We start from the raw sequence: 57671 nt of genomic DNA on the forward strand, positions 1-57671 counted from the left end.
CGAGATCCGAACCGACCTGGATGGGAACCTGGTTCAAAAAGATCCCAGGTTTCCGGCTAATAACAGTTATGTGATCTGGAACGGCTTCCTTACCAAAAAAATCTATAAGAACCAGTTTGAGGCAAGGCTATCGGTATATGATATCCTGAATCAAAACAGGGGCTATAACCGGAATTTTAGCAGCTATAGCTTTACAGAAACATATCGTACCATTATGCAAAGGTTCTGGCTGGTTTCTTTTGTATGGAACATTACCAAGAACAGTGCAGCACCATCAAAATAAAATATATAATGAAGAACCTATTTTCAGCGGCTTTAATTTTTTTCGCGGGAATGGTACAGGCTCAAAAGTTTATCACCAGTGGTACCATTGAGTTTGAAGTAAAGACCAACCTCCATGCATCCCTTACCTATATGTGGGGTGATGAAGATGGTGATTGGGCAAAATCGCTTATTGCGGCACAACCACAATTTACGCTTAATTACTATAAATACTATTTTAACGGGGACAAGGCCAGTTACCAGTATGACAGGTCTGGCGATACGAAGAAGGTTACATCCTGGTTGTCGAATGTTAATGAAGATGATTTCTGGTACAACGATTATCAAAACAGGAAGTTTGTTAACCAGAAAGCTATCGACAATAATTATATCATTTCCGGGGATCTGAAGCAGATCAGGTGGAAATTATACCCCAATGATATAACCACTATAGCCGGCTTTAACTGCAGGCGTGCCAGTACGATATTGTTTGATAGTGTATATGTGTTTGCCTACTATACTGATGAAATTAAGATAAGCGGCGGTCCTATGAGCCTGAATGGATTGCCGGGAATGATACTGGGGGTAACCATTCCGCGTTTGTATACCAGCTGGATCGCTACAACACTCACGCTCGGCGAACCTGCCATTAAAGAACCTACCAAAGGTAAAAAGAAAAGTGAAACTGAGTTGATGCAGATCCTGACAGAAGTGGGGAAATCGCGTGCGAAAGAATGGAAGAATGCTTCCCGGTGGATGAACCCGATGATCTGGCGAACCTTTTTATAGCTACTCCCTGTATAGCAGCCGCATATTATGAACGGTTTGCTGCCTTACCAGGAACTGTTTTCCCGCGACGTATTTCTGCAGCGCTTCATCATTATAATGGCGTATGGTTAACAAGGTAAGGCCGGGCGTTACCTGTACATCAAAATTAAGCGCTGCTGCTGCCGCTAACCGGTTTATTTTATCTTCGCGGTGGTCAAAGGCATAAATAATGCTGATAGCGCCGCTCTGGGTAAGGGTAGGGGTAATGAACAGTTGCTCAAACAGCTCATACAATGCTTCGGTGTTGTGCTCACCGATAAAAGAAAAGTCTTTCGACTTTAATTCGATCATTACCTGGTTGCGCTTAATAACAATAATGGGTGGCAGGTTTTTACCAATACTATTATGGATAGTGGTTCCGGGTAGATCCGCATCCAGAAAGAATTTGACATAAAGTGGTATGCTTTTGTTCTGCAAGGGCTTTATGGTTTTGGGGTGAATGACCTGTGCGCCATAATAAGCCATTTCAATGACTTCCGTATAGCTCAGCTCATACAGGGGGCAGGCGTCTGCAACTTCCCTGGGGTCGGCGTTCATAATGCTTTCCACATCTTTCCATATGGTCAGGCTTTCTGCATCCAGCATATTCGAAAAAACCGCAGCGGTATAATCGCTGCCTTCCCTTCCTAGTGTAGTGCTTTCATTTTCGTGTGTGGCACCGATAAACCCCTGGGTTAAAACTATCAAACCTTTATCCAGACCGGGTTTAAGCAGTTCATCCACTTTGCCTTGTGTAAAGGACCAGTCGATATTTCCGTCCCTGAAGTTATCATCGGTTCTTATTATATCGCGCACATCGATCCATTCGTTATCGATTCCATACTCGTACAGGTAATGGCTTATAATAGCGGTGGATAATAATTCACCGGCACAGACGATCTGGTCGTAATAATAATCATACTCGCGTACGGGATGATCGTGCAGCAGCCACTCTACCTCGGTGAAGAAATCTCTTAGCCGGGTTTCACACGCCAGGTAGCTGGTTACCAGCAAATACTTTGCTGTGGTCAGGTGTTGTTGTTTTACCTGCTCAAAAAGCTGTAAAGCCTCCTCTTTTTTGTTACTGTAAAAAGCTTCAGCTACTTTTTCCAGCGCGTTAGTGGTTTTGCCCATAGCAGAAATTACTACCAGCAGCTTTTCATTTTTATTTTGTTGCAGGATATCCGCAACATTTTTGACCCGTTCAGCACTGTTTACCGATGCACCTCCAAACTTAAATACCTTTACCATTCCGATTTTTTAAGAAGTGCAAATGTCGATGTTTTTCTTAAAAGAGCCGTTTTCCCATTCAAATATTGTACGTTATCATATCAGTTCAGGTTTTATTCGTAGTTTTAGCGCATGGCTAATACGATCATCTCGGTGAAAGATCTTGTAAAGAACTATGGTGATTTTAATGCAGTAAAGGGCATTTCATTTGAAGTGTATGAGAATGAGATTTTCGGGTTACTGGGACCTAATGGCGCAGGTAAGTCCACTACTCTGGAGATTATAGAAACGTTGCGTAAAAAAACAAGTGGCACCATTACGGTTGCGGGCTATGATTTGGATCGGGATCCTAATGCTATTAAAAGTCTTATTGGCGTTCAGTTGCAGGCGAGCAGCTATTATCCGGGCCTGAACCTGTTACAGTTGATAGACCTGTTTGCCGGCTTATATAACCAGGAGGTAGATGGTATGAAGCTGCTGCGCTCTGTAAACCTGGAAGAAAAAGCCAGGGCAAAATTTAAAGAGCTAAGCGGCGGGCAAAAACAGCGTTTTTCTGTAGCAACCACACTGATTAATAAGCCCAGGGTTATTTTTTTAGATGAGCCTACTACCGGCCTTGATCCGCAGGCACGCCGTAATTTATGGGAGCTCATAAAAACAATCAACGCGCAGGGAACTACTGTTATTATTACCACACATTATATGGATGAAGCGGAGTATTTATGCAACAGGATCGCCATTATAGATTCTGGTAATATTGTTGCCCTTGATACACCGGACAACCTGATCGACCATTTGGTAGCGTCAGGTTTTGAACGGCCGCGCGAAGTAAAAAAAGCCAACCTCGAAGATGTTTTTATTCATCTTACAGGAAAATCATTAAGAGAACCGTAATTTTAATTTTTTAACAAATAATGGATTTACAACAAAAACTCAGAGCAGCGATGAATGAAAAAATTGAGCAACAAAAGCAGGAAGGCCGCGAATTTTTAGAGGCAAATAAAAACAAAGAAAGTGTGCACGAACTGGAAGGGGGCATACAATATGAAGTGATAAGAGAAGGTACAGGCGTTAAGCCGTTATTGTCTGATTCTATAACAGCGCATTACAAAGGTGCTTTATTGGACGGGAAGGAGTTTGATAGTTCTTTTAAAAGAAACCAGCCATTCACAGCAAGGCTTACACAGTTGATCAAAGGTTGGCAAATAGCTATTCCGCTAATGAAAGAAGGCAGTCACTGGAGATTATGGATTCCATCCGACCTGGCTTACGGCGACAGGGGCGCAGGCGCTGATATTCCCGGCGGAGCTACACTTTTATTTGAGGTGGAGCTGCTGAAAGTAAACCGTTAAACAATATATTTATGGAAATAGAAAACCAGTATCCCATCGGGAGACTGGAATGGAAAGCGTTTTCTACAGCAGAAAAAGAAAGCGCATTGGCCGCTCTCCGTTTCCTGCCGAATGCATTGGAAGCTGCTGTTACAAACCTTGATGAGGCCTGTTTGCATACACCTTACCGTGAGGGCGGGTGGACTGTTCACCAGCTGGTACACCATGTAGCAGATAGCCATATCAATGCTTATATCAGGTTTAAGCTGTGCCTGACTGAAGATGTACCAACTATAAAGCCTTATAATGAAAACTTATGGGCTCTGCTGGATGATGTGAAATCGTTGCCTGTAAATATTTCCATAACATTATTATATGCCCTGCATATACGCTGGTATGAAGCTATAAAAAAATTGAGTGATGAAGACTGGGAACGCAGTGCTTACCATCCCGGTATGCAAAAGGAATTATCGCTTTGGTATTTCCTCCAGTTATATGCCTGGCACGGCAGGCACCATGTAGCGCAAATAAACGGTTTAAGAGAAAAAATGAAATGGTAACCCGGGCGGGGATTTCGTGATTTATATGTTTACTTAAATAATTTAAGATGAATCTGAAATGGGAGATACTACAATCAGAGCAATTATTTAACGACCTGTGGTTTAAAGTACGGAAGGACACCTGCAGAACGCCACAGGGTAAAATTGTAACCCCCTATTATGTGTATGAGTTTCCTACCTGGGTTACCTGCTTTGCACTGACAGCAGATAATAAGGTGGTGATGGAGCTGCAATACCGCCATGCCATTGGTGAAACCTGCTGGGAAATTCCGGGTGGATGTGTAGATGATGAGGATGCGGATTTTGAAGCAGCCATCAAACGGGAACTGCTGGAAGAAACGGGTTATGAATTTGAACAGTTTGAATACCTGGGTAAAACCTGCGCCAACCCTTCAACCAATAATAACTGGATGCACATGTTCCTGGCCAGGGGCGGGAAAAAAACAACCGGACAAAGCCTTGATGAAAATGAAGAAATACATGTGGAATTAATGGACCTGGAAATATTTAAGGAAAAATTCAGGAACAATGAATTTATACAGTCCATGCATGTTACCTGTATGTTGTATGCCTTGTTGAAACTGGGGGAGCTAAAGGTGTAAATGAGAGATAGTTGACCGATGGCAGCGCCTGCCGTTATACATTCAGATCAGAAACCGGAAATCCGAAATAAAAAAGATGCCTTATCGCAAGCATTTCTATAAAGATAAAGTGTTGAGCGCACTTATGAAGCAGCAGGGGCATCATGTAATCAATAAAAAGAAAAATGTATGCCTGCAGCTATGTGCTTCCGTTATGAGCCAGCAGCTAAGCACAAAAGTAGCTACGGTTATATTTTCCAGGTTTTTACAGCTGTTTACAACAAAAATACCTGGGCCTCCGGACATACTGGCGGTACCTCATGAAACATTAAGGAGCATTGGCCTTTCTAACGCTAAAGCGCTTTATATTAAAAACATATGCCGGTTCTTTATAGATAATAAATTAACGGATGCGAAGCTCGGCAAAATGAGTAATGAGGAGCTGATGGCGCTGCTTACCCAAATTAAGGGTGTGGGTCAATGGACCGTTGAGATGTTGCTAATGTTTGCACTTGGCCGCGAAGATGTATTTTCTGCCGGAGATTTAGGATTGCAAAAGGCCATGACCCGGCTATACCAGATTGAATATGCCAGTTTAAAAGAGCTTGTTCATAAAATGGAACAGATCGCTGCCGCATGGCGTCCGTACCGAACCTATGCCTGCAGGTATTTATGGCAATATCTGGATACGCCTTTAGTTCCCCTGTAATGTGCAGGTCATGTATTCTGGCACAAAAAAATGTACATCATGCTGTATTAAAGACTGGCCTATATGTTGTATTTTACGGGCAATGATTAAAATGCTGATACTATCGCTATTGCTGTCTGTTGTTATAATAAGCATGTGGGGATGTGTTTCTTACAGGAAACGTCCTGCAAAGTTGTATAACGAGGTTATCGCTAATGATAGATCCTTTGATGCAGGTATAGTACCCGGCATACAGTTTATAAACAACCAATGGGACTCGGTTATGAAAAGCAGGGTACTTTGGGCCGGTTTTTTATATCATAAAGGAATTATCAGGAACATAATATTTTCCGGGAGCGCAGTTTATTCTCCGTATTACGAGGCTAAGATCATGGGGCTGTATGCGCTGCAACTGGGCGTGCCGGCAAATCATATCTTTTATGAAACTCAGGCAGAACATAGCACCGAAAATATTTATTACGCCTATGAGCTGGCCCGGGAGCAGGGGTTTAAGACGATCGCTTTGGTAACAGATCCTTTCCAGTCATCTTTAACCAAAGGCTTTACAAGAAGAAGATTTGCTACTAAAATTCAGCACATACCTTTTATGGTAGATACGTTAAAAAAGCTCAATGATCAGGAATATACCATTGATCCCGCTCCGGCTTTTAAAACTGATTTTATATCTATAATGGAGCGTGAAAGCTGGTTTAAAAGGTTGCGTGGCACATTAGGCGCATTTATTCCCTGGGAAAACAGGGAAGGACGGAAAGCAATGCCTTTATGAATTTTAAAAAGAATAAGTAGCACTCAGTCTCCAGCCACTGCTTTTCTTAAAAGCCCCGTTCATTTGTGTTACAGGAATTTCGCCTGATTTCCGGTATAGATGATCTATACCTTTTTTTGTTTTCCAGTCAGCGTACAGCCATTCAATATGTAATCCCATATTTTTATTCAATCGGTAACCTGCGTGTGCTGTATAATTCCATCCTGTACCGTTAGCGGTTTGTATAAAACTGACGGGATGCTGAAAATCTTCCTGTATATTCCAGTTGGCAGTCGAATTATATTGCATCGGTTGAAATGATACCCGGGGCTGTATATAAACCTGGGGAGTAATATGTATCATTCCTTCTAAAAAAAACAGGGCGCCTTTCCAGCTGGCCCGGTAAGTTGTATTAAGATCAGGCATCTCATCGTCTAACAGGTAGAATAATTCCCTGTTGTTCGTGTACCCGGCTCCTGCACTTAATTTAAAAGGCTGTTTGTCAATAAAAGTATAGCTAAGCGCCATATTAAAGCAACTCATATGGCCTTTGTCGCTTCTGAAAAGGGTATCCCCGATTAGAGGTTTGATAGGTTGGGTACGGTTGTCGCCGGCATAGTCAATATCAGTAGCGCTCCCTTTGTACGTGCTTAACCTGTTATAATTAGCTTCAATAGTCCATCTTTTATAGATCGTATAATGCGCCCCAACAAAAAAACCGGCAGAATGAACGGGGTTATAGATCAGCTCCGAATAAATATTCGGGTCTTGTCCTGCTGTATTACCAGCTATTGACCATCTGAAATTGGTCCTGCGGCTTTCTGCGCCGGCTTTTATAGATAAATTACTTTTAATGGGGTTAGGAAAACCCTGCGCCTTCATTGGCAGATTCGTTACAGCAATCAGTCCAATAGAGGATAGTGTATATAAAAGAAGTTTAATGAGGCGCACAGCGATAATAATTTAAAAAGCAATATTAGGTAATTACTTCCCGTTTTCTGAAGCTGTTACAAAAATGCTAAGTTATGAAAAAAGATAACAGCTGGTAAGCTGCAGTGGCATATCGCTGCATAAGCAGGCCATGCCATTTATTCCAAACCAGTTTTTGGTAAATACCCAGATATTCATATTATGATCCAACTCTGCAAAAGCGTAAACAAACTCGAAGATAAAAAGTGCGTAAATAAATGCCGGGCGGTTCTATTGCAGCAATATTTACAAATAATTAAAAAAACAAACAAAAGGAGTCGGAGTATTGATATCCATCGCCACCTTTTCATAAAAGGTACGAACCTGGTTCCCTGTTTATGAAAATGATGTACATTTTCTATCTACTTATTCATTTCATAAAAGAAAAAACAGGGTGAGTAATGGTTGCTGATATTTTTTGCTGTGAAGATTCAAAATCGTAAGATAAGCTATCAGTAAAATATTACATCACATTAGTGAAACAACCCATTTTTTAAAATGCGGTCTTGGTATACTTTCGGGCAGCGATAAAATGCCTGACATTATGAGCGTTAAAATATACTATGAGGACTTTGCTCTGAACGAATCCCGAAAAACTACAGGCCGGACAATTACAGATGCAGATATTGTAATACATGCGGGACAGTCGGGTGATTTTTACCCGCACCACATGGATGAAGAATGGTGCAAAACTCAACCTTTTAAACACCGGATAGCGCATGGTACGTTGATCTTCAGCATAGGAGTTGGCTTGACAGCTGGTGTTATCAATGAAGTAGCCATGACCTACGGGTATGAAAGGTTACGTTTTATACGCCCGGTATATATTAATGATACCATCAGCACTACTGTTACTATAAAAGACAAAAAAGATCATAAAAGACCCGGTTATGGCATTGTTACAGAACTGCTGGAAGTGCATAACCAAAAGGAAGAGCTGGTAATGGTTTGCGAACATTTATTGATGGTAGAAAAAAGGAGTGTGGATGCCTGATATGATCTTAAAAGGAATTACGTGGAGTCATAGCCGGGGTATAACACCGTTGCAGGCAGCAGCGCAGCGTTTTACAGAGCTACGCCCCGGTATAGAAGTACAATGGCATAAGCGCAGCCTGCAACAGTTTGCTGACTATCCTATAGAGCAGCTGACGGAAGAATATGATCTTTTAATTATCGATCATCCCTGGGTAGGAACTGCTGCTGCAACGCGCTGTGTGCTGCCACTTGATGAATATTTATCTGCTGAATATTTAAAAGACCAGCTGGATAACAGTGTGGGCGCCTCTCATTTAAGCTATTATTACGATGGGCATCAATGGGCCTTGGCTGTTGATGCCGCTGCACCGGCGGCCAGTTACAGGAAGGATCTGTTGAAAGAAGTTCCGCAAACCTGGGAAGAGGTGCTGGAGCTGGCAAGGACCGGCAGGGTAGCAGTACCTGCTATACCCATAGATGTATTGATGAACTTTTATACTTTTTGTATTGCATATGGAACTATGCCATTTGCTGATACAGAAGAAGTGATAAACGAACATACCGGTATTGAGGCTTTATGTGCTATGTATGCGCTATATTCGTTGGTAGATCGATCTATGTTTGAGAAAAATCCGATAGCAGTTGCTGAAGCTATGGCTGGCACGGACAGGTATTTGTATTGTCCGTTTGCTTATTGTTATACCAACTATTCCCGTTTAGGATATGCCGGTAATCTGCTGGTATATACAGATGTAGTAAGCTATAAAGGTAAAAAACTGAGAACAACTGTGGGAGGAACCGGTCTCTCGGTATCTGCTTTCTCCAATTATAAACAGGAGGCCCTTGCTTATGCGGAAATGGTAGGCTCGCCACAGTTTCAAACCCATGGTTATACTTATAATGAAGGGCAGCCGGGGCATTTAAAGGCGTGGCAAAGTGATTTAAATAACAGGCTTACCCATAACTTTTTTGCCAGTATTTTACCTGTTATGAAAAACGGGTATATACGCCCGCGTTACCACGGGTACCTGCACTTCCAGGATGAAGCAGGGTGGTACATACAGGAATATTTACGGGGTAAGCAAAAAAGTGAAAAGCTGGTGATTGAAAAGCTGAATGCGATATACCGGGAGTCTTTGAAGAAAAATTTATCAAAAGTTTTTGCATAATGTTTTTGCCGTTAAAAGGGTTGATTGTTCTTGAATTTAGCCAATACCTGTCTGGCCCTTCTGCCGGCTTGAGATTGGCAGATCTGGGTGCGCGTGTGATAAAAATTGAACGGCCCGGCACCGGCGATCCATGCAGGAACCTGGCAATAAAGAATTTATGGATAGGGGAGGATGCGCTTAACTTTCACGCGATCAACCGTAACAAGGAAAGTTTTACCGCCGATCTGAAAAATACCGAGGATCTTGAGCTGGTAAAAAAACTGATCACTAAGGCAGATGTCATTACACACAATTTCCGGCCAGGCGTAATGGAAAAGATAGGGCTTGCGTATAGCGATGTCAGGAAGATCAATAAGCGTATCGTCTACGCCGAAATAACCGGTTATGGCAAAAAAGGCCCGTGGAAGAATAAGCCCGGTCAGGATCTGTTGCTGCAGTCTTTATCAGGCCTTACCTATACTACCGGCGATGAAGGAGATGGTCCTATGCCTTTCGGCCTTTCTATTGTAGATAGTATTTGTGGTATACATGCAGTACAGGGCATATTGGCAGCGCTTATTGGCAGGCAGAAATCGGGTATGGGGGCGTATGTAGAGCTAAGCCTTTTAGAGTCGGCAATCAGTTTCCAGTTTGAGCTTTTTACTACTCATTATCATAGCAGGCAGGGCATAAAAAGAAGCAAGGTGAGCAATGGCAATCCTTTGTTAGGCGCACCTTATGGTATTTATAAAACGGCAGATGGGTATATTGCACTGGCAATGATGAGCATGCTTTTGCTGCAACAGGCTTTGGAAACCTTTGAACTGAATGGTTACACGGAGCAGGATGTATTTGAAAAGCGCGATGAGATCAAGGGCATTATTGCAAAACAGTTGCTCACTAATAGCAGTAAATATTGGTTGCAGCGTCTGACAACATTAGGTTTATGGGCATCGGATGTAAACAACTGGGCCGCTTTAACTCAAACAGATCTTTATAAAAGCACAGGAATGGAGATAAGGATTGATGCAGGCAACAACGCAACTTATGTTACTACACGTTGCCCTATCCGTATCAATGGCGAAAAGCTGGTGGCGGATCAACCGGCACCTTTACTGGGCCAGCATACCGAAAAGATAAAAGAAGAATTTCTATTATAATGAAATTACTGCAGGATATATTAGTTGTTGATTTTAGCCAGTTCCTTTCCGGGCCCTCTGCATCCTTATGTCTTGCAGATTTCGGAGCCGATGTGGTGAAGATTGAAAAACCGGGAACAGGCGATATATGCAGGGAGTTGTATGTGTCTGATGTGGTGATTGACGGAGAGTCTTCTATTTTTCATGCCATCAACCGAAATAAGAAAAGCTATGCAGCCGATCTTAAATGTCCCGGAGATACCGGTAAGATCAAAAAAATAATTGAAAAGGCCGATGTGGTAATGCATAATTTCCGGCCGGGCGTGATGGAACGTTTAGGATTTGATTACAATAGTGTAAAGCAAATAAACCCTGCGGTTATTTATGCCAATGTAACCGGTTATGGTGAAGGTGGTAGCTGGAAACATTTGCCCGGGCAGGATTTATTACTTCAGTCTGTATCAGGCCTTGCCTGGCTGAACAATAGCAGTAATGCCAATCCTACACCTATGGGCGTTTCGGTGGTGGATATGCTGGCAGGCGGGCATCTGGCACAGGGTATTCTTTCTCTTTTATATCACAAAGGCATTACCGGTGAGGGCGGCAGCATACAGGTAAGTATGCTGGAAAGTGCCCTGGATTTCCAGTTTGAGGTATTAACCTGCTATTTCAATGATGGTGGACGGCTGCCTCAGCGCAGTGCGGTTAACAGCGGACATGCGTATGTAGCTGCTCCTTATGGTATATATAAAACAAAAGATGATTATATAACCATAGCCATGGCAGATATTGTTCAGTTAGGTTCGCTGACCGGCTGTATAGAGCTAACGGCCTACAGTAATAAAAAAGACTGGTTTGATAAAAGAGACGAAATAAAATCTGTACTGGCGCGACACCTTCTTACGAATACAACGTCTTACTGGTTAAGTATACTGGAGCCTGCAGGTGTGTGGTGCTCTAAGGTTTTAGATTATAAGCAACTGACAGAAGAAGAGGGCTATAAATTACTGAATATGGAAATTGTGGTAAAGACCAGTAATGGAATTTCCATAAAGACCACGAGATCGCCAATAACGATCGACGGTCACACGCTCTCTAATCATATTGGAGCTCCGGCATTGGGAGAACATAATGATGAGATCGATTTCAAATATAAAACAGGTGAAAAGCCTGAAGCAGTTAAAGTGAAATAACCGCTGTATACGTATTTTATAAGAATGGCTTAAAGTATTGGTTATACCTCATGATTATTGATACGCATGTACATATATGGAATGTAGAACGTTCTGGCTACGGGTGGCTGAAAAGCGCCTCGGGATGGCTGCAGCAATCTTACAGCCTGGAACAATTGGAAGCTTCCCGTATTGCGGCAGGTGTTGATGCAGGTCTGCTGGTGCAGGCAGACAATACAATGGAAGATACAGCCCTGATGTTAGAGGCTGCTAACAATCATAAGTGGATCAAAGGGATAGTGGGATGGCTGCCATTAACCAGCAGTTCAAAATCAGAACAATTATTACAATCGGTATTCTCCGGGGAAAGATATTTTAAAGGGGTAAGGCACCTGATCCATGATGAAGCCGATGATGAATGGCTATTACAGCCCGAAGTGATTGAAAGCCTGAAATTATTAGCGGCCTGTCATTTGCCTTTTGATGTGGTGGGGGTTAATGTAAATCATATAAAAACTGCCCTAAAGATAGCGGAGCTGGTTCCGGATCTTAAAATGGTGTTTGACCACCTGAACCAACCTCCTGTCAAAAGCGGTGAACAGTTCGGCGAATGGGGGCAATACATGAAGCTGGCTGCACAGCATAAAAATTTTTATGTAAAGATCTCTGGTCTGGGAACAACAGCGGGAAAAGAGAAGTTTGCTGAAGCAGCAATAAAGCCATATATAGACTTTGTATTAACAGGCTTTGGCGCTAAGCGCTGTTTTTGTGGTGGCGACTGGCCCATATCTTTACTGGCATCCGGTTACGAGGAGGTATGGAGTGTATATAAACAGGTTATCAGGGAGCTTGTCGCTGATGAGCATGAAAGGCGTTTGATATTTTGTGAGAACGCTATTTCGTTTTACAACCTGGATATGGTCTGACCGTACCGGTCTGACCAATATGACAATGCTATACTTTATAGCTGGTTCAAAAAAATAAACATAACGAATGCAATTATTTGGTGGCATATTTTTTCATGGTGTAGGCGCTTCTTCTGCTGCGTTATGTTACACCCCTGAAAAGAAAGTTAAAGGCTGGAGTTGGCAAACGTACTGGCTGGCGCAGGCTTTTGTATGCTGGTTTTTGCTGCCCCTGGTTATTGCATGGATCACAATCCCATCCCTGGGTCGCGTATTGAGCGAAGCGCCTGCTTCGGCCATGCGTAACTCGTTCCTTTTGGGAATGGCTTATGGTGTGGGCGGTACTGCTTTCGGGATGGCTATAAAACACATCGGGTTCTCGCTTACGTATGCTATTTCTGTAGGAATATCTTGTGTATTGGGCACTTTAGTGCCCCCGTTGATGAATGGCACACTCAGCGATGTGGTAAATGGAACTGGCGGCCAATGGATATTAACAGGTGTGGTGCTGGGAGCAGCAGGTATTGCTTTTTGTGGTGTAGCCGGCAGGTTGAAGGAAAAAGATGCCGCTCAAGGCCAGGCAGCCTTTTCATTTAGAAAAGGATTGCCTTTATGCCTGCTGGCTGGGGTATTGTCTGCATTGTATGGGTTCGCGATAAATGCAGGCAAACCTGTCTCGGATATTGCTGCTGATTATGGTGCGGGCAACTTCCAGGTGAACGTTGTTTATCTATTTTCTAACTCCGGTGCCTTTGTTACAACCTTGCTGTACACTCTGTGGCTGCACGTAAAAAATAAAACTTTTTCAGAATATAAGAGCATTCATCAGGGTACATTAAGCATCAATTACTTAATGGCTTTTTTAACCGGTATGTTATGGTATGGGCAGTTTTTCTTTTATGGTTTGGGGCATGTACGTTTAGGGAAGTTTGAGTTTTCGAGCTGGGCTATACACATGATCCTGCTGGTGTTTTTTAGCTCGTTAGTTGGGCTGGTATTAAAAGAATGGAAATTTACCCGTCCTGTAACCCGCCGTGTGCTTGCTTTTGCGCTGGCTGTACTTTTGCTGGCAGTATTAGTGTTAACATATGGTAATTACCTGGGAGGAATATAATATGGATTACGAACAAATTAAAGCAATTCCTATATGTATCATTGGTGCAGGCGGTATTGTAGCTGATGCGCATTTACCCGCCTATAAGATCGCCGGCTATACTATAAAAGGAATAGTGAACCGCAATAAGCAAAAGGCAATAAGGCTGGCGGAAAAATTTGGTATCGCAAAAGTGTACGACAGCCTGGAAGAAATGGTAGCTGATAATGGAACTCATGCTGTATACGATTTTGCCCTACCTGCTTCAGAGATTATATCTGTACTAAAAGTATTACCACAAAAAGCTACAGTACTGATCCAGAAGCCTTATGGAGAAAGTATGGGTGAAGCGAAAGCTATTCACTCTCTAGCACATAATAAGCAAATGCTCGCCGGCGTTAATTTTCAGATGCGTTTTGCACCTTACATTATGGAAGCGAGGAAAATGATTGCTGATGGTGAGCTGGGTATTGTTACAGATGTAGAAGTGTATGTGAATGTGCACACGCCCTGGAACCTATGGGATTTCCTGTTCGTAAAGGACCGAATGGAAATTAACTATCATAGTATTCATTATGTAGACCTGGTACGCTCTTTTTTAGGCAATCCGAAAAAAGTATTAGCGCGCACCTTTAAACATCCCGAAGCTACTCAGCTTTCTTCAGTTAAGTCCAATATAATAATGGATTATGGAGATCTGGTACGGGCAGTCATCCACACCAATCATAATCATAACTATAGCCACCATACACAGGAGTCATATGTGAAAATAGAAGGAACAAAAGGCGCTGTTAAGATGACTTTTGGTGCACTGATCAATTATCCGCATGGAACAGATGATACATTCGGGTATATTATTTTAAAAGAAGGTGGCAATGCCCAATGGCACACAAAAGATATTAGCGGAACCTGGTTCCCCCATGCCTTTATAGGAACCATGGAACAAATGTTATTAGCAAAAGCAGGCATTATTACCACACCCGAAAACAGCATTGACGATGCGCTGATAACAATGGCCTGTGTAGAAGCCGCTTATGCAAGCAATGAAAGAGATGGTGTATTGATCAATGATTTTTTATGAACCCGTTAAAGTGTATACGATGCTGAGATTAAAGTGGTTATTGATATATTGTTTGGTGCTGAACACATCATTTGCCGCAGTTATCGAAAAAGTAGTGATCGCAAACCCATTAAGCACGCAAGCCCGAGTGGTATATGGTGTAGATATCTTGAAGCAGGAACTGCAAAAACAGGGTTATGCTGTGGCTGTAACCAATACGGTTAAAAGGGCTTCTAAAAAGCAAAAGCTGGTAATTATTGAGCGCGATTTTGATGGTCTGCTCAAAAAAGAAGGTTTTTCTATAAAGGTAGATAAAAATATAATCCGTATATCCGGTGCAGACGCTTCAGGTATTTTGTACGGATGTTTGGAGCTGGCCGATAGGATAGCTGCCGGTAGGTCGGTGCCCGATTATATGAATATAACAGATGCGCCGGAAATGGTATTGCGCGGGGAATGTATTGGCCTGCAAAAACCTTACTACCTGCCCGGGAGAACCGTTTATGAGTATCCTTATACTCCTGAAACCTTTCCCTGGTTCTATGATAAAAATTTATGGGTACAGGTGCTGGATTCGATGGTAAACAACCGGATGAACTCGTTGTATTTATGGAACGGTCATCCGTTCGCCTCCCTGGTAAAATTAAAGGACTATCCTTATGCAGTAGAAGTAGATGAAGCTACCTTTAAAAAGAACGAAGATATTTTTAAATTTCTTACCACAGAAGCTGATAAACGGGGCATATGGGTCATACAGATGTTTTACAATATTTTGGTGTCAAAACCTTTTGCCGAAAAACATGCAATGAAAACACAGGACCGTGAGCGGCCTATTATTCCGTTGATATCGGACTATACCCGAAAGTCCATTGCTGCATTTGTAGAGAAATATCCTAATGTTGGTTTAATGGTTTGTTTGGGAGAAGCAATGGAAGGGATGGGTAATGACGATATGGATTGGTTCACCAAAACGATCATTCCCGGTGTGCAGGATGGCTTGAAAATTTTAGGTAAAACAGAGGAACCTCCGATCGTTTTGCGGGCACACGACACCGATGCTCCCGCTGTTATGAAAGCTGCTTTGCCATTATATAAAAATTTATATACCGAGGCTAAATTTAATGGCGAAGCGCTTACTTATGACCGCCCACGCGGTGCATGGGCCGAATTACATCAAACATTAAGTAAGCTTGGAAGTGTTCAGATAGAGAATGTGCATATATTGGCTAACCTGGAGCCTTTCCGTTATGCTTCCGCCGATTTTATTCAGCGCTCGGTAATAGGTATGCACGAGGTAATGGGAGGTAATGGATTACATTTATATCCCCAGGCTTCTTATTGGGACTGGCCTTATTCGGCAGACAGTGTAAAAGATGGTAAAAGGTTACTGCAGATCGAACGTGACTGGCTCTGGTACAAAACCTGGAGCCGTTATGCCTGGAAAGCGAAGAGGGACCGGACGGAAGAAATCGGGTACTGGAGCAAAGGTCTGGGAACTCAGTTTGGTACAAATGAAGCCGATGGGCAAAATATTTTAAAAGCTTACGAAGAAACCGGTGAGATCTCGCCCAAATTATTAAGACGCTTTGGCATTACGGATGGTAACCGCCAAACGCTTAACCTCGGCATGTTAATGACGCAGCTGATCAATCCTTACCGATATGGCCTGTTTACTTTGTTGTATGAGGCAGAAAGCCCCGAGGGAGAATCTCTGGCTGAATATGCTGATAAAGAATGGAACGGGCAAAAACATATAGGGGAAACACCGGTGCAGGTTATAAGGGAGGTAAAAGCGCATGGAGATAAAGCCGTGGCTGCAATTGATGCTGTTAAAGAGGTAACGAAGAACAATGCTGAATTTAAGCGCGTGAAGAACGATGTATACAGCTATCGGGCTTTAGCTTACCACTTTGCTTTTAAAGCCGAAACGGCTTTACAGGTACTGCGTTATAAATACTCTAACGATCTAAATGACCTGGAAAGGGCATTGCCGTTATTAAAAGAAAGTGTTGAATGGTATAAAAAGCTTACAAGTCTTACAAAGCCGGCTTACCTGTACGCTAACAGTATGCAAACCGGGGGACGGAAAATTCCATTGTCTGGTGCGGGAGGCAGGTATAAGAACTGGACGGATGTATTACCGGTTTTCGAACAGGAATTATCCATCTTTCAGCAAAGGCTGGATTCTCTCAAATATGTAAAATCCGGCCAGGTAAAAACGGTTATGCCTTTAAAAAATGCAGAGGTGAAGTTTTTAACCAATAACCAGTTTTACGTAATAGATAGTTTAGCGCAGCCTTTTTCCGATAGGGATTTCGCTATCCGGTCTTTTGCGGGCGAGCTGAAGGCGTTACGTGCGCTGAAAACTTCTTTTAAAGACCAGGTCGCTAATGGTACCGAAATTTCTTTCACCAATAAAAAGCCTGTAAAAGTGTTGGTGGGATTTTTCAGGCCACAAAAAGCCGCTTTTACAGTAGATACGACTTATTTAAAGCAGCCTGAGCTGGAAACAAATGCCGGCGCCAATGATTACGGGCAGGCAGATACCAAGATAGCCAATGCAATAATCGTTCCCGGTATGCCCCAGATGTATGTACATAGCTATGAATTCAAACCCGGTAACAATACATTAAAACTTGCAAGAGGTGTGGCTTTGATACTGGGCTTTATAGATGCTGATGCACCGTTACCGGTATATGATGCCGGCTTATATGAAAGCGGAAACAGGAAGCAGGTGGATTGGTTGTTTGAATGACCTTTATTTTATTATAGCTTGTATCTTTTTTACAAAGGTTTCAGAAACACCGGTAAAACCGGCAATTGCAGCAATAGAGAATATGCCGTCAGGTTGTTTACCACCTGCTCTTTACCTGGCGTAACACCTTATTTCCGGCTTTTTCAATATAAATATCTAATGTGTTCATCATTCTTTTTTTTATTGATCTGGTAGCGGGTTGAATATTTTTGCCTGTTAGTCCAGGTATACTCGCGTATTCGTGGCACTTAAACAGTAAGCCTTAAACATCCATATTTCATCCATATTTGTGCAGTCAGACCGGATAGTAAAAAAGTACAAATTGAAAATAAATATCCCCATCCTTTTTTACTATTCTGCAATTACCTTTATAGCATTTCATATTATTCATCGCAGATACTTTATTTAAAACGATTCATACAAATCATGATGCATTGCCATAGAGTAACCCGAAGCTTTATTTTTCTGGTATTTTTTTGTTCAGCGCTTACTGTCGCAGCACAGTCCTTTTATGATGTAACTAAATACGGAGCTAAAAAAGATAGCAGTGCCAAAGCAACGGTTGCTGTTAAAAAGGCAATTGAGGCAGCGTCAAAAGCAGGCGGCGGTACTGTGTATTTTCCAGCAGGGAAATATATAACCGGTCCTATACATTTAAAAAGTAATATTACCATTTTTATTGACGCCGGTGCTGAGCTGCATTTCAGCGATGATTTTGACGATTACCTGCCTATGGTAGAAAGCCGGTACGAAGGAGTAGATGTTACCAGCTTTTCACCCTTGTTTTATGCAAATGGAGCAGAGAATATAGCTATAACCGGCCGTGGCCTGATAGACGGGCATGGCGCTAAATGGTGGCATTTTGTGGAAGGCTATAAAGAAGAGCAGCCCCGCTCCAAATGGCAGCTGGAGTTCGACCCTTTAAATAAGGATATTTTACTACCCGATGATCCCAAGCAGATGAAGCGCGGCTTCCTTCGCCCGCCATTTATACAATTTATGAACTGCAAAAATATCCTTATACAGGGCATTACCATTCAAAATTCACCTTTCTGGACCATCAATCCGCAATTTTGCGATAATGTCACCATTCACGCAGTAACTGTTATGAACCCTCAGCGGTTAGCGCCTAATACCGATGGTATTAATCCGGAAAGCTGCAGTAATGTACGTATCAGCGATTGCTTTATTAGTGTAGGGGACGACTGTATCACTATAAAATCGGGTAAAGATCTGCCGGGAAGAACCAAGGCAAGGCCTGCAGAAAATTACAGCATTACCAACTGTACCATGCTGGCCGGGCACGGAGGGGTAGTGATTGGCAGTGAAATGAGCGGAGATGTTAAAAAAATCACGATCAGTAATTGTGTATTTGACGGTACCGACAGGGGTATCCGTTTAAAAACGGTACGTGGAAGGGGCGGTATTGTAGAAGACATAAGAGTGGATAATATTGTAATGAAAAATATACGCGACCAGGCAATTGTGATGGATATGGAATATGCAAAGTCGGCTCCGGAACCGGTTTCAGAGCGCACGCCCAAGTTTCGTAATATCAGGCTGAGTAATATAACCGCTTACACCAATGAAGCTATGTATATCAATGGAATTGAGGAAATGCCTGTAAGTGAGATCAGCCTGAATGATGTGGCATTTCATGCGAAGCAGGGTATTACTATCAGGAATGCCAAAGATATACAGCTGCATTATGTGCGGGTAAATACAACAGAAGGCAGCTCCTTAAAAGCCGATAATGTAGATCGCCTGCTGGTGAACAGTTTTGAAACAGCCACCCCTTTAGAAGATAAGCCGGTAGTGATATTAAAGAATACAAAAAACGTATTGCTTCAAAATACGTGGCCATTTGAGGGCACCAGTAAATATCTTGAAATTACAGGGGAGCAGACTAAGAATCTGAATCTGAAAAACAACCTGTTTCGTAATGAATTGATTTTGGTTGGAAAAGAAGTTGATACTAATGAGATTAAACGCGATTAAAAATTGTAACATGCGTAAAGTAAGCTTATTATACAGGAGGGCTATTATTCTTATCAGCGGCATACTGCTTGTCTTACCGGCTTTTTCACAAAACCTGAAATTATGGTATAAGCAACCGGCCACTAAATGGGTGGAAGCGCTGCCTATAGGTAATGGACGAATCGGTGCTATGATCTTTGGCGGAGTGGCATCTGACCGGATCCAGTTTAACGAAGAAACATTGTGGACCGGTGAGCCAAGGCAATATAGTCGTCCGGGTGCCTATAGGTATCTTGACAGCATCCGGCAATTATTATTTGCCGGTAAGCAAAAAGCAGCGGAAGCTTTGGCTGAAGAGCATTTTATGGGTTTGAAAAGTAAAGCAGAAGACAATACAGCATGGATCAACGCCGTTACCAAGGGTAAGCAATATGCTTCTGCAGATTTTAATGATAACGATTGGAAAACCATGAAAGTGCCAGGCTGGGATGGCTGGGAAACAGTGGGATTTGAAGGATTAGATGGAGCTGTTTGGTTACGTACCAGTTTTATTTTGCCTGACAATTGGAAAGAACAGAATATAGTGGCAGATTTTAATCGCATAAGGGATTACGATTACACTTATGTGAACGGGGTTTTGGTCGGCAGCCAGCAAAATGCCGAGGGACGAAAATACACAGTCCCTAAAAATGTGCTAAAGAAAGGAAAAAATACAATAGCTATACTGGTTTTAAATTTTGCCAATAAGGGAGGTATTTATGGGTACAAAGATACTACGGTGCATATAGGCGTTTACCCGGTAAACGATCCTGCGGCAAAAATATCTTTAAATGGCTATTGGAAATATCATGTGGTAAACGACAACCCGCCGCCTGCGGGTGTTTACCAGGACAGCTACCAGCCTTTTGGCGATCTGCACCTGCAGTTCCCCGAAATTTTGGGTTACATAAATTATACACGGGAGCTGGATATTTCCAAAGCAGTGGCTAGTATTTCTTACACCCTAAAAGGCGTGAATTATAAAAGGGAGTATTTTGTTTCAGCGCCTAACCAGGCGCTGGTAGCGCATCTTACAACCACTAAAAAAGGCAGCCTCAGCTTTAAAGCTATTGTTAGTAGTCCGCACCGCGATTATACGGTTACAAAACTAAACAATCATACAGTAATGCTCTCGGTTAAGGTACGAACAGGAGTGCTGAAGGGAGTAAGCCATCTGCAGGCGGTTATAAAAGGAGGAAAGCTGACTGCAGATAAAGGAGCCCTTGTGATTGCGAATGCTGACGAAGCCACACTTTATTTAACGGCGGCCACCTCGTATAAAAATTTCAGCGATGTGAGTGCTTCCCCGGCGCAGGTTTCTGCAAAAGCCTTGCAGGCATTGCAGGACCAAACTTACGAAAGCCTCAAAGCAGCTCACATTTCAGAATATAAGAAATGGTTCAATACTTTTTTTATTAGCCTGGGCGAAGATTCAAGAGCAGCCATACCTACCGATGAAAGGCTAAGCCGGTTTTCCGATGGAAAAGATCCTGCTTTTGCAGCGTTATACCTGCAGTACGGAAGGTACCTGCTGATCTCTTCATCACGCCCGGGTACAAAACCAGCTAATTTACAGGGCATCTGGAACGATCTGGTTGATCCGCCCTGGGGTAGTAAATACACCACCAACATCAATGCTGAGATGAATTATTGGCCTGCGGAATTGCTGAACTTATCACCTATGCATCAGCCACTGTTCGATATGATCCGCGATTTAGCCATTACCGGCAGGCAAACTGCAAAAGACCATTACAATGCACCGGGCTGGGTGCTTCATCATAATACCGATTTATGGCGGGGAACCGCGCCTATCAATGCCGCTAATCATGGTATCTGGCCTACTGGTGGCGCATGGTTAGCCACACATTTATGGGAACATTACCGGTTCACCCAGGACAAAAAATTCTTAAAAGATACCGCTTATGTTATTATGAAAGAGGCGGCGCTCTTTTTTGACCATTGCCTGGTGAAAGATCCTAAAACGGGCTATCTCATCAGCACGCCGTCTAATTCACCCGAACAGGGCGGCCTGGTAGCAGGACCAACAATGGACCACCAGATCATACGTGCTTTGTTTAAAAGTGTAATTGAAGCCGGAACAATTTTAAATATAGATGCAGATCTCAGGAAGAGGTTGAGTGGAAAATATGCGCAGATCGCACCAAACAGGATTGGTAAATATGGTCAGTTGCAGGAGTGGATGCAGGATATAGATGATCCAAACAATAAGCATCGGCACATTTCGCATTTGTGGGGCATGTATCCGGGCAACGAAATTAATTATGATGAAACACCAGCTTTAATGAACGCTGCAAAGCAATCTTTAATATTTCGCGGAGACGAAGCTACCGGCTGGAGCCTGGGCTGGAAAATAAATTGCTGGGCACGATTTAAAGACGCAGAACATGCTTTTCACATGGTCCAAATGTTATTACGCCCCGTAATCAATGGCTCGGGTAGCTATCCGAATCTTTTTGATGCCCACCCGCCATTTCAGATTGATGGCAATTTTGGGGGCGCGGCAGGTATAGGTGAAATGCTGATTCAGAGTCACACCGGCTTTATTGATATTTTTCCTGCTTTACCGGTAGCTTTTGCTAATGGTGAGGTAAAGGGTATTAAGGCAAGGGGAGGTTTTGAGCTGAATTTTAAATGGAGCGCCGGTAAGTTACAGTCAATGTCTGTAAAATCGCTGGCAGGGCAGCCTTTGAAAATCAGGTATAATGGGCAAACCGTAAATATTGCAACGCAAAAAAACAGGACTTATCATTTTAATGGATCGCTTCAGGAATTATAAAGAAACCTTGAATATCGTTTTGGCTTTTGTAAAAGTTTTGGATAAATATGCTCTCCGCAGCCGGAGCGTGCGGCTATGTGTTGCGGTTCTGGCAGCGGTCGGCATGTTTTGCAGCGCTGCTGTCAGCTATGCACAAACTCCCCCTTCCGGGTTTGTCTCCCAAGGCGCGAGAGCGGTAAGGTCAGATATCGATCTCAATAGCAACTGGCGAACGATGGCCGGTAACGATGAAAAACCTGTTCCGGCTGCATTTCAGAGAAATATAGATGACAGTAAATGGCATCAGGTAAACGTTCCCCATAACTGGGACGATTATTATGGTTATCGCCGGCTGTTGCATGGCAACAAGCATGGCGATGCCTGGTACCGCAAAAAGATCAGAATTAAGCAGTCAAAAGCAGGTAAACGTTTTTTCCTGTTTTTCGAAGGAGCAGGATCTTATGCAACAGTTTATATGAATGAAAAAAAAGTGGGAGCGCATGCGGGAGGCAGAACCACTTTTACAATAGATATAACTGATCAGATCAGTACAGACGGTTCCGAAAATATACTGGCGGTTCGGACATGGCACCCGCCGTTTATACAAGATCTGCCCTGGGTTTGTGGTGGATGTAGCGATGAACGGGGCTTTAGCGAAGGATCTCAGCCTATGGGTATTTTCAGGCCGGTACATTTGATCATAACAAATGATGTGCGCATTGAGCCTTTTGGTGTGCATGCCTGGGCTAATGTGCAGGCCTTTCGCTCTTTGTTGAATATAGACGTAACTGTTAAGAATTATAATGCATCTGCCAATAAAAATATTACCGTTTTAAACGATGTGCTTGATAAAGAAAACAAACTCGTGGGAAGAGTTACAAAAGGGTATTGTTTAAAAGGTTTTGACTCTGTCGTTATTTCAGGCAGGGATATAGTTGTTAATAATCCCGTCTTATGGTCGGTAGAAAATCCGTATCTCTATAAAATAAAAACAACTGTAAGAGTAAATAATAAAACCGTTGATGAAGTGATAACCGATTTTGGCTTCAGAACAGTTCAATGGAGAACACCCACTAACCAGTTTGTTTTAAATGGTAAGCCTGTCTTCATTAATGGAGTTGCAGAGTATGAGCATTTAATAGGCCAAAGTCATGCGTTTACTAAAGAGCAGATTGTATCCCGGGTCAAATGGATAGAGGCTGCCGGTTTTAATGCATTCCGTGATGGGCATCAGCCACATAATCTGTTATACGGTAAATTATTTAACGAGAAAGGCATTTTATGGTGGACACAGCTTTCGGCGCATGTTTGGTATGACACGCCGGAATTCCGGAATAATTTCAAAAAATTGTTAAAAGAGTGGGTTATTGAACGCCGTAACGATCCATCGGTAGTTATGTGGGGATTACAAAATGAAAGTACATTACCGAAAGCCTTTGCAGAGGAATGCACTAACCTGATACGGTCGCTGGATCCTACTTCTGCTGCTCAGAGATTAGTTACCACCTGTAATGGTGGTGAAGGCGCAGACTGGAATGTGCCGCAGAACTGGACAGGTACTTATGGCGGTAATCCTGATCTGTATGGTGAAGACCTGAAACGGCAGGTATTGGTAGGCGAGTATGGCGCGTGGCGTACTTTAGACTTGCATACTGAAGGAGGCTTTGCTCAGAACGGCCCTGTAAGTGAAGACCGCTTTACCCTGCTGATGGAAAAAAAATTGCGCCTTGCGGAATCAGTAAAAGATAGTGTGGCGGGTCATTACTTCTGGCTGCTCACCTCGCATGAGAATCCCGGCCGGGTGCAGGGTGGCGAGGGATTAAGGGAGATGGACAGGGTAGGGCCGGTTAATTACAAAGGTATGTTAACCCCATGGGAGGAGCCTGCAGATGTGTTTTATATGTTTCGCAGCAATTATGTACCGGCTCAAAAAGAACCAATGGTTTATATTACTTCCCATACATGGCCCAACCGCTGGATGACACCAGGAATTAAAGATTCTATAATCGTTTACTCTAATTGCGATGAAGTAGAGCTGTTCAATGATATAGACAATGCTTCTTTAGGAAAGCAAAAGCGAAATGGCAGGGGTACCCATTTTATGTGGAATAAAGCGGATATCAGGTATAATGTTTTATATGCTGTTGGATATGTAGATGGGAAGGCAGTTGCAAGAGATACAGTGGCTTTGTATCATCTGCCACAGGCGCCAGGTTTAGGCAAATTATACGAGGCCGGAACGAATGTAACTATAGCGCAAAAAGGGATGAACTATGTTTACAGGATCAATTGTGGAGGTGGCGATTATACAGATAAAAATGGTTATTTATGGAGGGCTGATAAAACAAAGCAGGGCCCCGCAATGATAACGAATGAACCGGGGGCTCCAATAACTTTGTCGTGGACCAATTCCTTTCCGGAGCTGCCTGCAAACTTTGCCTCGCAGCGAAGCGTGTCTGTTCCACTTAAAGGTTCGGGCGATGGAAAGCTGTTTCAAACCTTCCGTTACGGAAAAGATCAGCTTAAATTTGTTTTCCCGTTACCTGCAGGAAATTATTTGGTAGAGCTGTATTTCATAGAGCCCTGGATCGGTATTGGAAGCAATATGGACGGTTCGGGTATGAGGATTTTTGACGTTGCTTTTAATGACGAAACCGTTTTAAATGATTTTGATATATGGAAAGAGGCCGGAGCCAACAGGGTGATTAAAAAAATAATTCCGTTTACTGTTAAAAATAATAATCTTACCATAAGCTTTCCCGAATCAAAAGCCGGACAGGCTATTATTAGCGCGATAGCTGTTGCAACCAGTAATCAGGAAGTGAAGCCAGCACAGTCATTACCTGATGTGGCGTTGATAAGAAGGCCGGAGTCAGAGATTAAGATCCGGTCCTGGATGGATATTGGTGACAAGGTATTTACGGATAAACAAATTGAGTTTAATGAATTACCATCGGTTCTCTTTGGCGCCGAATGGATGCAAAGAGCGAAGCATAATTCAGGCGTGTTAAATTTCTCCACACCGTTCGGCGCAGATATTTATATAGCTGTTGATGAGCAGCAGCAAATACCAGGGCAGATCAAAGACTTTGAAAATACAAATTCCTTTATTGTAACAGATGAAAATGGGGGGAGAAAGTACAGGGTTTATAAAAAGCGATTTGAGCCGGGACGTAATTTTGATTTTACGGGAACACAAGACTGGTTGATTGCCATGATGTTCAGGTCAAACATGCAACCGGCATACGACTTAAAACCTACTACTTCTTATAAATCGGGAATAGCAATCATCAATAATCATGTACAGAAACAGGAGGTTTCAGGCAGCGAAAGGACCGTAGTAACGGGCAGCGGAGAGGCAGAGATCGTGTGGCCTGTATCGACAGGCGTGGCAGATGTTTATTCCATTACGGTTAAATACAACAATCCGCTGGAGCAGGATATGACTGGTGCTATACAATTGTTTGATGTGAGTGGCGTTAAAATGATAGAAGCTCCGGCCGCCTTTAAATTTACAAGGCCTGGAAAATGGAATTATATTACCATACATACAGGAAATATGATCAATGCGGGGCACTATAAAGTGAGGCTTGTTACAAAAAATGCAAAAGGATTGATAGTTTCTAACATTGATATACAATAATCATGATGTATTAGCGAATGAAAAAACTATTGTTAATATTGGTTTTGGCAGGTTCCTGTATCACTGCAAATACCCAGGTTTTGCGCGTGGTCAATACCCGGTGTGAGTATAGTATTAACCCGATTGGAATAGAGCAGCAGCAACCTGCATTCAGCTGGGAGATACAGGCGTTTGAAAAAGATATAGAACAGTCGGCCTTCCATATTCTTGTAGCGGATGACAGTTTGATATTGGCTAAAGGGGAAGCTAATGTATGGGATTCCAGGAAGATAAACAGCACTGATAATGTACAGGTGCTTTATAAAGGCCCGAAGCTGCAGCCGGCAAAAAAATATTACTGGAAAGTAATGGTTTGGGATAAAAAAGGCAATCGGTCTGCTTATAGTAAAGCTTCTCATTGGCAGATGGGCTTATTAGGTCCCAATGATTGGATGGGCGCCCGGTGGATCGCTTATGATATCTTACCCGACAGTAACAGGTATGTGCCTTTAATACATGGGAATGGTAAAAAGGAGTGGGGAAAGCGTGCAGATGTATTGCCGCTTTTCAGAAAGGAAATTGAGATACAAAAAACCATCAAAATGGCAACAGCCTTTGTTTCCGGCCTGGGCCATTTTGAAATGAGCATTAATGGCTCTAAAGTGGGGGATCATTTTCTCGATCCCGGGTGGACACAATATGCAAAGCAGGCACAGTATGTAACATTTGATATAACCAGCCAGTTGCGTAATGGTGCTAATACTTTTGGGGTAATGCTGGGTAATGGTTTCTATTATGTTCCTGGTGAGCGTTACCGGAAAATGACAGGCGCTTATGGCTATCCCAAAATGATTGCCCGTATTTTAATTCAATACACGGATGGCACCTCAGAAAATATAGTTACCGATGCCTCTTGGAAAACAGCACCATCACCTGTTTATTTCTCAGGTATTTATGGCGGTGAAGATTATGATGCAAATAAGGAGCTGAAGGGCTGGAACAAGCTGGGCTTTAATGACGCATTATGGAAACAGGCCGTAACTACAACCGGTCCTGAGCTTGTAGCTCAGCTGGGAATGCCGGTAAAGGTAATGCAGCGCTTTGCGCCGGTGAGCAAAAAAAATATCAGGCCCGGGGTTTGGGTATATGACCTGGGACAAAACTTTTCCGGTATCCCATATATTGAAGTGAGTGGTAAAAAAGGCGATACCGTTCGCATCTATCCTGCAGAGTTATTAACCGATAGTGGTACGGCTAATCAAAAGCATACCGGTTCACCGCATCTGTACACCTATATATTAAAAGGGGATGGCATTGAAAAATGGCAACCGCGTTTTTCTTATTATGGGTTTAGGTATCTGCAGGTACAGGGCGCAGCTCCCAAAGGGAGCAATACTACCCAATTTCCTGTTCTGCATAAAATAGAAGGGTTGCATATCAGGAACAGTGCTTTGGTATCAGGGAACTTCAATAGCTCGAATGAGTTGTTCAATAAAACATATCAGTTGATCTTATGGGCATTGAATAGTAATATGACCAGCGTATTTACAGATTGTCCGCACAGGGAAAAGCTGGGATGGCAGGAACAGGTGCATTTAATGGGAAATGCTATTCAGCATAATTATGATATTGCATCTTTTGCTCAAAAAATAATGCGGGACATACGTACGCAGCAATTGCCCGATGGCCTGGTTCCTGCTACCATCCCTGAGTTTACAGAAATGCATTTTGCTGATGGCTATTTTCGTGATTCACCCGAATGGGGCAGTACGGCTATTATTTTTCCCTGGTATATGTACCTGTGGAGTGGAGATAAACGTTTCCTTACAGACAATTACTCAGCTATGCAGCGTTATTTCGCTTACCTGCAGTCAAAGGACAGCAGTTATATTTTAATGCATGGTCTGAGCGACTGGTACGATCTGGGCCCTGACAGGCCGGGCTTCAGCCAGCTTACGCCCATGGGTTTAACGGCTACTGCTTACTATTACTATGATGCGGTGCTGCTTCAAAAGATTGCGAAGCAGTTAGGTAAAGCAGAAGACGAAAAGCGGTTTGGCACAATAGCCGCAAGTATCAGGGCTGCTTTTAATAAAAAATATTTTAATGCCGCAACAAAACAGTATGGCAGTGGTAGCCAAACAGCTAATGCCATGTCCCTGTTCATGGGTCTTGCAGAACCCCAATACCGGGAGGCGGTACTGAATAATCTGATAGCTGATATTAAAGGCCGGGATAACAGGCTTACTGCAGGTGATATTGGCTATCGTTATGTATTAAAGGCATTAGAACAGGCCGGGCGCTCAGATGTTATTTACGATATGAACAGCCGGAGCGATGTGCCTGGTTACGGTTATCAGCTACAGCAGGGGGCTACAGCGCTTACCGAATCCTGGCAGGCATTGCCCAATGTTTCCAACAATCACTTTATGTTGGGGCACTTAATGGAATGGTTTTATACCGGTCTTTGTGGCATAGGCCAGGCAGAGGGTTCGGTTGGATATAAGCATATTGAAATACGTCCGCAACCGGTTGGCAATATAAAGGAGGCAAAGGCTACTTACCGGTCTGTGAATGGGCTCATATCAGTTCAATGGAAGAAGAGTGATGGGGTATTGCATTTAAATATTGTTATTCCGCCAAATTCTAAAGCGACTGTTTACTTCCCGGGAGCGTATAAAAAGGAGCCGGTAAAAGTGAATTCCGGGGCTTATAGCTTTAGCTTAAAATAGTTATTAATAAGTATAGGGATGAAAAAATATATAGCATTTTTTATTTTATTTTTTATATCGTACTGCACATTTGCCCAGACAGTCAAAGCTGTTCCACAGGCGGAAATGCAGAAAATATATGAAGAAGTAAAAACACCTTATAAATACGGGCTGGTGGTACTGCCTCCCGGCGGAGGAAAAAAAATAGACTGCCCTACTATTTATCGTTTCGGCAATACCTGGTATATGAGCTATATAGCGTTTGATGGCAAAGGATATGAAACATGGCTGGCAAGCAGTAAAGACCTTTTGCACTGGAACAACCTGGGCAGGCAAATGTCTTTCACTGTTGACGGCTGGGATAGTCATCAGAAAGCCGGTTATAATGCGCTTGTGGATACAAAGTGGGGCGGAGATTATCATTTAAAAAAGTACAGGAAAAAATACTGGATGTCCTACTTTGGCGGTTCCTCTTCAGGATATGAGCCGGAACCGCTTTCTATAGGAATAGCATATACTAAAAAGAAGCCTGTAAAAGCTTTTGAATGGCAACGCTTACCCGGCCCAGTGCTTTCTTCCTCAGATAAGGATGTAAGGTGGTGGGAAAACCGAAATAAGCTTTTTAAAAGTTATATAATTGAGGATGGAGCAGGGAAAACCGGTTATAAATTCATTATGTATTATAATGCTGTTGGGGATTCTTTACCTGATAACAAGCCCACCCGCTGGTATGAGCGGATCGGTATGGCGGTATCAGATGATATGCTTACATGGAAAAGGTTTCAAAAGGAACCTGTGGTGCATCACTTCCGTGGTATCACCGGCGACCCGCAAATACAGAAGATCGGTAATGTTTGGGTAATGTTCTATTTTGGCGCCTTCTGGAAAGGACGCGAAGCAGAGGCTTTCAACCGCTTTGCCTGCTCTTATGATCTCATCAACTGGACAGATTGGGATGGTGCCGATCTGGTTAACTCAACTATTGATATAGATAAAAAATATGCGCATAAATCTTTTGTGCTAAAGCATAATGGCGTGGTTTATCATTTTTATTGTGCGGTTGATGAAAAGGATAACAGGGGTGTTGCAGTGGCTACTTCTGTGGATAAGGGTAAAAGTGGTTTGAGGTTTTGACAACGCACTGGTCAGACCGGGACGGTCTGACCAGTAATATAGCTGTGTGAAGCGTCCTCGCTTCACAGGTTTACTCTATCGGCTGTGCCGATAAAAAATAGAGATACGCTGTATATAACAGCATAGAATTGATTGTTCAGGTAATTAAAATGATCAGCTAAAATGCAAATGATGAACAGGAAATTACTTTTGGTTATTGTCTTTTTTTCTTTGAGTAACCTGTTGTTTGCGCAGGCAGTGCGCCAGACAACAGACTTTAACAAAGGTTGGTCCTTTATTTTGGGTGATGATCCGGCTTATTCTAAAGAGGCGTATAATCACTCTTCCTGGCGTAAGCTGGATCTGCCACACGATTGGAGCATTGAAGGAAAGTTCGATTCCATTCATCCTGCAGGCAATGCCGGCGGTGCGCTGCCGGGTGGTATTGGCTGGTATAGAAAAAGTTTTACGGCGTCCGCTGCCGGTAAAAAAGTTTATGTCGAGTTTGATGGTATTCATAGAAACAGCGAGGTTTGGATCAATGGTCATTATTTAGGTAAATGGCCTTATGGTTATACCGCTTTCCGCTATGAGCTTACTCCCTGGTTAAAACCGGCTAATCAGCAAAACCTGATTGCGGTAAAAGTGGATAATTCGCAGCAGCCCAATTCACGCTGGTACACCGGCTCTGGTATTTACAGGGATGTAAAATTGTTAATTACCGGCAAAACTGCCATTCAGGAATGGGGCACTTTTATTACCACTCCACAGGTTACAAAAATAAAAGCAGAAGTAGCCGTTGAACTGGATATTGATAGACATGGGACGGGTGCTATCCGGCTGGTCTCCGCAGTGTATGATCCTAAAGGAAAAAAAGTAAAAGAAGTGTCTGCTTTTGCTCTCAAACAAGATAAATATTATCAATCTATTAATATTGATAAGCCGGAGCTTTGGTCTGTAAATAATCCGGCCTTATACAAACTTGTTACAAAAGTGTATCAGAACAACCGGGTGGTAGATGAATATATTTCATCATTCGGTATCCGCTATTTTAATTTCGATGCAGAGAAAGGTTTTTCGCTTAATGGAGAAGCAATGAAAATATTAGGCGTTTGTCAGCATCACGATTTAGGTGCTTTAGGTGCTGCTTTCAATACATCTGCTGCTAGGCGCCAGCTGAGAGTTTTAAAAGAGATGGGCGTCAATGCTATACGGATGGCCCACAACCCACCGGCAGCAAAGCTTTTGGACCTTTGTGATGAAATGGGCTTTTTAGTGATGGATGAGAGCTTTGATATGTGGGCAAAAAGAAAAAATAAGTTTGATTATCATATCGATTTTAAAGAGTGGCATAAGAAGGACCTGGAGCACATGGTAAGGCGTGACAGGAATCACCCTTCCATTATCATGTGGAGCATTGGTAATGAAATTCGGGAACAGTTCGATTCAACGGGTATTACTTTAACCAGGGAACTGGTAAAAATTGTTAAGGACCTGGATACTACCAGGCCTGTTACCTGTGCGTTGAGCGAGAGCGACCCTGCTAAAAATTATATCTATCAGTCGGGAGCGTTAGATCTGCTGGGCTTTAATTATAAGGTAGATTCTTATAAAGATTTTCCCAAGCATTATCCGGGCCAGAAAATTATAGCATCAGAAAATGTGTCGGGCCTTGCAAGCCGGGGCCATTATGATATGCCTGCCGATTCATTACGGTTATGGCCATCCTCCTCACAATTCAAATATGTAGAAAATGGTAATCCTGATTATACAGTTTCTGCCTACGATAACGTAGCCGCTTATTGGGGCGTAACGCACGAAAATAACTGGTGGCAGGTAAAAAGATATAAGTATATGTCAGGACTTTTTGTATGGAGCGGATTTGACTTTTTAGGGGAGCCTGTGCCTTATCCATATCCTGCACGTAGCTCGTACTACGGCATTATTGATCTGGCAGGTTTTCCGAAAGATGTGTATTATATGTATCAAAGTGAATGGGCCAGTAAGCCGGTACTGCATGTATATCCTCATTGGAACTGGCAGAAAGGACAGCAAGTAGATGTAAAAGCTTATTATAGTAATGCAGATGCTGTGGAGCTGTTTTTGAATGGCAGGTCATTGGGCCGTAAAACAAAGATAGATACTGCGTTTCATGTGCTATGGCAGGTGCCTTATGAACCGGGTGAGCTAAAAGCAGTATCTTATAAAAACCATAAAATGGTATTGGAAAAAATAATTCGTACAGCGGGGGATGCATATAAACTTGAATTATCTGTGGAGAATAAAGTTATTGACAGTAAAAAGAATGAGTTATCTTTTATTACGGTTCGTATTATGGATAAAGAAGGTAACCTGGCTCCTGATGCCGGACAGTTGGTAAAAGTAAACATATCGGGTCCTGCGGTTATTGAAGGAATGGACAACGGGAATCCTGCAGATCTTAACTCTATGAAGGATGCAGTGCATCATGCGTATAAAGGATTACTCCTTACCATGATAAAAGGCACCGGACCGGGTAAAGCCGTTATTACTTTGACTGCAGACGGGTTACAGCCTGCAAAGGCAGCGATTACAGTGAAGTAATACAGGTAATATGCGATAACACCGGCAAAGGCCAGATGGCGCAATGTGTATCTTATTTTTAAATTAATTGAAACTGGTTAATGGATAAGAATATTAGTTATAGAAGCATAGTAGTTCAACTGACCAATGTACGCCCATACTATGGTAGGGTCAGATAGGGCGGACATACCACTATATTCTACAGTTGATAGTAGTACCACTCCGGCGGCAGGCCCGTAAGTGCTGCCGGCAGTCTTTTTTGGGTACCTTTTTGGACGAGCAAAAACGTACAAAAGAAGATTTTGCATTGAAAAAGTTGAATATAGTTATTAATGAATGCTTTCAGTAGCTAATTCAAATAAATGGTAATAATAATGTCAATGAAAAAACTAATAAAAAACCTGGTACTCTCAGGTACTATATGTATACCTGGTTTTCTTTTTGCAGGTGCTGTTAATAAAAACCCAAACCCGATGAAACCGGGAGTGATCCTGGAGGAGTTTCTCTATAAAAAAGCTGATTTTCCTTCCTGCCACTCTGCTACCATTATCGAGCTTGATAACGGGGATTTGCTCTGTACCTATTTTGGAGGTACCTATGAACGGCATCCTGATGTAGAAATAAAATTGTCTCGCAAAAAGAAAGGAGGCGAATGGTCGGCCCCGGTAAGTATTGCTAACGGGGTGCAGGCTGTGGGCAAAAGACTTCCTACATGGAATCCCGTATTGTTTCAACCTGCAGGAAGAGACTTAATGCTTTTTTATAAGGTAGGCCCAAGTCCTAAAGAGTGGTGGGGCGAGGTGAAAATATCAAAAGATAACGGGTATACCTGGAGCGAAGCTAAAAAGCTGGATGGTAACATCCTGGGGCCTATTAAAAATAAGCCGGTCCAGCTTGAGAACGGTGTAATATTGTCCGGATCGAGCAGCGAAGCAAATGGCTGGCAGGCTCATATAGAACGCAGTACTGATGGTGGAAAGACCTGGAGTTTTATAGGACCGCTGAATGATGGTAAAAAAATGAGGGCTATTCAGCCTACATTGCTGACGCATGCTGATGGAAGCATACAGATGCTGTGCAGAACATCCAATAGTAATAACGAGTATATTTCAGAAACATGGTCGGGAGATGGCGGGCTTACCTGGTCCGAAATGAAGGCTACAATATTGCCTAATAACAATTCGGGCATAGATGCCGTGACGCTTAAAGATGGCCGTCACCTGTTAATTTATAATCATGCTACCCGCGATCAGAAGGGAACGGGTCATAAAGGCCGGGGCATTATTAACCTGGCGGTAAGTAAAGACGGTAAAAGCTGGGAAGCCGCTTTAGTGCTTGATTATATGGATCAGCCCGAAAAGCAATACTCTTATCCGTCCATTATTCAAACGTCAGACGGTTTGGTACATATTGTGTATACCTGGCATAGAGAACGTATAAAGCATGTGGTTATTGATCCTGCTCAATTAATAACTTATCCTATGGCAAACGGGCAATGGCCCTATGATAAGATCCCATTGGTGCTGAGCACTGAGCAATAAGCATCAGGGTTTTTGCGCTTGCTTCAGGAATACAAAAGAAACAGAAATGGGTATTGAATGTAGAATCAGGCCCGGAAAGAAAGAGCTTCCGTAGTTAGTGCATTATATGAACATTCATGCATTCCTGGTTATTTATCAGCACTTTGGCAGAAATACCGGCGGCTATTCAGCAAAGCCTAATTGAACATCGGCTATTTCGTTTGTTTTTTCCTGTTTTGTTAATGTGCATCATTACTCAACCTTTTCCAGGACAAATGAAAATATACCTGTAAAGAACGGCCGCAAAACATTCATACTATACGACTATTTAACAGGAAAATCTGTTGGGTCTGGCTAACCTTATCACTGTGTTTTCCCCTTACCGGGTTATAGGAGAATCAATTGATATATTTTATTAAGTGAACATTCTGCCTGATAAACCGAATTACTACTTACTGCATCCGGGCAACTTATGAATAAAGAACTATGCCTTTAACCAGCCATATTGAAAGCCAGGTCCCAGACAGTCTGTCTTTTATTTTGGCCATAGTATGATGAAGTGTCTGGTTAAGACGTTATAATATTTCGAAGCTATGCAGCCCTGGAGCCACTATAGGGTTGGGATCCAGAGCCGTTTGCTTTATAATAGTAAAATTTTACATCTCCTTAGTGAAACCTTGCATTGTTACAGGAATGTTAAGGGTATACTTTTGGAAAGCAAACGGTTGTAAAAATACCTGCAGCTTCTTTCAGTTATTCGTGTAGCTTATAATCAGATTGATTGTAATAGCCGGTAGGAGATATACAGGTAGCGATTGCGTTAAAGGAATTTGTTTTTAGAAAGATGTATCACTTGTGTTGATTTTTTTAATGTTACTTTAACCCGACTGTTCAGCAATTAAGCTTTTCGAATATTTTGCCAATGCTTATGGATAGATGGTACTGCAGCAGAAGCAATATTCTGAAAATTAAAAAGGGTAGATCCAACTTTTATTATATTAATCAAACGTTTTTTTTAAACTAAAAAGGCCATATGTATTTCAAGCACATTTTAAGGTTTGCGTGCCTGTTTGTACTGTTTGTATGTTGTCATAATATGGTAATGGCACAAACAAGAACGGTTACAGGTACGGTTGTGGATGATTCAACTCAGGCCCCGGTACCTGGGGTGACAATTAAGGTTAAAGACGGTCCTCAAACCGCCTTTAGTAATCAAGATGGCGAATTTACCTTAAACGTTCCTACATCTGGGGCCGTATTGGAATATTCGCATGTAGGGTATCAATTTGGAACAGTCCGCGTTACAGAAGCAGGCGGCCCGATTCGTATCATTATGAAAAAACTGGAAACGAATCTGGACGAAGTGGTAGTGATAGGTTATGGTACGCAAAAACGAAGTGATCTTACAGGCGCTGTTGCTACCGTAGACATGTCAAAGGTGGCAGAGCTTCCGGTAAGTAGTATTGCGGAAGCGTTAAAGGGCACGATACCGGGGCTGAATGTATCGGGAGGTAGTCAAAGACCAGGCGATAATGCGTCGTTAAGTATCCGCCAGACATTTGGTTACAGTAAAGATGGCAATAGTCCATTGCCTTTAGTGATAATAGACGATGTGATCCAGATAGACCCGAACACCGGGTTACCAACGATGGATCAGTTTAATGTGCTTGACCCTAACGAAGTTGAAAGTATAACAGTATTGAAAGATGCCGCGGCTGCTATTTATGGTTCAAGGGCTACGCAAGGCGCAATTATAGTTAAGACCAAAAAAGGAAAAATCGGTGCTCCAAAAATATCGTATTCAGGAAAATTTCAGTTTAATGATGCCATAAGTTTTGGAAAAACAATGAGCGCTTATGAGCATGGGATATTTTCGAACAGGTATTTCCGTGCTTCTGGTGGTTCTAATACATCATTCTTCGATGATACAGAACTGGAGGCAATGAAGTCTTTAAATTACGACTGGCTGAAAGAAGCCTGGAAACCTGGTGGGGCTATGCAACATTCTGTTAACGTAAGCGGCGGGGCTGAAAGAGCGACCTATTTTGCCAGCGCAGCTTATTATACGCAAAAGCCAAATTTAGGTAGCCAGGACTATAATAAATGGTCATTTAGGGCAGGTACTGATGTGAAGGTGGCAAACAATTTAAAACTTTCAGCTACGATTTCTGCTAACAATTCAAAGGTTGAAAAATCATTTACTAAAATTTCTATTAGTGAAGGTTCTTATACTTCGGGATCGGAACAGACGGATTATGCGGTTTTGCTGCACATGCCTAAATATATTCCCTGGCAATATACTGTGAATGGAGCAACCGAATATATTTCTCCGGCTTTAGGCCCACACAGGGTCCAAACCAATCCTGCCGGACAAAATAATATTTCGGGATGGAACTATTTTGGGTTATTAAATAACGGCTCCTTTACAGCTGATGATGATCAGGCCTATAATACAAACTTTTCTTTGCAATATGATGTACCCTTTATTAAGGGGCTGTCGTTAAGGGCTTCTTACGGAATAAATTATTCCACAGCCAATAATGAACAGGCTATGCTTGGTTTGAAATTAGCTGCAGCCACTAATACCAATGCGATAGGTTATCATTTATATTCCGATACCAGTACATGGAATGTGGCGATGAACAATAATAGGTCTACTGTGCGTTTTTCTGATGAAATAGGAAAAGTGCAGCAGTCGAACTTCTTTATTAATTATGACAGGAAGTTTGGAAAGCATAGTATATCTGTTATGACTTCTGTTGAAAAAGGCCAGCAGGATTGGCAGAAAAAATTTATTATATATGATCAGCCTGTACCAGGAGGGTATAATGGTTCTTCTACATCTGCCGGAACGTTGAACCCATCTAATACTTATGTTTCCCGGACACAGGGAGGTACCCTTGCCTACCTGGGAAGACTGAATTATGACTATGAAGGAAAGTATCTGGCGCAATTTGTATTTCGTTCTGATGCATCCACCAAATTTGCACCGGCAAATTACTGGGGCTTTTTCCCCGGAGTTTCGGCAGGTTGGGTGGTATCGAAAGAAAACTGGTTTTCAGACAATGTTCAATGGGTAAACTTCTTTAAAGTTCGTGCCTCAATTGGTAGAACAGGAAAGGATAATGTAAAAGCATGGCGCTGGATGCAAACTTATGGATATGCAGCTGATAAAGGAATGGGATTTGGAAGCAAAGGCGGTTCATTGGTATCTGGTCTAACTCCTGGTGATGAGCCAAACCCTAATTTAACCTGGGATAAAACAACAAAGAAAAATATTGGCTTTGACGTATCTGTGATCAACAGCAGGTTGTCATTAACCTATGACAGGTATTGGGATAATAACTACGAAATGTTAATGACATTAGCAAACCAGGTAGGGGTGCCTATTTCTGTAGGTGGCGGTTTTGCAGAGCAAAATTTTGGAGCAGTGAAGTCATGGGGGTCTGAATTCAGCGCTACCTGGAAAGATAAAGCCGGAGATTTTGGCTATAGCATTGGTGTAAACTTTAGTACAGGTGATAATAAAGTAACTAAATGGCTTCCGGTAGCATTTGATTATCCGTCAAATTATGGCAATAGGGAAGGATATTCTACTATCCGTCCGGCCTATGGCTTTATAACCTGGAAAGGAAACGAAGGCGGAGATGGACTTTTACGTACTGATGCCGATATTGATGCTTATTGGAAGTATCTTACTGATCTGGCTACCGCGGCAGGTACTACGCCCTCTTATTTAAGTATTACAGATAAGTCTCTGATTAGAAAAGGGATGTTGGCTTACCAGGATCTGGGCGGTCAGCTTGATGCAACGACTGAGACGATTGCCGGACCCAATGGTCGGATAGAAAAAGATGGTCAGGATTTTTCAAAATTGGGTAGCAGGAGATCTTTCGGGCTAGCGACTAATATAGGATTATCCTGGAGGGCGTTCACATTAAATACTCAGATTGCAACATCCTGGGGCCGCTATAATAGTATTGATTATATTAAACAGGGTACTGGCTCAACAAATATCTTCTGGTCTCATGAATCTTATTTAAATGATATGTATGATCCGGTAGATAATGCAGGCGGCAAGTGGCCAAACCTGGCATATTTTGACCAGAATTCTTTCCAGTCAGATTTCTGGCAGATTTCTTCTTTCAGAGGTTTCGTACGTAGTCTGGTAATTGGCTATTCTGTTCCAAAATCAATAGCCTCCAAAGTAAAGATGGATGGTGTTCGGGTAAACTTGGCAGGCTTTAATCTTTGGGACTTCTATAATCCATATCCTGACAAATATCGGAATATGTATGATGATCCTAAAGTACCCTATCCAACTTTGCGTACCTGGTCGCTTGGAATTAACGCAAGTTTCTAACAACAATATTTAATGACGACACATAATTATTAATTATGAAAAAGATAAAAATATTCACTTTCCTTATCGTGGCCGTTACAATCATTGCTGGTTGTAAGCAGGATTTTTTGGAAGAAATGAAAAGCTTTGACAGCTATGATGAAAGCATATTTACTAATGAGATACAGACCGGCTGGTATGTTGATAAGTTGTATTATGATTATTTTTCGGCATATAAATCCCCGATAGTTTCGGTAGTAGGGCTTTACAATGATACCAGAACCAGGTCCACCGAAGAAATCGGAGGAACAGTAACAGACCTGATCCATCCTCAAAAAACACTTATAAATGCTAACCAGGCAGACGGTTATTATGGAACTGCGCTTGTAGCAAGAGCTGCAAACGTCCCTTATACGCGTATCAGAACCGCAAACTTTTTACTTAAAAAAATAGAAGAAAAAGGGCAGGCATTGTCAGATGATTTTAAGAAAAAAGTACAGGGGCAAATGTTTTTTCTTCGGGGACTTCAATACTTCGATCTGATGCGTATATACGGAGGTGTTCCCATTGTGACCGAGGTAGAGAATGCAACACCAAACGATCCGGCTGTCCAGCATCCTCGTGCAACAGTGGCCGAAGTAGTGGCACAGATAATATCCGATTTTGATGCTGCAGCTGAATTACTTCCTGCAACCTGGCCAACGACAGACTATGGCCGTTTTACCAGCGGTGCGGCTCTGGCAATGAAAAACCGTGTATTATTAACCTATGCCAGTCCATTATTTAACCCTGATTGGGATAACTCAGGAAGTGATAGATGGCAAAAGGCATTAGATGCGGGGCTTACCGCTGAAACAGCATTAACAACTGCTGGTAAAGGCTTGTATGGCTCGACTGCGAAGGATTGGGCGGAGATGTGGTATATTAATGACACTAAGCTTACAGATAAAGAAGCGATCATCATACGATTGCTTTCCAATTCAACAGCATCTTCAGGTATTGAAAGTAATGGATGGGAAAGAAGCATTCGTTTAACGAAGCAAACCGGTTCGGGAGGTGTTTCCGCACCTAAAGAAATGATCGACCTGTTTCCATTAGAAAATGGTTCCCGTCCTACTGTTACCAATGGTTATGATTCTGCGCATTTCTTTCTAAACAGGGATCCCCGGTTTTATCGGACATTTGCATTCTCTGGTATGAAATGGCCTACTAAAGAAGCAACTTCCGATGTAGTGTGGCTCTACAGGTGGGCATATACAGGAAATAAGACTGCCTATAGCGATGGAAACCAGGTGAACAGCCCTGCCGTAGTTCGTAAAATGTCGAACCCTGCTGCCAGCACAGCTTCCGGCTTAGCTTTCTCAGGAACAGATATTTTTGAATATCGCTATGCAGAACTGCTGCTTAATATAGCAGAATGCTATGCGGCTAAAGGGGAGATAGCAAATGCGGTCAATTACCTGAGCAAAATAAGAGCCCGTGTTTATCCTTCTTCAGCCTCGGCCAATAATTATGGTCTTGGTACATTTGCTAATAAATATGCCGCTCTGGAAGCCTGTTTATATGAGCGTCGCGTTGAACTCGCTTACGAAGGCAAACGTTTTTGGGACGCTCAGCGCTGGATGTTGTATAATGATGACGCTTCCGCCGGAAATAATACCTGCGAAAAATTGGGTATCGATCCTATTAATGGAACAGCCCGAACAGGGAGATTATGGCAGTATAAAACTGTGATAGGAAATGCAACCGATCCACTCACTGCAGCCCGTGGCACTATTTCTGTTGACCCTGACGCTGGTGATTTCAAGACACAATTGAATAATTTAAAGAACTTTTTTGATAATAATATTCAAATTGTAGCTACTGATCAGCCAATGGACAGGGATGCGTCGAATACCCCACTATATATAAACTTTAGACAGAACTATTATATTTCGGGCCTGAATAATACGGCTTTATCCATCAATCCCTGGTTGACACAAACGATAGGATGGAATGATTATAGCGGAACCCCGGGAACATTTAATTATCGGCAGTAATGGATTTTATATTACACAAAAAAAGAGAAGCATAGCACTTCTCTTTTTTTTGTGCCTACAGCTATATAAGAGTTTTTAGGGAGATCGTTTTTACTCATGAAAGATAGTAAAATATTCCATCCCCTTAATCAAACTTGGCATTGTTAGCGCCTCTTCAGGGTTTTAACTTTATCAGCTCAATATAAATAACCGGTTGCCGTTATGCATATATTTTCAAAAAGAAATTATCTCCCGCTTTTATTTACAGCTTTTGCTTTCAATACGCAGGCTCAGTCGGTAAAAGACAACGACTATATGAATATAATTAAAGGTCGTGCATATAAAATAGCGGCACCATTGAATATTAGCGATTCAGCAAAATTTTATGTTGTAAGAGATAAAATAGCACAAGAGTATGCCGATATAAAAGCAATAGATGATGAAAATGAGGCCGCTGTAAAAGCTGTAAAAGCACAACAACTCGATAAAGCAGTAACCGACGCAGAACTGGCTAAGATCACCGGTATTTCTGAAGAAAAAAGAACCACACTTAATAAAAAATTTGTTCAATCCTTGGCAAAAGAGCTAAACGCAGGCCAGATAGAGCAGGTAAAGAACGGTCTCACTTATAATGTGCTGCCCCTTACTTACAAGGCTCACCTGGATATGATCCCTTCTTTAAAAGAGGATGAGAAAAAATATATTTACAACGCGTTGTATGAAGCCAGGGAACATGCTATGGCCTCAGGTTCCAGCGATGCCAAGCATGCATGGTTTGGAAAATATAAAGGGCGGATTAATAACTATCTTACTTCCAGGGGGTACGATCTTGCCAAAGAACGAACGGCCTGGTATGAAAGAATAAAGGCACAGAAAAAGTAATCAGTAACCCTTACTTACATTTTTCCGAAAGTATTAGATCGTACCGGCGTCCAATAATATTATACTACAGTAGTTAGATCGGTTAATTTTTTATATGAACAAAAAGATAATACTAGGGTTTTTACTGGCAGGCACGTTATCGGTTGCTTCAGCCCAATACCCGCAGGTTTCCAAAGAAGATCAGCAAAAAGCAAAGGAACTGATGGATGCTGCCGAAAGGCACTCTGATTCTATGTGGGCCATTGCTTATCCCATCATTAAAAAAGAGGCAACGGAAGGCCGTCCCTATATTCCCTGGGCTTCAAGATATGACGAGCTGCCACATGCCGCTATCCCCGCATTCCCGGGTGCAGAAGGCGGCGGCAAATTTGCCACAGGTGGCCGTGGTGGTAAAGTGTATGTAGTTACCAATTTAAATGATGACGGTCCCGGCAGCTTTCGATGGGCCTGTGAGCAGGGGGGTGCCAGGGTTGTGGTGTTCAATGTGGCAGGTATTATCCGCTTAAAATCACCTTTGATTATCCGCGCTCCTTATATTTCTATTTACGGGCAATCGGCACCGGGCGATGGCGTATGTATTGCAGGCGAATCGGTGTGGATCAATACCCACGATGTGATCATTCGCTATATGCGCTTCAGGCGCGGTGAAACATGGGTGGGAAGAAGAGATGATGCCATTGGTGGTAATCCTGTTGGAAATATCATGATAGATCATGTAAGCGCTTCATGGGGGCTTGATGAGAACATGAGCATGTACCGCCACATGTATAATGACAGTACCGGCAAGATAGAAGATAAATTTGGTACCGTAAATATTACCATTCAGAATTCGATATTCAGCGAGGCGCTCGATACCTGGAACCATGCTTTTGGCAGCACGCTGGGTGGTGAAAATTGCAGCTTTATGCGTAACCTTTGGGCTAATAATGCAGGCCGTAACCCTTCGGTGGGCTGGAATGGTGTTTTCAATTTCGTAAATAATGTGGTTTACAACTGGGTACATCGCTCTATCGATGGCGGTGACTACAGGGCGCAGTTCAATATTATTAATAACTATTTTCAACCAGGCCCTTCAACACCCAGGAATAACAATGTCGGGCATCGCATCTTGAAACCCGAGAGCGGACGCAGTAAACTATCCTACAAGGTTTATGGCAGGGCTTATGTAAATGGAAATGTAATGGAGGGCTATCCCAAAATTACTGCAGACAACTGGGCCGGAGGGGTGCAGGTAGAAGAGCTGGACGGTGTGGGAGAGCATGAGGGTTATATGCGTCAGCGCAAACCTTTAATTATGCCGGCGCTTACCATATTAAATGCCAATGCTGCCAGAACCTTTGTATTGGCCAATGCCGGCGCTACTTTACCCCGGCGCGATGCCGTTGATGCAAGAATTATAAAAGAAGTTACCACAGGTAAAGCTACGGCTATCCAGGGCGTAAAGTTGCCCGAAACACAGTTTCAACACAGGCGTCTGCCTGTCGATTCTTACAAGCAGGGTATTATTACAGACATTAGCCAGGTTGGCGGTTACCCTGAATATAAAGGAACGGCTTACAAAGATTCGGACAACGATGGCATGCCCGATGATTATGAAAGAAAAAAAGGCCTGAATCCTAACAATGCATCTGATGCATCTGCATTTTCAAAATCAGGATCGGGTTATACAAATATTGAAGAGTATTTAAACAGCCTTGTTGATATGAACAATGTGGTGCCGCCGGTAGCGAAAAAATAGTTACTCCGCTTATCAAAATTATAAATATACAGGTGAAACAATTGATTGCAGGAGCTCTTTTATTAAGCTCTTTCCTTTGCAGCAGGAATAATGCGGCAGCTCAGTATCCTGTTATACCAAAATCAGTAGCAGATTCGGCTGAAACGGCAGGTGCTGAAGACAAAAAGATATCAGAGCATCGATGGGAGGAAGCCAGGCTTATCGTAGAATCCGAAGCCCGAAAGGGCCGCCCCTTTATTCCATGGGCGGCAAAACCTTCTGATTTGCCGCAGGCAAAAATAGCCGCTTTCCCCGGGGCAGAAGGCGGCGGTAAATTCAGCTTTGGCGGCCGTGGGGGAAAGGTGCTGGTGGTAACCAACTTAAACGACGACGGACCGGGAAGTTTTAGGTGGGCCTGCGAGCAGGGCGGCGCCAGGATCATTGTATTTAATGTGGCAGGTATTATCTGGCTTAAAACACCGGTAAATATTCGTGCACCTTACGTTACTATTGCAGGACAAAGCGCACCGGGCGATGGTGTTTGCATTGCAGGCGAATCGGTTTTAATAGACACGCATGATGTGATCATTCGCTTTATGCGTTTCAGGCGCGGCGCCACAGAAGTTACCCGCAGGGATGATGCGCTGGGGGGTAACGGGGTAGGAAATATCATAATAGATCATGTTTCCGCCAGCTGGGGCCTGGATGAAAATATGAGCATGTACCGCCATGTATATGACCGGCAAGGAAAAGCCGATAAGCTGCCAACGGTAAATATTACGATTCAAAATTCCATCTTTTCGGAAGCACTTGATACGTATAATCATTCGTTTGGAAGCACTATCGGCGGGTTGAACAGCATGTTTACAAGGAACCTTTGGGCCAGCAATATCAGCCGCAACCCTTCGGTAGGTATGTACGGCGATTTTAATTTTGTAAATAATGTTGTGTTTAACTGGTGGAACCGCACGGCCGATGGCGGGGATCACCGTTCCTTTTACAATTTCATCAATAATTACTATAAGCCAGGCCCTGTTACACCGGCAGGAGCCCCTATCAGCTATCGCATCCTGAAACCAGAGTCCGGCAGGGATGCAGCCAACAAAGAACATTTTGGCAAAGCTTATGTGGCAGGCAATATCATAGAAGGCAATGCAAAAGTTACGGCCGATAACTGGGCTGGCGGTGTGCAGCCTGATGTAAAAAACGCAACAGAGCTGAACCGGCAGATCAAAACCGATAAACCTGTTCAGCTGGCACCGGTAACGGTTATTTCTGCTAAAGGTGCTTATGATTACGTATTAAAAAATGTTGGAGCAACTTTACCGGTAAGAGATGCTGTTGATAAAAGAATTGTGGAAACCGTAAAAACCGGGAAAATATACGTGGCGCCTGATGCCCAGCCTTACTATGGCAGGTTTATCAAACGCAGGTTGCCCGAAGATTCTTACAAAAAAGGTATTATAACACATCCATCACAAGTAGGTGGCTACCCCGAATACAAAGGTACTCCCTATAAAGATACGGATAATGACGGCATGCCAGATGCTTACGAGATGAAGAATAAGCTCAACCCTGATGATGCGTCTGATGCCGGGAAAATAGCAAAAAACGGGTATAGCAATATCGAAAATTATTTGAATAGCTTAGTGAATATTGCAATTGTAAAACCGGCTAACGGGATGAAGAAATATTAATTGGTGAATTAATGCCGTTTACTTAAAGAAAGAGGCTGACTAAAAAGTAATATCAGTCGGTTGTGATAGCTATCAGAATATCGAAGGATAATTTCTTAATTGTCTATATTCATCATGCGCAATATGACAACAAAGGATCCTTTATCAGTGCATCTTTTTGAGTATTTTGTGCTGTAAAATCAATGAGATGATGAAAAAAAGCATCGTCTTTTCGATTCGCCGCAGGCGGAGAGAAATCTCCTGAATCTGAAGCAGATCTTTCTCTCGCTGTGCGGGATCAAGATGAGGACTAATTATCAATATGTTATCAATATGTCATTGTCAATTGTCAATGAATACGCTTTAGAAATGAAGGCACATTTTTATTATACGTTTTGTATTATCCTGGCAGGTTGCTTTTCATTGAAAGCAGCTGCCCAGAAACCGCTGCATGCAAAGCCGGTATTACCCGTAGTGGTAGAACGGGGAAAAATCATTTATAACCCGGATACTATAACGGGCGACCAGGTTCCCGATTTTTCTTATTGCGGCTATAAGGCTTCGGAAGAAGAGATACCGATGGTACCTGTAAAAGTTACAGTGCCATTGGTAAAAGGCGACGCTACGCTTACTATTCAAAGCGCTATCGACGCAGTTGCAGAGATGCAGCCCGATAAGAACGGGTTTCGGGGTGCAGTGCTTTTGGCAAAAGGAACCTATGAGATTTCCGGTCAGGTTAAAATAACCGCATCGGGTATCGTTTTACGGGGTTACGGTGCGCAGGGACAAACCGTTATCCTGGGTAAAGGCGTTGACAGGGATGGGCTGATAAGGGTGTTTGGAACGAATGACCAGGTTTTTAGCACAGAAAAAAAAATAATGCAACGTTATGTACCTGTAGGTGCGGTGAGTTTTATGGTTGAAGATGTAACGGGATTAAAAACGGGCGATGCCATTGTTGTGAAAAGGCCATCAACAAGAGAGTGGATTGAAGTGTTGGGTACAGAAAGTTTTGGTGGCGGCATTTCGGCATTGGGCTGGAAACCGGGTGATGTTGACCTGGGCTTTGACCGCACCATAACCGCTATCAGTGGGAATACCATCACCATTGATGCGCCCCTTACTACATCGGTGGATGAAAAATATGGCGGCGGTACCATCGCCCGGTATAGCTGGCCGGGGCGCATTGATAATGTGGGTATCGAGAATATTTCGCTGGTCTCGGATTTTAACAGATCGAACCCGAAAGATGAAGCGCACCGGTGGATGGCTGTTACATTTGCCAATGTGCAGGATGCCTGGGTACGGCAGCTGAGCTTCAGGCATTTTGCCGGTTCTGCTGTATGCATCAGCGAAACGGCAAAGAAAATAACAATAGAGGATTGTATATCTGCCGATCCCGTATCCGAAATTGGCGGCCAGCGCCGGTTGACTTTTTTTACCCGGGGTCAGCAAACCTTATTCCAGCGTTGCTTTTCAGTTAATGGTTACCATGACTATAGTGTGGGGCATGGTGCAGCCGGGCCGAATGCCTTTGTACAATGCACAGCTGAGCGGCCGTATAGTTTTAGTGGTACCACCGGTATGTGGGCATCGGGTGTGTTGTTTGATGTAATGAATGTAGAGGGGAATGTGATATGCGTTGGTAACCGCGGCCAGGACGGGCGGGGGGCCGGATGGAGCGGCGCGAACTGCTTTTTGTGGAACTGCAGCGCATCGCTGATAGAATGTGATAAACCACCAACTGCCCAAAATTGGGCTTATGGCTCATGGAGCGGGTTTGCAGGAAAAGGTTTTTGGACAGAGTCTAATAACTCATTAAATCCCAGGAGCTTTTATTATGCACAGCTGTCACAAAGGCTGGGCAAAGATGTATCAAAACAGGCAGCCGTATTAGGTATAGGATCCGAAGCTTCCAGCAGCCCCTCGGTTGAAGTGGCATTACAGCTAACCAAAGAGGCATCCACACCCAAAATTCAAATGGATGAATGGATCAGGCAGGCAGCAAAAAGAAACCCTGTATCCGTAGAATCAAAAGGTGCTGTGGCAATCAAACAAAAAACAGGTACATCGACGGTATACCCGCCAAAATCGGCCATAGACTTAAAAATTGAAAATGGCTGGTTAGCAAAAAACAGCACTGTGCTGGCCGGAAGAGTGCAGGGTGTTCCCTGGTGGACGGGCGGAGTGGAAGCGCGCGACCTGCAGCAGGCCCGCCAGAAAATGGCTTTGACCAGGTTTGTGCCTGGCAGGGTAGGACCGGGCCTTACCGATGCGTTAGATAATGTGGTGGACTCAATGAAGGCGAATAATATCATCGCTTTAAACCAGCACTATGGCTTATGGTATGAACGAAGAAGAGATGATCATGAGCGTATCCGCCGTATGGATGGCGATGTATGGCCGCCTTTCTATGAGCTGCCTTTCGCGCGCAGCGGGAAAGATTCGGCCTGGGATGGATTAAGCAAATATGATCTGACAAAATATAATACCTGGTATTGGGACCGGTTAAAGCAATTTGCCGATCTGGCCGAACTAAATGGATTGGTGTTGCTGCACCAGCATTATTTTCAGCACAATATTATCGAAGCTGGTGCGCATTATGCCGATTTCCCATGGCGCACGGCTAACAATATCAACCATACAGGTTTTGTAGAACCGGTTCATTATGCGGGCGATAAACGTATCTTTTATGCAGCGCAGTTTTATGATATTACTAACCCTGTGCGCAAAAAGCTGCACCAGCAATATATCGAACAGTGCCTGAACAATTTTAAGCAGAATAGTTCCGTTATACAATTCACCAGTGAAGAATTTACCGGTCCCCTGCATTTTGTACAGTTCTGGTTGCAAACCATCGCCGGATGGAAAAAGAAAAATCCGGGTTCGCAGCAGTTGATCGGGTTAAGCGCTACTAAAGACGTACAGGACGCTATTTTAAAAAACCCCGAATACGCGTCGGTAGTCAATGTTATTGATATCAAATACTGGCATTACCAGGCCGATGGATCGGTGTATGCCCCCGAAGGCGGCAAAAGCCTGGCGCCGCGCCAGTGGGCGAGATTGCTCAAACCCAAAGCTACTTCTTTTGAGCAGGTGTACAGAGCTGTAAAAGAGTACCGGTTAAAATATCCGGGAAAAGCAGTTTTATACTCTGCTGATGGTAGCGACAGGTTTGGCTGGGCTGTATTCATGGCTGGCGGATCTTTGGCTGCATTACCACAGGCTGCCGACAGGGAATTTTTAAGGGCAGCTACCGAAATGCAGCCTGCCGGTAACTATGGCAAATATGCGCTCGCGGGTAAAAACGGATTAATCTTATATAGCGAAACAAAGGATCAGATCGTTTTGGATTTGTCTGCATTTTTGGGCAACCTTAAAGTAAGATTTCTAGATACCCAAACCGGCGCTTTACTACCGGATGAGCGGCATATCCATGCAGAAAAAAAGGTATTAATCGCCTTACCGGAACCAGGTTGCCTGGTGTGGGTGGCAAAAGAGGATAAGGTCGTCTTCTCACATTGATTTAATCCGTTGAGAAGAACGCAGATGTCATCGTTTTATCACTTTAAAAAGCACTATAAGTGCCGGATAGTAAAATTTTCCATTTTATTAGCAAAACCTCACATTGACAACAATGCCAAATCAGGAAGCATGTGTATGATACCAACCCGCTATTTGCTTGAGTTATATAATGAGCAGGCCGATGCAAGATACAAAGCCTGGTTCCGGGAGGAATATTATTTGGATAAGGCCAGTTATCAGAAGCTTCTATATCCGAATTGACGAAGCGTATGCTGATCAACGGTTACAATAGCAGGCGAAGTGGTGATTATATGATCATGCTGCAGCCTGCCTGGGTAATCGGCAACATTAAAGGCGCTACACATGGCACATGGTATACGAATGATGCACATATTCCGCTGGTTTGGATGGGATGGAAAATCAGGACCGGTTATACTAATAAGCCTGTTGGCATGACAGCCATTGCCCCAACGCTTGCAGCGCTTTTGCATATACAGGCACCCAGTGGGTCAATAGGAGCAGTGATCACTGATATAACAGACAGATAGTCTATAAGAAGCCGGTAAGATGGAATAAATTTTTATTATGATGGAAAAATTTATCCAAACTTGAGCGTTTCAACATGTAGTACTACTTTTAAGATCACTAATTTTTTTTCACAAAACCCATTTAACGATGCAGGTTGCTATACACAGTTATATTGGAAGGTTGATCTTGTGTTTTGTCGTTTATTTTACGTCAGCTCAGCAAGGTTTTGCGCAGCAATTACCCTGGCTTAAAATTTCTGAAAATAAACGCTTTTTCCAGACTGCCGATGGTAAACCTTTTTTCTGGCTGGGTGATACGGGTTGGCTGCTATTTGTAAAATCCAGCAGGGCAGATGTTTTGAAATACCTCGATACCCGGCAGCAACAGGGTTTTAACGTGATACAGGTAATGGTATTGCATACACTGGCTGCTAAAAATGTATACGGGCATGATGCGTTGCAAAATGGCGATATAAGCAGACCTCTTACCACGCCGGGCAGCGATTTTAATGATAAAGCGGCGTATGATTTCTGGGATCATGTAGATTTTGTAATTGATGAAGCCGCCAAACGTGGTATCTATATGGCATTGGTTCCGGTGTGGGGTTCCGCTGCAAAAGATGACCGGGTAACGAAGGAGCGCGCAGCTGTTTATGCAAAATTCCTGGCAGAGCGGTATAAAGATCATAGCAATATCATCTGGCTCAATGGGGGGGATATAGAGGGATCAGCCCGTATGGATGTATGGCAGACTATTGGCACTACCATTAAAAAATATGATGCTACGCATCTGATGACCTATCATCCGCGCGGCCGCTATTCTTCAACAGATTGGTTCCATTATGAAAAATGGCTGGATTTTAATATGTTTCAAAGCGGGCACAGAACCTATGCGCAGGATACGAGCATGAAGGAAAAGCACAGGCACGGAGAGGATAACTGGAAATATGTGGCTACAGATTATAACCTGAAGCCGGCAAAGCCGGTGCTGGATGGAGAACCCTCTTACGAAAATATTCCTTATGGTTTGCATGATAGCCTGCAGCCACGATGGAGCGCTGCAGAAGTACGCCGGTACGGCTACTGGAGCGTATTTGCAGGGGCAGCGGGTTTTACTTATGGAGAGAACGCAGTGATGCAGTTTAACACCATGGGCGATTCGGATGCTAATTTTGGTGTTTTTAATAACTGGAAAGAATCGGTACAGGCGCCGGGAGCCTTGCAGATGCAATACCTCAAATCTTTAATGCTGTCCTACGGGTACTTTGACAGGAAGCCGGCCCAGGAAATCATTGCAGATAATACACAAAAACGCTATAACTATATACTGGCAACAAAAGGTAACGATTATGCAATGGCATATACTTATACCGGGAGAAATTTTAAAGTGAATACATCTAAGCTGGGCTTTAAGTTGTCAAAAGCAAAATGGTACAGTCCCGTTGATGGAAGTGAGCAGGCTATCATATTAAAAACAAGATCAGGTATTATTAGCTTCGATCCACCAGGAGAGCCTGAAAACGGTAACGATTGGGTATTGGTGTTGCAATAGATATGGTCTGACTATCCCAGGTCAGGCCCAGTAATTATTGAACAGAGTAGCTGAGAATAAATAGATTGAGTTCTGCAATGCAAATAAAGTGTGCGACGCAACAAAGTTTAATAGTAATACTACAGCTAACTACATATAAAATAAAAATATGTTCAAAAATAGACCTGCCATATTAATATTAATGATTGTCTTTGTTATGACATCCTGCTCTAACAAAGCATATTTGTTTACTTCATTTCGCGAGCCGGCCGATGCCGGCCTGCGCATGTTATACAGTTATGACGGGTATAAATGGAACGACCTCAATAAAATTTTCTTAAAGCCGGAAATAGGTAACCAGAAAGTGATGCGCGATCCCTCTATGGTTCAGGGACCGGATGGAACTTTTCATTTGGTGTGGACAACCAGCTGGCGCGGCGATAAAGGCTTTGGTTATGCCAGCTCAAAAGACCTGCTACATTGGAGCGAGCAAAAGCTGATACCGGTTATGGAGCATGAACCATCAACCGTAAATGTATGGGCTCCCGAATTGTTTTATGATGATGTAGCTGAGGACTATAAAATAATATGGGCAAGTACGCTTCCGGGCCGCTTTGAGCGTGGGGTAGAAGAAGATAGTAATAACCACAGGATGTATATTACAGCTACTAAAGATTTTGAGACCTTTATTCCGACAAAGCTTTTTATTGATCCTAAGTTTAGTGTCATTGATGCGGTTATTGTAAAGCGTGCGGCAAAGGATTATGTTTTGGTACTGAAAGATAATACGCGTCCCGAACGCAATCTTAAAGTAGCCTTCAGCAATTCACCTTCTGGACCGTGGAAGGATGTTTCGGCGCCGTTTACGGAAAATTTTACCGAAGGGCCATCAATAGTTAAGGTAAAAGATAAATGGCTGATCTATTTTGATGCTTATAGAAAGGCGTCTTACGATGCTGTAGCTACAAAAGATTTTATTCATTTTGAGGATATCAATGATAAGATCAGCATTCCCAAAGCGCATAAGCATGGAACCATAGTGCCGGTGAAGAGAAAGGTGGTGAAGCAATTGTTGAGGAGGGTTAATGGTTCAATCCAGTAACCAGCATCCAGTATCCATTGTCCAGTATCCAGTAGCCCTCAATCATGAACAAAAAAACAAACATTGATGAAGTATTTACTCACATATATTCTTTGTATTACATCACTGACGGGCTTTTCCCAGCAGGACACAGCTCGTTATATAGGAGAAATATTGTCTAATGTAGATTACCATCACGGCCAGTTAACACCTGCGGTGGGCGTGCATAATATCCAGGTATTTCGTGCCAACCGCGAGCATCCCGAATGGGCCGGCGGCATGAACTGGACCTATAATCATCAGCCTATGCTGGCGTATTGGAATAATACATTTTTCCTGCATTTTTTGAGCAACCCGGTTGGGGAGCATATTCCACCCAGTGCTACTTATCTGCTTACATCAAAGGATGGTTATCACTGGTCAAAACCTGTTGATCTTTTCCCTGTGTACCGGATCCCCAACGGGTTTAAAAAGAAAGATGATACGGCTGTCGCAAATAATATTGATGCCACAGTGCACCAGCGCATGGGCTTTTATACCGCAAAAAACAATAAGTTCCTTGCTTTAGGCTTTTATGGTATTGCATTGTATCCCAAAGATGATCCCAATGACGGCAATGGTATTGGCCGGGTAGTGAGGGAGATCAAAGCCGATGGAACACTTGGCCCTATTTATTTTATTCGTTACAATCATGATTTTAATGAAAAAAATACCAGCTATCCTTTTTATAAAAGATCAAAAGACAAAGCTTTTATAGCGGCCTGCGATGAGCTGCTGTCGCAACCCCTGCAAATGCAGCAGTGGGTGGAAGAAGCTGATAGAAATGATCCGCTGATTCCACTGAAAAAAGAGCTGAAAGCATTCAGCTATTATCATTTGCCCGATGGAAGGGTGATAGGCTTCTGGAAGAATGCGTTAACCAGTATGTCTGCCGATGGCGGTAAAACCTGGTTGTATAGCCCCTTACGTGCGCCGGGCTTTGTAAATGCCAATGCCAAGATCTGGGGGCAGAAAACCGTAGATGGGAAGTATATGACTGTTTACAATCCTTCAGAATTCAGGTGGCCGTTGGCTCTTTCGGTAAGTGACAATGGTTTGAAATATACGAACCTGTTGCTGGTAAATGGCGAGATCACATCCATGCGCTATGGCGGAAATTATAAATCTTACGGGCCCCAATACGTGCGTGGTATACAGGAAATGAACGGCAGGCCGCCGGGAGGTAATGCCTGGGTTTCTTACAGCGTCAATAAAGAAGACATGTGGGTGGCGAAAATTCCTGTGCCGGTGAAGAGCACTGTGGATCAGGAAGCCGATGATCAGTTCAGTTTATTAAAAGATAGCGGAGCATTAAATAGCTGGAACATCTACAGCCCTTTATGGGCGCCGGTTTCCATAGTAAAGGAGAACGGGCAAAAATATCTCTCTTTAAAAGATTTTGATCCTTTTGATTATGCAAAAGCAGAAAGGATAGTGCCGGAGGCAGGCAAAGTAAAAATTGAATTCAGCGTTACGCCCAAACAGGCTGCTAATGGCCGCCTGGATATAGAAGTGCAGGATGCAAAAAATATACCCTGCCTGCGTATATCATTTGATGCGGAAGGAAATATACTTACAAAAGCGGGCTACCGAAATAAAACGCTCAGCAGGTATGAGGCTGGTAAAAAATATGATTTTGTGATAGAGCTGAATACTGCTACGAGGTTGTACACTGTTTCTATTAATGGAAGCAGGCCTAATAATAATGTGATTTTTTCGCCCATTCACAAGGTGCATCATATCCTATTCAGAACCGGTGGTGTAAGGCGTTTTCCTGATGCTGATACGCCTACTGATCAGGATTATGACCTGCCCGGCGCTGGGGAAAAAGATAAGGAAGCGGTTTACAACATAGGCTATTTTAAATACTCGAAACTATTGTAAAGGTGTTATCAAATGCTACTCTCGGAATTATCACTGGCAACAGGGATTTTTTTCCTGATAATAAGGAGGTGCCCAAAAGCTCAATGCCTGATGTTTCGGCTTTGGGTGCTGGTATTTTTAAGAATATAGATGCGTTGCCAAATCTGAAAAGTGATAAAGTAGTTATAGTGCCATCCGTGCAGGCAGAAAAAGCAGAACGCTGGTGCCAGCAATGGCTGAATGTTATTCAAAACAAAAATTAAATGATGAGGATAGTTAAGCTTATAGTACTTGTTTGGACCCTGGTTATTGTTAAAAGTGGTTATAGCCAGCCTTTAATATTAAAAGCTGATGATTACAGGCATTATGTGGAGCATTTTAATACAATGGAAAATGAGCCGATTGTGCAGGCGGTTCCTAATAGTGAGGCCTGGCAATGGATGCAGCATAATATTCCGCTTTTTGAATGTCCTGATAAGTCATTTGAAGAGATCTATTATTTCCGCTGGTGGACCTTACGTAAGCATATTAAAAAAACCGACCAGGGCTATGTGCTGACTGAATTTCTGGTAAACCGCTCTTATGCCGATAAATACAACCTGATCAGCAGTGCACTGGGACATCACATTTATGAGTCACGCTGGCTGCACGATCAGCAATATTTAAATGATAATCTGCATATCTGGTACCGGGGCAATAACGGTAAACCATTGAACCGTTTAAGGTTTTACAGTAGCTGGAATATTGACGCGATCTGGAATCGTTACCTGGTAAATAGTGATCCCGCTTTTCTCAAAGAGTATTACCCGGATCTTGTTACAGATTATGCCGCCTGGGAGGCGGAAAAACGCTATCCCAAAGGATTGTTCTGGCAGTATGATGTAAGAGATGCGATGGAAGAAACCATCAGCGGTGGCAGAAAAGAAAAGAATCCCCGGCCTTCCATCAACGGGTATATGTATGGCAATGCCAAAGCGCTTGCTGCAATCGCTAAACTGGCGGGCGATACCAATACAGCGCAATTGTATTTACGCAAAGCAGACAGTATTAAAGCAGACGTGCAGCAAAAATTATGGAATGCCCAAAGTCGTTTTTTTGAAGTAAGGAAAGAGCAGGGCGATACACTGGCTAATGTAATGGAAGAAATAGGTTTTATTCCCTGGTATTTTAATTTGCCCGATGCCAGGTATAATACAGCATGGAAACATTTAATGAATCCTAAGCACTTTAATGCACCGGTAGGTATTACCACGGCCGACCGTAGCCATCCGGGCTTTAGAACCCATGGTTGCTGTAAATGCGAATGGGACGGAGCCGTATGGCCGTTTGCAACAGCGCAAACCTTAACCGCAATGGCTAATCTTTTAAATAATTATAAACAGACCCAAGTAACAAAGAACGATTATTTCCTGCAGCTGAAAAAGTACGCTGCCTTACAGCATAAAGAGGGGAGACCTTATATTGGCGAATATGCAGACGAAAAAACGGGTGAGTGGTTAACAAAAGACGACCGGGGGCGCTATTATAACCATTCTACTTTTAATGACCTGGTGATCACCGGGCTTGTAGGTTTGCGGCCACGTGCGGATAATATGATCGAGGTAAATCCTTTATTGCCGGCAAAGCGGTGGGATTGGTTTACTTTGGATAATATTTTATATCATGGAAAAATAGTTACAATTATTTGGGATAAAACGGGCAAAAAATATGGTAAGGGTAAAGGGTTGTGCGTTTGGGCCGATGGTAAATTAGTTGCCCGATCAAAAAAATTAAGTAGCGTTACAGGTGCCTTATAATGATGATCAGGAAAACGATATTAATTATTTTCTGCTTCTTTGCATTCATACATACGGGCTATGCGAAGCTTGTGCTGCCTAAGATACTGGGACATGACATGGTATTGCAGCAGGGCGAGCCGGTGGCTATCTGGGGCTGGGCCAATGCCGGCGAAGTGATAACGGTTACTTTTAAAGGACAGGTAAGGAAAGCTACCGGTAATGTTAATGGTGAATGGAAATTGACACTGGATCCTCTGAAAGCTTCTTTTGAACCTGCAACGCTTCGTATCTCCGGCACTTCGGAAACCATTCAGTTAAACAATATACTGGTAGGAGAAGTGTGGTTATGCTCGGGCCAGTCGAATATGGAATTTGCTATGCGCAAGCTGGCAAAATTAAATCCGCCGCCTGGCGCTGATTGGCCGGTGAACGAAGTAGCAGAAGCTGATAATGGAGTATTACGCATCTTTTTAGTGGAACGAAAAAAAATGCAGCCCGATAGTTCTCATGCTGGTTGGGCCGAAGGTAAAGGAGAGGCATTGCGCAGTTTTTCGGCAGTAGGCTATTTTTTTGCAAAAGAATTGTACGGTAAGCTGAAAGTGCCGGTAGGAGTTATTGCTGCTGCCATTCCGGGCAGCCGTATCGAGCCATGGATGCCGGCAGAAGCGATGGAACAGCAGGCTTATTTTAAAGAGAACGCGGGTAAACCCGAAGCAAAAATAGATGGCGATCCCGGTAAATTTTATACGCCGATGATCGAACCTTTAATTCCTTTTACATTAAAAGGTTTTCTCTGGTACCAGGGAGAAAGCAACTGTTTTTTAAATGAGCGGTTACAGTACAGCTATAAAATGAAATCGCTGATTGATTATTGGAGAAAAAAATGGCACAATAATGAGCTGCCGCTTTATTATGTGCAGATAGCGCCCTATTATTATTCAAAAACTACCGACCGCCCATATACAGTGTACAGTGAGCCGGAGTTTTGGGAAGCCCAGGCTGCGGTATTAGATGTGCCCAATACGGCAATGGTTGCTACTATTGACTTGAATGACGACCTCAAAGATCTGCACCCGGTGAATAAATGGGAGGTAGGCCAAAGACTTGCCCAATCGGCGCTTGCTAAAACATATAAGGTAAGCAGCAGGCAGGCAATGGGACCGGTATTTAAGTCGGCAGCTAAAAAAGGAGATACATTTATTATTGATTTTGACTATAAAGGGAAGGGCTTAAAAAGCAGGGATGGCAGCGCTTTGAGCTTTTTTGAGTTAGAAGATACCAACGGTGCTTATCATAAGGCAAATGCAATAATAAAAGGGAGTAAAATTGTGGTAAAGTCAAACGGGATAAAAGATCCTCGATCTGTCCGGTTTGGGTGGCGGGAAGATGCAAAGCCCAACCTGGTTAATTCAGATGGATTACCTGCTTTGCCTTTTAGAACAAAAAAAGGACGAGCAGTGAGAGGAACGATGAAGTGAGTGACCCGCCACGGCGGGCAGGCACAACGAAGATGCCATACTTGCCTGCTGCAAGCAGGTATTCAAAAGCTGACAACATAAAAATAATGCGACATATTGTTTATATATTTCTTTTGATAACTGCGGTGCCATTGCAGGCACAGCAAACGGAAGTACGGTACCTGAGCGGTCGTGGAAACGATGATATGGTGAGTTGGGACTTTATGATAACAGGAGGTATGAATGCCGGTAAATGGTCGAAGATCGGAGTGCCTTCCTGCTGGGAACTGCAGGGTTTTGGTAAATACGATTATGGCTTTGCCAAAGATGCCGTGCGGGGTAAGGAGAGTGGGTTGTATAAGAAAACCTTTGCAGTGCCTGCATCCTGGAAGGGTAAGGTTGTGAATATTGTTTTTGAAGGCGTAATGACAGATGCTACCTTTAAGGTCAATGGTAAGTTGGCTGGCCCTGTTCACCAGGGAGCCTTCTATGCCTTTAAATATGATATCTCTGGCCTAGTAAAATATGGCAAGGAAAACCTGCTTGAAGTAAAGGTAGATAAGCATTCGGCTAATAAAAGTGTAAACGCTGCCGAGCGGGAAGCGGATTACTGGATATTTGGAGGCATTTTCAGGCCGGTTTGGCTGGAGGTTTTACCCCAAAACCATATAAATGATATTAGTATAGATGCTAAAGCTAACGGGCATTTTAGCACTTCATTTAAAGCAACAAATATCTACAGGTTTGAAATAGCATTTTATGATGGGCAGGATCAGTTAGTGCATACTGTTAAAGAAGTGGTTCAGAAAGACAAAAAGTTATCGCATCATAATATCTTAACTGTTATTAATAACCCTAAGTTATGGACAGCTGAAACACCTGATCTGTATCGTGCAGATTATACAATTTATGATAACAAGGGTACCATCTTACATACTGTATCAAAGAAATTTGGATTCAGAACGGTAGAAGTGAAGCAGCGTGACGGTATTTATGTAAACGGCGTGAAAATGAAATTTAAGGGAGTGAACCGCCATTCCTTCAGACCAGAAAGCGGCAGAACCACCAGCTACAAAAACAGCGTGGATGACGTATTGCTGATGAAAGAAATGAACATGAATGCGGTTCGTATGTCGCACTATCCGCCCGATGATCATTTTTTGGATGTTTGCGATTCGTTAGGCCTGTATGTGATTGATGAATTGGCAGGATGGCACGGTCATTACGATACACCTACCGGAAGCCTGCGCGTAAAGGAAATGGTGGAGCACGATCGTAATCATCCTTCCGTTGTGATCTGGGCCAATGGTAATGAAGGCGGCAGCAATCCGGAGCTGGATGCGTTGTTTGGTAAATATGATTTACAGAACAGGGTGGTGATTCATCCCTGGCAATTGCATAACGGTATAGAAACACAGCATTACAGGCAATACAACTATGGTGTAGGTAATTATGACAATGGCCGTGAAATAGTG

The 57671-nt window shown here is 43.0% G+C and carries 39 protein-coding genes (2 of these 39 cut by a window edge); 37 read left to right on the forward strand and 2 right to left on the reverse strand.

Going from position 1 to position 57671, the window contains the following annotated elements; all coding sequences use genetic code 11:
* Together ACYVBM_RS05270 and ACYVBM_RS05275 are read left to right on the forward strand one after the other, a co-directional pair.
* Positions 1 to 283, forward strand: partial view of an outer membrane beta-barrel protein gene (locus ACYVBM_RS05270; RefSeq protein WP_460684579.1) — the 3' portion only. 2504 nt of this gene lie to the left of the window's left edge; the window shows 283 of its 2787 coding nt (coding positions 2505–2787); its start codon lies beyond the left edge, outside the window; the stop codon is at positions 281 to 283.
* Between the two features lie 8 nt (positions 284 to 291).
* The gene (locus tag ACYVBM_RS05275) at positions 292 to 1050 is read left to right on the forward strand and encodes a GLPGLI family protein (protein WP_460684580.1); all 759 of its coding nucleotides are present in this window, start codon (positions 292 to 294) and stop codon (positions 1048 to 1050) included.
* Here ACYVBM_RS05275 and ACYVBM_RS05280 read toward each other — a convergent pair whose 3' ends face one another.
* Positions 1051 to 2319, reverse strand: a complete 1269-nt coding sequence (locus tag ACYVBM_RS05280) for an aspartate kinase (RefSeq protein WP_460684581.1) — start codon at positions 2317 to 2319, stop codon at positions 1051 to 1053.
* Between the two features lie 111 nt (positions 2320 to 2430).
* Here ACYVBM_RS05280 and ACYVBM_RS05285 point away from each other — a divergent pair, with 111 nt between their 5' ends.
* The 6 genes from ACYVBM_RS05285 to ACYVBM_RS05310 all read left to right on the forward strand — a co-directional run bounded on the left by ACYVBM_RS05285 (position 2431) and on the right by ACYVBM_RS05310 (position 6245).
* Positions 2431 to 3192, forward strand: a complete 762-nt coding sequence (locus ACYVBM_RS05285) for an ABC transporter ATP-binding protein (protein ID WP_460684582.1) — start codon at positions 2431 to 2433, stop codon at positions 3190 to 3192.
* Positions 3193 to 3212: 20 nt separating this feature from the next.
* Positions 3213 to 3650, forward strand: coding sequence for an FKBP-type peptidyl-prolyl cis-trans isomerase (locus tag ACYVBM_RS05290; RefSeq protein ID WP_460684583.1), 438 nt, complete (start codon positions 3213 to 3215; stop codon positions 3648 to 3650).
* An 11-nt stretch (positions 3651 to 3661) separates the two neighbouring features.
* Positions 3662 to 4189 (forward strand): YfiT family bacillithiol transferase, encoded by a 528-nt coding sequence (locus tag ACYVBM_RS05295; RefSeq protein ID WP_460684584.1) that lies wholly within the window; start codon positions 3662 to 3664, stop codon positions 4187 to 4189.
* Positions 4190 to 4236: 47 nt separating this feature from the next.
* On the forward strand, positions 4237 to 4791 hold the full coding sequence (locus ACYVBM_RS05300) for an NUDIX hydrolase (protein ID WP_460684585.1): 555 nt from the start codon (positions 4237 to 4239) through the stop codon (positions 4789 to 4791).
* Between the two features lie 76 nt (positions 4792 to 4867).
* Complete coding sequence (locus ACYVBM_RS05305) at positions 4868 to 5479, forward strand: DNA-3-methyladenine glycosylase family protein (RefSeq protein ID WP_460684586.1); 612 nt, start codon at positions 4868 to 4870, stop codon at positions 5477 to 5479.
* Between the two features lie 82 nt (positions 5480 to 5561).
* Positions 5562 to 6245 (forward strand): YdcF family protein, encoded by a 684-nt coding sequence (locus ACYVBM_RS05310; protein ID WP_460684587.1) that lies wholly within the window; start codon positions 5562 to 5564, stop codon positions 6243 to 6245.
* Between the two features lie 3 nt (positions 6246 to 6248).
* On the opposite strand, the gene ACYVBM_RS05315 is transcribed toward ACYVBM_RS05310, so the two are convergent.
* A complete protein-coding gene (locus tag ACYVBM_RS05315) occupies positions 6249 to 7175 on the reverse strand; it encodes a hypothetical protein (RefSeq protein WP_460684588.1) in 927 nt (308 codons plus the stop codon).
* A 562-nt stretch (positions 7176 to 7737) separates the two neighbouring features.
* Between ACYVBM_RS05315 and ACYVBM_RS05320 the strand changes: the two genes are divergently transcribed.
* The 29 genes from ACYVBM_RS05320 to ACYVBM_RS05460 all read left to right on the forward strand — a co-directional run.
* The gene (locus tag ACYVBM_RS05320; RefSeq protein WP_460684589.1) at positions 7738 to 8187 is read left to right on the forward strand and encodes a MaoC family dehydratase; all 450 of its coding nucleotides are present in this window, start codon (positions 7738 to 7740) and stop codon (positions 8185 to 8187) included.
* Positions 8180 to 9337: an ABC transporter substrate-binding protein gene (locus ACYVBM_RS05325; protein WP_460684590.1), complete on the forward strand. Its 1158-nt coding sequence runs from the start codon at positions 8180 to 8182 to the stop codon at positions 9335 to 9337. The genes ACYVBM_RS05320 and ACYVBM_RS05325 overlap by 8 nt, the downstream gene beginning before the upstream one ends.
* Positions 9337 to 10476: a CaiB/BaiF CoA transferase family protein gene (locus ACYVBM_RS05330; RefSeq protein WP_460684591.1), complete on the forward strand. Its 1140-nt coding sequence runs from the start codon at positions 9337 to 9339 to the stop codon at positions 10474 to 10476. Before ACYVBM_RS05325 ends, ACYVBM_RS05330 begins: the two co-directional genes overlap by 1 nt.
* Positions 10476 to 11648 (forward strand): CaiB/BaiF CoA transferase family protein, encoded by a 1173-nt coding sequence (locus ACYVBM_RS05335; protein ID WP_460684592.1) that lies wholly within the window; start codon positions 10476 to 10478, stop codon positions 11646 to 11648. Before ACYVBM_RS05330 ends, ACYVBM_RS05335 begins: the two co-directional genes overlap by 1 nt.
* Before the next feature lie 50 nt (positions 11649 to 11698).
* Positions 11699 to 12553, forward strand: a complete 855-nt coding sequence (locus tag ACYVBM_RS05340) for an amidohydrolase family protein (protein WP_460684593.1) — start codon at positions 11699 to 11701, stop codon at positions 12551 to 12553.
* Between the two features lie 67 nt (positions 12554 to 12620).
* Positions 12621 to 13646, forward strand: a complete 1026-nt coding sequence (locus ACYVBM_RS05345; protein WP_460684594.1) for an L-rhamnose/proton symporter RhaT — start codon at positions 12621 to 12623, stop codon at positions 13644 to 13646.
* 1 nt (position 13647) lies between these two features.
* The gene (locus tag ACYVBM_RS05350; protein WP_460684595.1) at positions 13648 to 14706 is read left to right on the forward strand and encodes a Gfo/Idh/MocA family protein; all 1059 of its coding nucleotides are present in this window, start codon (positions 13648 to 13650) and stop codon (positions 14704 to 14706) included.
* A gap of 19 nt (positions 14707 to 14725) precedes the next feature.
* On the forward strand, positions 14726 to 17440 hold the full coding sequence (locus ACYVBM_RS05355; protein ID WP_460684596.1) for an alpha-d-galacturonidase: 2715 nt from the start codon (positions 14726 to 14728) through the stop codon (positions 17438 to 17440).
* 426 nt (positions 17441 to 17866) lie between these two features.
* Positions 17867 to 19438, forward strand: a complete 1572-nt coding sequence (locus tag ACYVBM_RS05360) for a glycoside hydrolase family 28 protein (RefSeq protein WP_460684597.1) — start codon at positions 17867 to 17869, stop codon at positions 19436 to 19438.
* Between the two features lie 10 nt (positions 19439 to 19448).
* Positions 19449 to 22253, forward strand: coding sequence for a glycoside hydrolase family 95 protein (locus tag ACYVBM_RS05365; RefSeq protein WP_460684598.1), 2805 nt, complete (start codon positions 19449 to 19451; stop codon positions 22251 to 22253).
* Positions 22198 to 25875 (forward strand): malectin domain-containing carbohydrate-binding protein, encoded by a 3678-nt coding sequence (locus tag ACYVBM_RS05370; protein ID WP_460684599.1) that lies wholly within the window; start codon positions 22198 to 22200, stop codon positions 25873 to 25875. Before ACYVBM_RS05365 ends, ACYVBM_RS05370 begins: the two co-directional genes overlap by 56 nt.
* A 17-nt stretch (positions 25876 to 25892) precedes the next feature.
* Positions 25893 to 28586 carry a family 78 glycoside hydrolase catalytic domain gene (locus ACYVBM_RS05375; RefSeq protein ID WP_460684600.1) on the forward strand — a complete coding sequence of 898 codons (2694 nt, stop codon included), beginning with the start codon at positions 25893 to 25895 and terminating at the stop codon, positions 28584 to 28586.
* A gap of 18 nt (positions 28587 to 28604) precedes the next feature.
* Positions 28605 to 29699, forward strand: coding sequence for a glycoside hydrolase family protein (locus tag ACYVBM_RS05380; RefSeq protein ID WP_460684601.1), 1095 nt, complete (start codon positions 28605 to 28607; stop codon positions 29697 to 29699).
* 171 nt (positions 29700 to 29870) lie between these two features.
* Positions 29871 to 32261, forward strand: a complete 2391-nt coding sequence (locus ACYVBM_RS05385) for a glycoside hydrolase family 2 TIM barrel-domain containing protein (protein WP_460684602.1) — start codon at positions 29871 to 29873, stop codon at positions 32259 to 32261.
* Positions 32262 to 32620: 359 nt separating this feature from the next.
* Entirely contained in the window at positions 32621 to 33781 is a 1161-nt protein-coding gene (locus tag ACYVBM_RS05390; protein ID WP_460684603.1) for a sialidase family protein, read from the forward strand.
* A 1081-nt stretch (positions 33782 to 34862) separates the two neighbouring features.
* A complete protein-coding gene (locus ACYVBM_RS05395) occupies positions 34863 to 38123 on the forward strand; it encodes a SusC/RagA family TonB-linked outer membrane protein (protein ID WP_460684604.1) in 3261 nt (1086 codons plus the stop codon).
* 35 nt (positions 38124 to 38158) lie between these two features.
* A complete protein-coding gene (locus ACYVBM_RS05400) occupies positions 38159 to 40141 on the forward strand; it encodes a RagB/SusD family nutrient uptake outer membrane protein (RefSeq protein ID WP_460684605.1) in 1983 nt (660 codons plus the stop codon).
* A 201-nt stretch (positions 40142 to 40342) separates the two neighbouring features.
* Positions 40343 to 41002 (forward strand): DUF3826 domain-containing protein, encoded by a 660-nt coding sequence (locus ACYVBM_RS05405; RefSeq protein ID WP_460684606.1) that lies wholly within the window; start codon positions 40343 to 40345, stop codon positions 41000 to 41002.
* Between the two features lie 94 nt (positions 41003 to 41096).
* Positions 41097 to 42740, forward strand: coding sequence for a polysaccharide lyase (locus ACYVBM_RS05410; RefSeq protein WP_460684607.1), 1644 nt, complete (start codon positions 41097 to 41099; stop codon positions 42738 to 42740).
* 32 nt (positions 42741 to 42772) lie between these two features.
* Positions 42773 to 44416: a pectate lyase family protein gene (locus ACYVBM_RS05415; protein ID WP_460684608.1), complete on the forward strand. Its 1644-nt coding sequence runs from the start codon at positions 42773 to 42775 to the stop codon at positions 44414 to 44416.
* A gap of 312 nt (positions 44417 to 44728) precedes the next feature.
* Positions 44729 to 47920, forward strand: coding sequence for a DUF6298 domain-containing protein (locus tag ACYVBM_RS05420; protein ID WP_460684609.1), 3192 nt, complete (start codon positions 44729 to 44731; stop codon positions 47918 to 47920).
* A 257-nt stretch (positions 47921 to 48177) separates the two neighbouring features.
* Positions 48178 to 48468 carry a hypothetical protein gene (locus ACYVBM_RS05425; RefSeq protein WP_460684610.1) on the forward strand — a complete coding sequence of 97 codons (291 nt, stop codon included), beginning with the start codon at positions 48178 to 48180 and terminating at the stop codon, positions 48466 to 48468.
* A 127-nt stretch (positions 48469 to 48595) separates the two neighbouring features.
* Complete coding sequence (locus ACYVBM_RS05430; RefSeq protein ID WP_460684611.1) at positions 48596 to 49999, forward strand: glycoside hydrolase family 140 protein; 1404 nt, start codon at positions 48596 to 48598, stop codon at positions 49997 to 49999.
* Positions 50000 to 50147: 148 nt separating this feature from the next.
* Complete coding sequence (locus tag ACYVBM_RS05435; protein ID WP_460684612.1) at positions 50148 to 51080, forward strand: glycoside hydrolase family 43 protein; 933 nt, start codon at positions 50148 to 50150, stop codon at positions 51078 to 51080.
* A 66-nt stretch (positions 51081 to 51146) separates the two neighbouring features.
* Entirely contained in the window at positions 51147 to 52982 is a 1836-nt protein-coding gene (locus ACYVBM_RS05440) for a six-hairpin glycosidase (protein WP_460684613.1), read from the forward strand.
* Between the two features lie 2 nt (positions 52983 to 52984).
* Complete coding sequence (locus tag ACYVBM_RS05445; RefSeq protein ID WP_460684614.1) at positions 52985 to 53224, forward strand: hypothetical protein; 240 nt, start codon at positions 52985 to 52987, stop codon at positions 53222 to 53224.
* Entirely contained in the window at positions 53225 to 54757 is a 1533-nt protein-coding gene (locus tag ACYVBM_RS05450; protein ID WP_460684615.1) for an MGH1-like glycoside hydrolase domain-containing protein, read from the forward strand.
* Entirely contained in the window at positions 54757 to 56217 is a 1461-nt protein-coding gene (locus ACYVBM_RS05455) for a sialate O-acetylesterase (protein WP_460684616.1), read from the forward strand. The genes ACYVBM_RS05450 and ACYVBM_RS05455 overlap by 1 nt, the downstream gene beginning before the upstream one ends.
* Before the next feature lie 86 nt (positions 56218 to 56303).
* On the forward strand, positions 56304 to 57671 hold the beginning of the coding sequence (locus ACYVBM_RS05460; protein ID WP_460684617.1) for a glycoside hydrolase family 2 protein. Its footprint extends 1401 nt past the window's final position; the window shows 1368 of its 2769 coding nt (coding positions 1–1368); it begins with the start codon at positions 56304 to 56306; its stop codon lies off the right edge, out of view.

Source organism: Niabella aquatica (assembly GCF_054779315.1).

Bases quoted from the DNA above. Each gene is read 5' to 3' on its own strand.
- ACYVBM_RS05275 (WP_460684580.1), top strand. From the start codon at position 292: ATGAAGAACCTATTTTCAGCGGCTTTAATTTTTTTCGCGGGAATGGTA.
- ACYVBM_RS05280 (WP_460684581.1), bottom strand. From the start codon at position 2,319: ATGGTAAAGGTATTTAAGTTTGGAGGTGCATCGGTAAACAGTGCTGAA.
- ACYVBM_RS05285 (WP_460684582.1), top strand. From the start codon at position 2,431: ATGGCTAATACGATCATCTCGGTGAAAGATCTTGTAAAGAACTATGGT.
- ACYVBM_RS05290 (WP_460684583.1), top strand. From the start codon at position 3,213: ATGGATTTACAACAAAAACTCAGAGCAGCGATGAATGAAAAAATTGAG.
- ACYVBM_RS05295 (WP_460684584.1), top strand. From the start codon at position 3,662: ATGGAAATAGAAAACCAGTATCCCATCGGGAGACTGGAATGGAAAGCG.
- ACYVBM_RS05300 (WP_460684585.1), top strand. From the start codon at position 4,237: ATGAATCTGAAATGGGAGATACTACAATCAGAGCAATTATTTAACGAC.
- ACYVBM_RS05305 (WP_460684586.1), top strand. From the start codon at position 4,868: ATGCCTTATCGCAAGCATTTCTATAAAGATAAAGTGTTGAGCGCACTT.
- ACYVBM_RS05310 (WP_460684587.1), top strand. From the start codon at position 5,562: ATGATTAAAATGCTGATACTATCGCTATTGCTGTCTGTTGTTATAATA.
- ACYVBM_RS05320 (WP_460684589.1), top strand. From the start codon at position 7,738: ATGAGCGTTAAAATATACTATGAGGACTTTGCTCTGAACGAATCCCGA.
- ACYVBM_RS05325 (WP_460684590.1), top strand. From the start codon at position 8,180: ATGCCTGATATGATCTTAAAAGGAATTACGTGGAGTCATAGCCGGGGT.
- ACYVBM_RS05330 (WP_460684591.1), top strand. From the start codon at position 9,337: ATGTTTTTGCCGTTAAAAGGGTTGATTGTTCTTGAATTTAGCCAATAC.
- ACYVBM_RS05335 (WP_460684592.1), top strand. From the start codon at position 10,476: ATGAAATTACTGCAGGATATATTAGTTGTTGATTTTAGCCAGTTCCTT.
- ACYVBM_RS05340 (WP_460684593.1), top strand. From the start codon at position 11,699: ATGATTATTGATACGCATGTACATATATGGAATGTAGAACGTTCTGGC.
- ACYVBM_RS05345 (WP_460684594.1), top strand. From the start codon at position 12,621: ATGCAATTATTTGGTGGCATATTTTTTCATGGTGTAGGCGCTTCTTCT.
- ACYVBM_RS05350 (WP_460684595.1), top strand. From the start codon at position 13,648: ATGGATTACGAACAAATTAAAGCAATTCCTATATGTATCATTGGTGCA.
- ACYVBM_RS05355 (WP_460684596.1), top strand. From the start codon at position 14,726: ATGCTGAGATTAAAGTGGTTATTGATATATTGTTTGGTGCTGAACACA.
- ACYVBM_RS05360 (WP_460684597.1), top strand. From the start codon at position 17,867: ATGATGCATTGCCATAGAGTAACCCGAAGCTTTATTTTTCTGGTATTT.
- ACYVBM_RS05365 (WP_460684598.1), top strand. From the start codon at position 19,449: ATGCGTAAAGTAAGCTTATTATACAGGAGGGCTATTATTCTTATCAGC.
- ACYVBM_RS05375 (WP_460684600.1), top strand. From the start codon at position 25,893: ATGAAAAAACTATTGTTAATATTGGTTTTGGCAGGTTCCTGTATCACT.
- ACYVBM_RS05380 (WP_460684601.1), top strand. From the start codon at position 28,605: ATGAAAAAATATATAGCATTTTTTATTTTATTTTTTATATCGTACTGC.
- ACYVBM_RS05385 (WP_460684602.1), top strand. From the start codon at position 29,871: ATGAACAGGAAATTACTTTTGGTTATTGTCTTTTTTTCTTTGAGTAAC.
- ACYVBM_RS05390 (WP_460684603.1), top strand. From the start codon at position 32,621: ATGAAAAAACTAATAAAAAACCTGGTACTCTCAGGTACTATATGTATA.
- ACYVBM_RS05395 (WP_460684604.1), top strand. From the start codon at position 34,863: ATGGCACAAACAAGAACGGTTACAGGTACGGTTGTGGATGATTCAACT.
- ACYVBM_RS05400 (WP_460684605.1), top strand. From the start codon at position 38,159: ATGAAAAAGATAAAAATATTCACTTTCCTTATCGTGGCCGTTACAATC.
- ACYVBM_RS05405 (WP_460684606.1), top strand. From the start codon at position 40,343: ATGCATATATTTTCAAAAAGAAATTATCTCCCGCTTTTATTTACAGCT.
- ACYVBM_RS05410 (WP_460684607.1), top strand. From the start codon at position 41,097: ATGAACAAAAAGATAATACTAGGGTTTTTACTGGCAGGCACGTTATCG.
- ACYVBM_RS05420 (WP_460684609.1), top strand. From the start codon at position 44,729: ATGTCATTGTCAATTGTCAATGAATACGCTTTAGAAATGAAGGCACAT.
- ACYVBM_RS05430 (WP_460684611.1), top strand. From the start codon at position 48,596: ATGCAGGTTGCTATACACAGTTATATTGGAAGGTTGATCTTGTGTTTT.
- ACYVBM_RS05435 (WP_460684612.1), top strand. From the start codon at position 50,148: ATGTTCAAAAATAGACCTGCCATATTAATATTAATGATTGTCTTTGTT.
- ACYVBM_RS05440 (WP_460684613.1), top strand. From the start codon at position 51,147: ATGAAGTATTTACTCACATATATTCTTTGTATTACATCACTGACGGGC.
- ACYVBM_RS05450 (WP_460684615.1), top strand. From the start codon at position 53,225: ATGATGAGGATAGTTAAGCTTATAGTACTTGTTTGGACCCTGGTTATT.
- ACYVBM_RS05455 (WP_460684616.1), top strand. From the start codon at position 54,757: ATGATGATCAGGAAAACGATATTAATTATTTTCTGCTTCTTTGCATTC.